The following is a 50,862-nucleotide window of genomic DNA, read 5'->3' as shown; positions in this document are numbered from 1 at the left end:
TCAGAAACCGCATCGAACGATGCTTCAACAGACTCAAACAGTTCAGAAGGTTCGCCACAAGATACTGCAAATACGCTGCTTGCTTCGCTGCTACCGTCGCCCTCGCATGCTCGTGGTTACACCTCCAGCAATTTGTCGATACACCCTAGGAACGGGTGCCCCGGGTCCCTAAAGGGACCTGGGTATTCGCGCTATGCGCGAACCGCTTTTGGCTTTAGCGTCGAGAAGATATCGATATCGATAGAGAAGCAGATTTCTCCGCTTACGCTACGAAATGACAAACAAAACGGATCGACCAAGTCCGATCATGATTCAATGATTCACTCATCCAATCATTCAATTCGCTTCTCTCAGTAGACTGGTATCCATGTATCCCGGCCGATCGCTCATCACTCCGCTTGTTCCCATTACCCTGGACGATCATCCGCCTATCTGGTGCAAGCTTGAGTTTCTGAATCCGTCGGGATCGACCAAAGACCGCATCGCCCGCTTCATTCTGGAGAAGGCTTACCGCGAAGGCCGCATCAAAGAGGGCGACCTCATCGCCGAGGCGAGTTCCGGCTCTACTTCCATCGCCATGGCGCTGGTCTCCGCGCAGATGGGATTTCGCTTCATCGCTGTCATGCCGGAGGGTGTTTCGGCAGAGCGTGCGATGATGATCCGCGGCTACGGCGGCGAGATCATCCTTACGCCGAAAGAAGAGGGCATCTTCGGCGCTCTGCGCGAGGTGCAGCGCCTTGGCCGCGAAGAAGGAGCTTTCCTTCCGCTACAGTTTGAAAACGAAGATAACGCCCGTGCGCATCGGGTCGGCACTGCGCACGAGGTCATCAACCAGATTCCCGGCGGATCGGTAGCGGCGGTGGTCAGCGGCGTCGGCACCGGTGGAACCCTGGTCGGTCTCTATGAGGGGCTGCGTGACTCCGGCTGTAACGTCATCCCTGTGGTCGCGCGACCAATTAACCGCACCAGCTTCGGTGATGTTGAGTGCTGCAGCTTCTCGGCCCGTATTCCCGGCGTCGTCGACCGCCTCAGTAAGATCTTCCGCGAAGATCGGCTTCCCGGGCTTCTTACCATCGAGGTGGAGGACGACGAAGCTATCGCCGCCACCCGCAAGATCATTGCTAAGGGATTCCCCGTGGGCCCCAGCTCGGGCCTCAACTTCTGCGCCGCGATCGAAGCAGCGAAGCGGATCGAAGGCCCCATCGTCACCGTCTTCCCAGACCGCATGGAGCGCTACTTCACGACCGAGTTGTTTTCGACCTACCGCTCATAAAAAATCGAGGCCATCTTAAATCCGTTTCTGGGTTTATTGAAAATTTGAGGTCCTAGCGAGGAAGCGCTGAAGGCGCGTTCTATATCAGCCTGGGGCAACGCCCCAGGTCTCGGGTAGTTGAGCGATCAAAGGGCTGAAGGTCCGCTCTATAACTCTTCAGTCAAGGCGACAGGAAAAGCAGATTTCTCCCCTTCCAGCTACTCAGCCAAACAGAAACTGGCTGGGACCATTCGCGCAGGTTGATTTGCCAGCACTCTTGACAAACTCTCTCCATATTCTGTAATTAACCAATTAGCTAAATAACCAAGTGGTGAAATATGGACGATCATCTCAGCACCACCTTCGCCGCGCTGGCCGACCCAACGCGGCGGGCCATTCTGGCAAAACTTGCAAGCGGCGAAGCCTCGGTCTCTGAGCTCGCCGAACCCTTCTCCATCTCCATGCCCGCGATTACCAAACACCTCAAGGTGCTGGAGAATGCCGGGCTGATCTCCCGTACGCGCTCGGCGCAGTTTCGCCCCTGCCGTCTGGAAGCTGCTCCGCTCAAAGAGATCGCCGGCTGGGTGGAGGAGTATCGCCGGTTCTGGGCTGAGAGCTTTGACCGCCTTGAGGCCTACCTGGCCGAGGTTCAGGCCGAAGAACACGCCGGCAAGAAGAAAAAGAAGCACAAGAAAAAACACAAACACTAGTTCGTGAATAAAGGAGAGTTGCAGCCATGCCCCTCGTCGCTCAAGAAAATCAGATTGTCGAAAGCCGCGTACTCCGTGCGCCGCGCGAACTTGTCTTCCGCATGTTCACCGAAGCCGAACACATTAGTCATTGGTGGGGGCCGCGCGGCTTCCGCACTCACACCACGCTGATGGACGTCCGTCCCGGAGGTCTCTGGACACACACCATGACCGGGCCTGACGGAACCGAGTACCCGAACGAAGTCCGCTACGAGATCGTCGATGCTCCTGAAAAGCTCGTGTATGAGCACATCAATGACCCGCTCTTCCGGGCGACGATCACCTTTACCGAGAAGAGCGCGCAGGAGACCGAGGTCCTCTTCGTGCTGGACTTCCTCGATGTCCGCCTGCGGAATGCCGTGGCCGAGCGCGGCGCTGTAGAAGGGCTGCAGGATACGTTGGCCCGCTTCGAGGAGGTACTCTCCACCTACACCGGCGAAGAGTTCGTTCTGACGCGGGAGCTCAATGCTCCGCAGGAGCTCGTCTATCGCTCATGGACCGAACCTGAACGACTGGAGAAGTGGTTTGGCCCCGTCGGCACGAAGCTCATCGTCAAACGCGCAGACATCCGCGAGGGCGGCCACTTTGTCTACGGCATGCAGCTTCCTGACGGCAACACCATGTGGGGCCGCTGGACCTTCCGGGACCTCACACCCTTCTCGCGTATTGTCCTGGTGACCTCATTCCTCGATGAGAACGAGCAGCCCATCGCGCCACCGATGGTGAAGGACTTCCCCGTCGAGATGCTCTCCACCACGACCTTCGAAGAGCGCGACGGAAAGACTTTGGTCACGCTTCGCTCGCGGGCCATGTATGCCAACCCTGTCCAGCAGCAGACCTTCGCAGGCTTCTTCCAGAGCATGGAGCAGGGCTGGGGTGGAACCTTCGGACAGCTCATCGCCTATCTGGAACGCGAGCAGGCCTAGTCTTCAGATTGTTACGAGCAAAGAAAAGGGCGGTGGCCGAAGCCACCGCCCTTGCTGTTGTTCGTTATCGCTTAGAACACGATGCGGCCAGAGAACTGGAACTGGCGCACCTGGTAAGCGTAGTTGCCGTTGACACCCGAAGTGGTTGAGAGACCGAAGCTGCCATTGGTTGCCGTCAGAACGTTACCCGGGCCAATCGAGAACGCACCGGTGTTTACAGCGGTGATGTTGCGGTGGTTCGCGAGGTTGAAGGCCTCCGCCATGAGTTGGAAACTCATGCCCTCGCGGACACGGAAGTCCTTCTGCAGACGGGTATCGATCACGATGTTTCTCGGCGCAAAGAGCTGGTTACGGCCGAAGAACGGGATGAATGAGCTGACGCCTGTGCCGGCAACGCCCGACGAATAGGGCTGCAAGCAGTCCGTGCAACCGGTCTGGTTGCTCGGCGAACCGGAGCTGGTGCCCACAGAGTAGGGCAGACCCTTCTGGATCTGAACCAGCGGCTTGATCGACCAGCCGTTGGTCAGGTAGCCAAGACCCGTGTCTCCCTTGCGGCCTGGAATATTGAAGTTAGCCCAGCCGACAAGACGGTGGGGAACGTTGATGTTGGAGTTTCCGTAGTTCGCGCGAGCATTGTACGGATCGATCCAGTTATTGCCTGGGCTGAGGCTCGTCGACGCGCTCGGAGCATAGTCGAGAGCGTGTGCCCAGGTGTAGTTCACGTCGTACGAGATCAACTTCGACTGACGGTTAGTGATATCCACCGTCAGAGCGTGATAGCTCGCGTTGACGTTGCTGATGAGCGGAGTGATCTGGTTGTACGCCGGGTTCAGCGTGTTCGATCCGCTTACCGTAGAACGCGCTGAATAGACCTTCTGAGTGAAGGTCGTTCCGCAGGCCGCCACCAAACAGTTTCCAGGAGCCAGCGAGTTATCCTTCAGCGTGTAGGTCGCGTTGTAGGTCTTGGTCGGGTCGAGGTTAAGGTTCAGGAAGTTCGGCAGCTCGCGGCTGAGCGATCCGATATAGGAGACTGACAGCACATTGCGCCATCCGAGATCCTGCTGCACCGTCAGATCAAACTGGTGCGTATACGGGTTCTGCAGGTTCTTGTCCAGGTAAAGGACGCCGAAGTTACCACCGGCAGGACGGGCGCTGAGGGTCTGCGGGAACTTGATGTTCTGCGGAGCTGCGGTTGTACCGAGATTAGTTCCGTTGTATGCCGTCAACTGCAACTGGCCGCCCGCGCCACCGGTGGTGGTGTAGGCACTCATGAGAGAGGCGTTGATGATGCGGCCATAGTAGATACCGTATCCGCCGCGGATGACCGCTTTGCCCTTGCCGAACGGATCCCACGCGAAACCGATACGTGGAGAGATATTGTTCTTATCCGAAGGGTGGTTTGCTTCCTGCGGAACAGCGGAGTTCAGTGCCGCAGTGAACGGGCCAGGATAGGACTCGTAGTCATAACGAGCGCCGATGTTTACCGTCAGGCTCGGTGTGAGCTTCCAGTCGTCCTGCACAAAGAAGGCCGAGTCCAGCGTGGCGAGATCGAACACCTGAGGACCGAAGCCCTGGGTCAGACCGCTATGGCAACCAGCGTTGCCGGTCGCGCTCAAGGTGGGAGTTCCGGATGCGGTGAGCGGGGCGCAGGCGCCCGACGGCTTCAGGATGTCGGCCAAGTACAGACCGACGCTCGCATAGCTATAGGAGCCGTTGCTCTGGAAGAGGTTGTTCTGGATGTCGTAGTTGTGAACGAAGTCCACACCGAAGCGCAGACTATGTTTGCCGAACTGATAGGAAGCGGTATCGCCGATCTGCCACTTGCGCTCGTCAGGATAGGCTACGCGGTAGCTGTAGTAGGGCGAACCCAGGTTGAAGCCGCCGGTCGCGACAGCGATGGAGGCGTAGGTGGTCACGCCATTCGTTCCCACGAGATGATTCTTGGTGTAGTCGGTGTACGGCTGCTGGCCTTCCCAGTTGAGCTCGCGGGCATACTGGTAACGCAGCTCGTTGGTCATGTGGCTGTTGATCAGCGAGCTCAGGCGGGCGATGCCGTAGTCAAGCTTCACGAAATCGGTACCGAACGAATCGCGAGCGTAAGACAGGGCAGCCTGGGTCTGCACGCCGCCGGGAGAGTCCCAGCGCAGACGGTGATAGTAGATATCCAGGGTGTGCTTGGGTGAGATGACCCACGACAGCTTCGGCGTGTTGATCATCTGGTGGCCATAGCGTGCTACTTGGCCCAGATCGGTGTTGAGATCATTCAGGGCTGCATAGCACTGCGCCACGGTGGTGCCGGTTGCCGCTTGCAGCCCCGGCGTCTGGCAAGGACCAGCGATCTGCGAATAGAAAGTGTTAGGGGCGCCTGAAACGGCGATACCAGGGAAGTTCCGGTGGAAGATGTCGAAGGCGTAGAACCAGAACAGCTTGTCCTTGATCAGCGGTCCGCCGACGCCGAAGCCGTACTGGTTGCGCTTGTCCTTCGGACGGATGACCTGCGGCGTGTACGTATTGGTCGCAGGGTTCAATGTGGCGAGCAGCGTCTTCTCGTTCTTCGAGCTGGTCATGTCGTTGCGGTGATAGAAGTAAACCTCACCGTGCAGGTTGTTGGTGCCGGACTTTGTAACCGAGTTCACCACGCCGCCAACGGCGCGGCCATACTCAGCCGAGTACACGCCGGTGTTCACCTGGAACTCGCGAACGGAGATCTGTGAGATCGAGTAACCGGCACGCGTACGTCCACGCTCTTCGGAGAAGAAGGCCTGGTTGTCGTCGGTACCGTCGATCTGCACGTTGTTCAGAACCGAGGGAATGCCGCGGAAGCTCAGCAGGCCGAAGCCGGATGCATCGTTGGTAACGCCGGGAGTCGTCAGTGCGAGCGACGACCAGCGGCGGTTATTGATCGGGATGTTCTCGATCTCGGTGTTGCTGAGGTGGCCGCCGAAGGTGGCCGAAGCGAAGTCGATGGCCGGAATGTCGGCCGTTACCTCAACCGTCTGCTCGGTCTTACCGGCGCTCAGGTGCGGATTCAGCGTGGTGACCTGACCTACCTGAACGACAACCTGCGTCGTCTTGGAGGTTGCAAAGCCGCTCACATCTACAGTTACGGTATAGGTTCCAGGGGGCAGGAGCGGAGCTTTGTACTCGCCGCCCGACGCGCTGGTGAGGACAACGTCCTGGTTGGTTCCGTCGTTATGGATCGTAATCTTCGCGTTGCTGACGACCGCGTCCGTCGTGTCGAACACGGTGCCGGCAATCGCACCCTGCGTGGTGGACTGCGCCACCGCGTTTAGACTCACACCAAGGATGGCCGCACCGGCCAAGCTAAGAAAGCCTCTTAATTTACTCATCCTGCCTCCAAAAAACATCAAAACGCCAACCATCGTTCCGGTTGGGAGCCACTTACACAACTTTCAGGAAAAGGGCACTACTTCTACCATGGCACACCACCATGAACGGGTTGTAAACAGTAATTGTGAGCGTTTTTCATGCGAGTGAACCTTCGGTACACTAAGTAAGTCGAGGAAGTTGAGGAAAACGCAGTCTGAATGTTTATTGATGAGGCGAAAATCCGGGTAAAAGCAGGCGATGGAGGCAATGGCTGCATGGCCTTCCGCCGCGAGAAGTTCGTCCCCCGGGGAGGCCCGTCAGGCGGTGACGGCGGTCATGGCGGCGATGTCTATATGACCAGCTCCGCCAGCCACAACACGCTGGTGCACTTCCGCTTCAACCCCGAGTACAAAGCCGGCCGCGGCACCCACGGCGAGGGCTCCAACTGCTCCGGCGCCGCCGGTAAGCCCGTTACACTGAAGGTCCCCATCGGAACCCAGGTCTACGACGAAGAGACCGGTGCCCTGGTCCACGACTTCACCCACGTGAATGAGACCATCTGCATCGCCCGCGGCGGCCGCGGCGGCCGGGGGAACCAGCACTTCGCTACCTCAACCCACCAGGCTCCGCTGGAACACGAACTTGGCCGTTCCGGGGAAGAACGCCATTACCGTCTGGAGCTGAAGCTGCTCGCGGATGCCGGCCTTGTCGGTTATCCCAATGTTGGTAAATCCACGCTGATCTCACGTCTCAGCGCCGCCAGGCCGAAGATCGCGAACTACCCCTTCACAACGCTCGAGCCCAACCTGGGTGTGGTGAAGATCGGCGAGTATCCGCACACCTCGTCATTCACGATTGCGGATGTCCCTGGGCTGATCGAAGGCGCATCGCAGGGTGCAGGGCTCGGTATCCAGTTCCTGCGCCACATCGAGCGCACCTCAGTATTGGTGCACCTGGTCGATGTCTCTGACGGCAGCGGTCGCGAGAATCCGGTCGAAGACTTCAAGACCATCACCAAAGAGTTGGCGGAGTTTGGCCACGGCCTTGATTCCAAGCCGACCATCATCGTCGCTACCAAGATGGACGCCGCCAATCCGGAGAAGCTCAAGAAGCTGCAGGCCTACGCCAAGCGCCGCAAGCTTCCCTTCTATTCCATCTCGGCAGTCACCGGAGAAGGTCTGGATCCGCTGAAGTACGCCATCGCCAAGCTGGTGGAAGAGCACCGTCCTGACCCAGCCAGCGAAGCAGACTACGTCGCGCCGACACTGCCAAAGCCCTTCCCGCCACCACCGCCCAGCGCCCGGAGCCGCTAGGTAATGGAATGATTGAAGAATTGAATGATTGAATAAAGGCCCGATCCAGCAAACAGGCCCTCATTCAATCATTCCGTTATTCCATTTCCTATGGCATCACTGCCGCTCGCTGCTGCAGCAGATACTGCGCCCGCTGTTCATCGTTTCCGGGCACTGCCGCCAGCGGTGAGCCTTCATACCTCTCGTACCGTCCACCTGCTATGACAATCTCGACACTTGCCACTTGAGCAGGAATTCTCCCGCCGAACCAGCGCGCGTCCTCCTGTTGTTTCCAGGTCACAGCGCCCAGTTTCGCTCCTGTGGGATAGGCGCCATCCGCATGGGAACGTGCATAGTTGACGGCCGTGTCGTCGCCATAGAGCGTGGTCATGGTTCCTCCGGGATTGATCCAGGAGGTAATCACACGCCCCGATCTCGGGTTCCACGGCAGCCCGCCATGGACTTCCGCCTCGCGGTTCAGCTGCGGGAACACCGTCTTGGGCGGATTCGGCGAGCAGCCGGAGAGAAGCAAAACAACCGACATTGCTGCGAGTAGTTGTTTCATTGCGCACCTCCAATCGGCATCGTGTAGACATGGTCGCTATGGGCCACCGGCTCATGGCAGCTGATGCATTCGTTCTGAAGCGTCGCGTCTTTCCCGTATGGCTTCAGATCATCGCCGCGCCACCGGCCCCAACCCCAGCCTTCAGTCGACGCATACGTCTTGCTGTCCTTGATCATCAGCTCTACCTGCTGAAAGGCTCCGGTAGTGATGCCGCCTTTACCGTCCGGCTGCTGCAGCCAAGCCACCTTGGCGAAGACCGTCCCATCGGGCCAGTTGTCGATCTTTCCGTCGGCAATCGCTTTGAGCGCGATGTCGTTGCCGAGAATCTGGCGCATGGTGTGGTTATCCCAGCGTTCCGTGCTGCTGACCGGCTTCCAGTTCTTGTACTCCGGTAGAAACGGTACGCCGTTCCACTCAGGCTGTACCTGCATATCGGGATGTGTCCCCGTTGGTTTGCCATTGCTCGCAATCCAGTGCTGGAACTGTGTCTCCGCAGCAGTGGAGGGCGCGGGTGCCGCAGTTTGTGCCGGCGGAGTCTCGAGGTAGTGCCGCAGGGTGGCAAGCTCATCTGGGGTGACACCGGCATCGCGGTGAACCGCCAGATATCGCGGCAACGGCATGGAGCCAAGCTGAACCGTGTTCACGCTTTCAAACAGCACCCCGCGCTGGACGGCCTCCGGCTTCGCTCCAATGGTGGAGAAGTTCAAATGCTCACGCGCTTCCAGCACGTCGCTTCGAACGATCCAATATGCCGGAGCAAGGTTGTCGTACCAGGGCAGTTTCGTCTCGTTCGAGTGGCAGCTATAGCACCGCTGCCGCAGAATCTGTCTCACCTCATCCGACGCCTGGATCTCGGCCGTCACCGGGGGAGATTCCAGCTTCGGATGGTAGGCCTGCATCGCACCGCCAATCAGCAGAAGAACAATGCCGGTCCCGGTCAGAAAGCGCATTCGAGTCATCTCGTACCTCACTCTCTCGGATGTCCGCTGTTGCCACCTGGTGGCAGGTTTCTCACACCTTTCAATGAATCGATCACGAAACTAGGGCGTGTCATGATCCTGAAACCTTTCGCCAGCCGGTACGTCCACCGTAGTATCAGTACATCTTTCTCGCTACGTCGCTGTGCGGCCCGCTCCGCAGTGTGCAGACGTCTCTCTTCTGCTGTTGCATCACAACCTGACGAGGGCTTTCGATGATTTGTTCCCGCATTCGCCGTGGTGTATCCGCGGTCCTGTTGTTGACGGCACTTCCTGGCATAGCTCAGCGCCGTGCCGCCGCTGGAGACGCACCCAACGCCGGTGGCCCTGTGCCAACAATCGCGCAGCGCACCGCCTCTCTTGAAAAGAAAGACGGCTTCTTTCCGATCTACTACGAGGCAAAGACGGCGCATCTGTTCTTCGAGATCCGCGAATGGAACAAGCAGTTTCTCTATGCCAAGCACAGCGCCTCGGGAACGGGTGCGGGCGTCAACCGCGGAGCCATCCAGCAAGGCCAGGTCGTTCACTTCTCGCGCATCGGGCCGAAAGTAATGCTCACTGCCGAAAACGAGCGCTGGATTACGAAGAGTGGAGAACCTGCGCAGGAGGAGGCTTTCCGCGATGGCTTCCCGCAGTCCATCATTGGCGGCTTCACCATCGCTGCCGAAGATGAGAACGGTGCGGTTTTGGTCGATGCAACCGACTTCCTCATGCGTGATGCTCTCGGCTACGCATCACGCCTTGGTACAGGCTTTCGCCTCGATCCATCGCGCTCTTCCATCATGGAAGAGCACACGAAGAACTTCCCGAAGAACACCGAGATCGAAACCCTGCTGACCTTCGGCAAAGAACCCGCGGGAGGCTTCGGCTTCGGCGGCGGGGAAGGCGCCGGTGGTCTCGCCGCGGTATCGCCAGACGCTAATAGTGTCAGCCTCAGCATTCGGCAGTCGCTCATTGAGCTTCCCGATGGCAACTACAATCCCCGCCCATGGGATCAGCGCGCCGGTCAGCTTGTGAACACGGTTTACTCCGACTGGTCGAAGCCTCTCGGTGAGTCACGCGAGACGCGTCTCACCACGCGCTTCCGCCTCGTCAAGAAGAATCCCAACGCCGAAGTCTCTGACCCTGTCGAGCCCATCCGTTACTACGTCGATCGTGGAGCGCCCCAGCCCATACGCACGGCACTGCTCGAAGGTGCGCGCTGGTGGTCTGACGCATTTCTCGCCGCCGGCTTCTCCAATGCCTTCAAGGTGGAACTTCTCCCCGAAGGCGCCGACCCGTATGACATCCGCTACAACGTCATCATGTGGGTACCTGAAGAGCAGCGAGGCTACTCCAACGGAGCCTGCATCTACGATCCCCGCACCGGCGAATCGATCAAGTGCGAAGTCACCCTGACCACCGGCCGTGAACGCCAAGACTACCTCATCACCGAGGCGCTGCTCTCGCCGTATAAGAACGGTGACAAGTCGGATCCGCAGCAGCTTGCCATGGTGCTGCAGCGGATGCGTCATCTAGCAGCGCACGAGTCTGGCCACACTATCGGACTCGGTCATAACCATGCGTCGTCCGCCTTCGGTCTCGGCGGCTCGGTCGATGACTACCCCTTCCCGAACATCCAACTGGATGCCAAGGGCAATATCGACCTTACGCATGCATACCAGCCGGGCCTCGGCGAGTGGGACAAGCTGACCGTCAACTACCTCTACCATCAGTTCCCGCCCAGCTACACCCCGGCGCAGGAGAAGGCAGGTCTGGAAAAGATCCTGCAGGACGGCATAAAGAAGGGCATGTACTTCATGACCGATAACGGCCCTTCCACCATCCATCCGCACTCGTCGCAGTGGGACAACGGCTCCGACTCGGCGAAGGAGCTTGGGCGCCTGTGGAAGGTCCGCGCAGTGGCCATGAAGAACTTCTCTGACGCGGCCATCAAGCCCGGCCGTCCAATGGCGGAGCTTGAAGATACCCTCGTTCCTATCTATCTGATTCACCGCTATCAGATCGAAGCTGCGGCGCAGTCGATCGCCGGCGAAGACTGGCGTTACGCCATCCGTGGAGATGGTCAGCAGGTCGCGCCGATGGTCTCGCCCGAAGCGCAACGAGCGGCTCTGAAGTCGATCCTCATGACACTGAATCCCGCGGAGCTCGCGCTGCCCGAATCCATCGTTGCACTGATGCCGCCGCGTCCTCCATCACTACCGCGTACGCGTGAGAACTTCACCGGCTATGCGGGCGATGCTTTTGATCCGGTCGCTCCGGTTCGTGCCGCCGCGACCATCACGCTCGATGCCCTCCTTGATCCGGAACGCGTTGTCCGTCTCACCCAGTTCCACGCACGCGATGCAAAGATGCCCTCGCTCGGCGAAGTGATTGACTCCACCATCGATGCCACCTGGAAGTCGCCGGCGCAGACCGGTCTGGCCGAGCAGTCGAAGTTTGCCATTGACTACGCGGTGCTGGAACACCTGCAGACCCTCAGCACCAGCAGCGAAGTAACTCCCGAAGTAAAGGGTATTGTGTTGCAGGCAATCGCCAAACTGCGCAGCTATGCGTCCGATCAGGTAAAGAACGACGGCCTGAGCCCCGAGGCAAAGGCCTTCTATACCGCAGCCTTCACTCCTTCAGGCGGTGGCGCCGGCGGAGCACGAGGCGGAGCCGCAACCCCGGCTGCAGCACCAGCAGCCGGTCCAGGGGCTCGCCGTCCCAGCGGTGACCATAACCAAATCCCCGCCGGAGCCCCGATCTAGAGTGGAAGTAGTACGAGCAAGCGAGTGCCCCAACGTCTCTATGACGATGGGGCACTCGACTCTGGAGCGAACCTGATGGAAGCCCAGCGCTCTCATTTTTCAATCATTCAATCCTTCCATCATCACCTCAGTGCCCGCTGTGATAAGGGTGCCCGGCAAGGATCGTAAACGCGCGATAGATCTGCTCAGCCAGCACCAGCCTCGCCAGTTGATGTGGCAGGGTCATCCGTCCCAGGGACAACGTCAGGTCCGCAAGCTTCAGCGTCTCCGGCGACCATCCATCCGGGGGCCCAACGGCCAGAAGAGCACGGCGTTTGCCGCCGTCCCGCGCTCCCCCCAGGGCGGCAGCGAACTCTTCTGAGGTCAGCGGCTTTCCCCGGCTATCGAGCAGCACCAGAAATACCGCTCCCTCTTTCCGTTCACGCTCGACCCGCTCCAGGAACTCCCGTTCCGTCTTCAAGGCGAGCTCTTCCACCGGCGCATAGCGGGAGGTCCGCTTCAGGTATTCGCCTGCCAGATTGTCGATCGCGCGGTCAGAGCCGGCGCCTACGGTTACCAAGGTAAGTTTCACAGGCTAATTTCATCCGGAGAACTCTCCGGGTCTCTGCATTAACACCTAACACGAGGTCTCCTCAGGGCTCCGCGCAAGCCTAAAAGTAGAAATTCATCCAAAATTCAATAGAATGTCGCCCTGATATTCCAAAAACCATAGGTTTTGAGCCGGTCGAACGTTCTTCCCGTGCCAAAAGTACCTTTGAATCAATTACTTTCTGCATCGCCTAAGTTGGCATGGTTCTTGCTACACCGACGTCCAACCCAAATCTGGCGCGTGGATTCAAACAGAGTTTCTCTGAATTCCAGGCATACAAATATTAGGTTTCCCAAAACCCCAAGGGAGATGCACAAACACATGAAGAAGCTATTTGCTGTTGTACTTCTGTTTGGCCTTATCTTCTGCACAGTATCTCTGACAGCTCAAACATCGGCCGGTCTCGGCACGATCACAGGCACAGTTACTGACCAGTCCAAGGCTGCCGTTCCGGGCGCAACCGTTACCCTGAGCAACGCCCTCACGGGCGAGACCCGTACCGCCACCACGAACTCGCAGGGTGGCTACCAGTTCCTTAACCTTCGCGTTATCTCTGGTTACTCCATCAAGGTCGAATCCAAGGGATTCTCGACCCGTGAAGTCAAAGACATCAAGACCTCTGTAGGTTCCACCACGAATGCTGACGTGAGTCTGGCCGTCGGTTCCGAGTCGGTTGTCATCTCAGTCGAAGGTGGCAGCTCCGAGCAGGTCCAGACCGAAACTTCCTCTCTCTCGCAGCTCGTCGACTCTTCCATCTGGAAGAGCTCCCCACTTGAGTCGCGTACCCAGAACGAATTCGTCCAGCTTGTGGCGGGCGCAGGCCCCGACAGCGCCGGCACCGGCCGTGGCTTTGCCGTGAACGGCGCCCGTACCGGTACGGGCAACTTCCTCGTCGAAGGTTTTGATAACAACGATCAGGGCCAGGGCGGCGCAGGCTTCACCTTTGGCCGCGGCGGCGCCGTAACCTCCATCTCGCCCGACGCCATCCAGGAGTACCGCGTCATCACCCACGTTCCTCCGGCCGAGTATGGCCGCGCGGGTGGTTTCTCGACCGATACCGTGCTGAAGTCCGGTGCGAACCAGTGGCATGGATCGCTCTTTGAGTACAACCGTATCCAGACCCTGGCAGCCAACAGCTGGTTCTCCAACAACAGCGGCCTCCGCGATCACCGTGTCCGTAACCAGTTCGGTGGCTCCATCGGCGGCCCGATCCGTCGCGACAAGACCTTCTTCTTCGCGACGCTTGAAATCCACCGCTATCGTGAGGGAACTCCGCAGGTCGTGACGGCGACGACACAGCAGTTCCTCGACTTCGTGAACAACGGCAGCTACCAGAAGTTCATGGAAGGTACTGCCCAACAGAACCCGGCTGCGGGCCAGGAAGGTATCTGCCCCGTTTATCTCGGTACGACCTGCCCTGGCGCCTTCTCTCGCCAGTCCACCCTCGGTCCTGTCTTCAAGGCTCTGTATGCGAAGTACCCCAGCTCTTTCCCGCTTGCCACCAGCAGCCTCGACAACACAGCGCAAGGCCTTCTTTCGGGAGGAGCTTTGTCGTTCCCGGTACCGGTTTATGGGCTGACCGGTGTCATCAACACGACCGTACTCAACCAGAACCGCGGCACCATGAAGATCGATCACAAGCTGACCGAGAAGGACCAGCTTGCTTTCACCTACCTTGTCGATCTGTATACCAGCAGCTTTAACAACGGCGGCGGCGACACTAACCCTGGACCTCCGTACAACAACGTTGGCGGATCGCAGGTCTTTGGTACTTCCTGGACACGTACCTGGACGCCGACTCTCATCACGCAGGCCAAGGCAAGCTACCTGCGCCACGTCTCGAACTTTGAGGTCCCTGGGACAGCAGGTATCCCTTCGATGTTCACCGCGGACTCTTTGTCGACAGGCTTCGGCGCCAGCACTGGACTGCCGCAGTACTTCACCGAGAATCAGTTCGCTTATGAAGGATCGGTCACCAAGACTCTGGGTTCGCATACAGCGAAGGCTGGGTTCCGCTTTGTCCGCACCCGCAATGGCTCGTCCTTCTATAACGACATCAATGGCAACCTCGCGTTCTGGTCGGTAGAAGGTCTGGTCACGGACGGTACCGCCGATGAAGATCAATTGAAGACGGCTGATCCTGCGGATGCCTCGACTTACGGCAGCCTGTACTCTGCCGGAGCATCGCTGGATCCGACCACTAACTCCGCACCCGACCCCTATCGCGGCTACCGCGCGAAGGAGTTTGCGGCATATGCGCAGGACGACTGGAAGGCCACACCGCGCCTGACGCTAAACTACGGCCTCCGCTGGGAGTACTTCGGTCCCCCGCATAACTTCAAGGCCGGCTTCGACTCGAACGTCTACTTCGGTACCTTCGGTACGCCTACCGCAACCGGAAACCCGAACCTGCCCAACACTCCGCTGCTGGGCGCTGTTCAGGGAGCCAAGTTCATCCAGAAAGATAGCGATATCTGGAACAAGGACATGAATAACTTTGCTCCGCGTGTGGGCTTCTCCTATGACACGATGGGCAACGGCAGGCTTGTTCTGCGCGGCGGCTTCGGTATCGGCTACGACCGTCTCTATAACAACGTCTACGAGAACATCCGCTTCAACTATCCACACTTCGTGGACAATACCTACGGTTTCGGCGCCGGTTCGGCCGGAATCAGCCCGACCCTCCGCAGCCAGCTCGTTCAGGCGCCATTTACTGGCAATGCCGCTCTGGCAGTCGCCGGTGCGAAGCCTGTACCCCGTCACATCGACCAGCGCCTGGTCACGGCTTACTATGAGCAGGCTCACTTCGGCGTGCAGAGCGGCTTCAGCGGCTACGTGTTCGAAGCGACTTATGTCGGAACCTTCGGCCGCAAGCTCATCGGTCTGATGAACATCAACACCTTCGAAGGCCGTACTGCCTGCCTGTCATCGTCAAGCACGGCTCAGAAGGCACTCTGCGCTGCTCAGGGGTACACGACCTACAGCTCGGCTCGCCCGACCAGCCTCTTCAACAATGACAACTTCCGCACCAATGGCTTCGGCTCCAACTACAGCGGTGGCCAGGTCAGCGTGCGGAAGAGCTTCGCGAAGGGCGTTCAGATGCTTGCCAACTACACCTACTCGAAGGCGATGGACAATACCTCCGACGTCTTCACGGTGAAGAACGGCGGCACGGGTATCGTATCTCCGTACAACCCGCGGTATGAGTACGGAGCAGCCGACTTCGATACCCGTCACAACCTGGTTGTGACCTCGAATCTGCAGTCGCAGTGGAAGAAGAGCAACCTGCTCCTCGGTGGATGGGCTCTTTCGCCGATCTTCACATGGCGCAGCGGCTCGCCCATCTATATCAAGAACGGCGCCAGCACCTACGACCCGAACAAGGACGGCACCACCGGTATCGACCGTGCAGTCTATCTGAAGTCCGGCGATCCTCGTAACTCCATTAACCACAACGTAAGCCCGGCCAGCGGATTCATCACCAAAGGCACCTGGGGTGCATATTCCTGCCCGACCGTGTGGTGCGATCCTCCGGTGCAGCGTAACAGCATCTATGGCCCGCGTTTCATCAACCTGGACCTGGGTGTGATCAAGCACTTCGCCATTACGGAGCGGCAGGCGGTCACCTTCCAGACCAGCTTCTTCAACATGTTCAATCACCCCAACTTCAAGAACCCGATCGGCGATACGAACAATGCCAACTTCGGTAAGTCGACCGACGTGAACAACGATGCTCGCGTCACGCAGATGAGCCTGCGTTACGACTTCTAACCAAACCTGAATCAACAAAGAAGGCCACCCCTAGGGGTGGCCTTCTTGTTTTGATATTTGGGCTAGAGCATTTCTCCTGTTGCTGGGTAGCCCGGAAGGGGAGTGCAGCGGCGTTTTCATTGCGGAAAACGCCCATAGATACGGAATCCCTACACTACACCTACAGGAGAAATGCTCTATTGATGAAACGTGCGGAGAAGCAGATCTCTCCGCTCTGCTACGAAATGACAAACAAATATCACCAACTCAGCGTTTCTTGCCGGCGGCTTTCTTGGCAGCCTTCTTTGCCGGTGACTTCTTCGTTGCGGTCTTCTTCACGGCTGCTTTTACCGCCGTCTTCTTTACTGCCTTTTTGACGGCCTTCTTCGCGGTCTTCTTGGCAGGCGCCTTCTTCTCGCGTACAGCCCTCGACTTGGCTGCGACCTCCTGATGCATCTCCGCCACAGAGATCGTCGTTGCGGACTTGCGCAGGCGTTCCAGCCCATAGAACTCACGCTTCACCGGAGAGAAGATGTGGACGATGAAGTCCACATAATCCATCAGGATCCACTCAGCCTGTCTGCGGCCCTCGACGGAGTTCGGATAAATGCCGAACTGTCTCTTCAACTGCAGTTCGATCTCATCGGAGATCGCGTCGTTCTGGCGCTCGTTGGTGCCATTGCAGATCAGGAAGTAGTCGCACAACCCGCTCTCGGACGGATCGAGCTGCAGGATACGGATGTCCTCGGCCTTCTTGCTGTCGGCCGCTTCTGCGGCGGCCAGAACTAACTGCTTACTCTCGTTCGTTGCCATCATCCTCCTTCAGTACATTCCCAAGGATAGGACATCCTACCCAATCTCGCCGGTTGGCTGCCAGCGTAAATAACACGCCTTAGAGCAATTCTCCTAATATTGTGGTGTTGGAGAAATCTGCGAATGCCGTTTTCTTCGAAGGAAAACGGCGCAAACTGCAAACGCTTCGCTCTACACCTTTAGGAGAACTGCTCTAGCCATGTTTCGCGGGCTGATAGTTGCCGACCGCCGGGCGAAACGCAATTGAGATCCTGTTCCAGCTATTGATCTGCGTAATCGCAAAGGTCAGCCGCACGATCTCGTCCTCGGTAAACTGCGCCTTTACCTGCGCGAACACGGCATCAGGAGCATGTCCCTGCTGGATGTTCGTAATCGCCTCTGTCCATGCCAGCGCGGCCTGCTCGCGCGGCGTGAAGAATGTCGTCTCGCGCCATGCATTCAAGGCAAACAGACGCTGCGCCGTCTCCCCGGCAGCCATGGCATCCTTGCTATGCATGTCCAGGCAGTAGGCGCATCCATTCAACTGCGAGGACCGCATCTTCACCAGCTCCAGCAGGCTGTGCTCCAGGCCGCTGTTGTCTACAACGTGCCCGAGCTGCTGCAGCGCCTTCACGCCTTCTGGAAAGGCTTTCCAATATGCAATCCGCTCTTCGTGCATTCCTGCTTCTCCTTCACTCCGCTGGCGGTACGACAGTCTTGGTGTCATACCACGTAGCGTCTACACTCTGGATGCCGGCCGGGCTCACGGTGACGCGCAAAAATCCCCGGGCCTGTTCCGCTTCACCCGCCTGGTTCTTTTCGCTCAACGGCGGCGCCACCCGGGTCTTCGCGGCAACACAGGGATTCACCGCCAGCGAGCTGTCTGTACCTGCATAGCTGCTTTTTGCCTCGTCATGGAAGTGGCCGGCAAAGATGCCTACGACCTTCGGCCCGCACGCGGTCTTCTCCCAGTCCTTCCGCAAGGTCTCATCAATCTCCCACACAGCATGTTTGCGGAATGGGTCCATCAGGTCCGGCTCATGCGTGAAGATCACCAGTGGTTGCGGTGAGTCGTCAGCCAGGTCTCCGATGAGCGCAATCTGCTCCTTCGGGCAATTGACCGGCTCCGGTGCAATGGCGCAGGGCGCTGCGTAGTTTTCCTTCGCTTTGAAGCTGACCGTGTCCATGCCGGCGAAGCGAAGCCCGCGGATCACGAATGCGTTCTTCGTCAGCAGCGGATACACCTCAGGCCCATGCTTCGCCTTCATGCGCTCCTGCAGCAGGGCCATAAAGCAAGGAAATCGCCCTGAGTCGGCAATGCGCTCGTGGATCACGTCGTTGTTGCCTGCCACAAAGTAGATCCGCTGCACCTTCAATGGAGCCAGCAACTCCGCCACCTCTTCTACGGCTGCATCCAGACGGAAGGGCGGCAGCCCCGTCGGCGACAACGGTACAGGAGTGGCTGCACACCGCGACTGTGAGAAGTCCACGTTCAGCAGGCCCATGTCGCCGGTAAAGACCGCAAAGTCAGCCTGAAAGCCGCTGGCATTCATCGCCCCAATCGCCCAGCGGAAGCCGCGGCGATCCTCCGCGGCAACCTTGAACGCCTCTTCCCGCGAAAGTTTATCTCCGTCATCGAACAGATGAGCGTCGGTGAACTGGAAGAAACGCACAGGCTCCTGCGCGTACAGAACGGCAGAGCAGAGTGCAAACAGTAGCGTGGCAACGAGACGCTTCACATTCGACAGTCTAGAGAATTTTTCCCGTTGCTGGGTAGCCCGGGAGCAGCGTGCAGCGGCGTTTTCATTGCAGAAGCACAAGCCCCGCACGACACCTACAGGAAAAATGCTCTACCGGTACAGTCCATGCTCTTCGATGTAGCGAAGTACCGGCGGAGGCACCGCTCCCGGCTGCTCGCCACGTTTCAGCGCATCGCGCAGATCCGTTGCCGAGATGGGTTCCTCGATATCGGTCAACAGGTGCACCCGCGATCGTTGTGCCGAGGTCAGTCCCATAGCCTCAATCCGCGAAAGATCGAAACCGGGGCGTGAGACCACGATCCATTGCGCAAAGTTCAGCAGCTGGTCCGGGTATTTCCAGCGGGGAAGGTCAAGAAAACTGTCCGCGCCGACGATATTCCACCAACTGCAGCCGGGATGCTCTCCCCGCAGTGTCTGCAGCAGGTCGATGGTGAAATTCGGCTGTCCATCGCCACGCGGGGCGTCGGCCCCGCTGGCAACGAAGCGGTAGTCCGCTTTACATACCATGCGTACCATCGCCAGCCGCTGGGAATAAAACGCCTGGGGAGGCGTTGTCTTCAACGGTTGGCGTCCCACGGGGGTCCACCAGACCTCGGAAAGTCCAAAGTTGTCCGCTGCCGCTTTTGCTACATCAATATGGCCCGAATGGGGAGGATCGAAGGTCCCGCCAAAGATACCGATACTTCGCATGAATATGTCCCTGTCTTAGGTCTACCAGACCTTGCAGGTCTCTGCGCGCACCATGGCGTCCCCTTTCTTGCACCCCCACGCCTTCTCGAACTCCGGCATGTTCGATAGCGGACCCAGCACACGCCATTTGCCCAGCGGATGCGGGTCCACCTGGACCTGGCTGCGTGCTGCCTCGGGCCGCACCAGAGCTCCGCGCCACTGCGCCTCCGCCAGGAAGAACTGCTGTTCCGGCGTCAGACCGTCGACGGTAGCTTCCGGTCCCTTGCCCTCGCGCGACTTCTCGTACGCCCGAAGTGCCAGATTCACCCCGCCCAGGTCGCCTAAGGCCTCACCTGTCACCAGCTTTCCGTTGTGATGAATGCCCGGCTCGATGAAGTAGTTGTCGTACTGCTGCGTCGTGCATGCCGTCTTGGTCTTGAACTTTTCAAAGTCCTCCGGAGTCCACCACATCGTCAGCGATCCATCGGCGGCGAACTGCGCGCCCTCATCGTCCACGCCGTGGCTGATCTCGTGGCCAATCGTTACCCCAATTGCGCCATAGTTGATAGCGTCGATGCCCTTAGGGTTGAAGCCCGGCGGTTGCAGGTATCCCGCCGGTACAACAACCTCATTCATCTGCGGGTTGTAATAGGCGTTCATCGTGGGCGGAGTCATATCCCAGCGGCCACGGTCCAGCGGCTTGCCGATCCGGCCCAGATCATCGCGCACCTCGAAGGCCTGCGTCGACATGACATCCGACAGGAAATCGGCGCGCGTGACCTTCACGCTGGAATAGTCCTTCCATTTGTCGGGATATCCGACCTTGATATTCAGAGCGGCTACTTTCTCCAGGGCCTTGGCCTTGGTTGCCTGCGTCATCCAGTCATTGCCGGTAATGCTCAGCTTCAACTGCTCAGCGATATTGACTGCCATCTCACGCGCACGAGCTTTCGCTTCCGGCGAGAAGTACACCTCGACATACTTCTTACCCAGCGCTTCACCGAGTTGGGAATCCACCAGGCGCGAGCAGCGCTGCCACCGCGGCCGCTGCTCCTTCACGCCGGTCATCACCGTTCCGAAGAAGCGGAAGTTTTCATCGACAAACGTCGTAGGCAGGAAGGTCGCATCCGCGTGCAACACCGTCCAGCGCAGATAAGCCTTCCACTCACCGACCGGCGTCTGTTTCAGCTCTGTGAGGAACGCCGCAGTCAGCTTCGGCTGGCTGAGATTCAGCTTGCCCTGAGGAAGCCTCAGGGCCTTGTATGTGGCCGCCCAGTCGAAGCCCGGATAGTTTGCAGCCAGCTCGCTGAACTGCATCGGATGGTCGGTGTTCTTCGGTTCGCGCAATTCCACGCGCGACAGTCGCGCTTCGGCCAGCTTGGTCTCGATCTTCAGCACGGCATCGGTCGCTTCTTTTGCCTGGACCTCGCTGTAGCCCGCGAGCTTGAACATCGCCTCCACATGCGCGGTGTACTTTTCGCGAATCTCCTTGTAGCGAGGTTCGTTGCGTAGATAGTAGTCGCGATCGGGCAGGCCCAGGCCACGGATCGAGATCTCGGCTATGGTATCCAGCGGAGCATGCGCATCCTGCGACGAACTGATGTCGATCGGAGCCCGGATGCCGACCTTCATCAGATCGACGATCACCGTCTGTACAGCGCGCGCGTCCTTGATGGCATCGATGCGCGCCAGTGTTGGCTGCAGCGGCTTCAAGCCCGCGGCATTGACTGTGGCCTCGTCCATGCACGCGCCATAGAAGTCGCCAATCAGTTGCTCGGTGCTGCCCGCCGCCTGCTTCTTTGAGGACGCCTCGTCCAGCAGGCCGCGCAGCTTCGCCGTTGTCTCCTCCTGGGTTACCGTCCGCAACGCCCAGGATGTCTGGATCGCAGGCATCGGATTCTGTTTGCGCCACTGGCCGTTGGCATAGTTGTCAAAGTCATTGCACGGCGAAAGCGACTTGTCGATGTCCTGAACCCGCGCGCCCTGCTGGGCGGCGGCGGAAAAGGGCAGCAGGGTGCACCCGAGCGCGGCTGCGGCAAACCACTTCATGGCAAACTCCTCAATGGCCTCACTATACCGGTTCTAGAGCATTTTCCCTGTTGCTGGGTATCCCGGAAGGGGTGTGCCGTGGCGTTTTCATTACGGAAAACGCCCATAGATGCGGAAGCCCACGCAACACCCACAGGGAAAAGGTTCTACCGGCAAATACTCCGGCATTCCTGCTATCCTTGCCTGCCATGAAAATCGCCCTTGCCGCCACTCTTTTCGCTACCTCTGCCCTGGCCCAGTCCACCCTCCTGGTCACCAATCAGACGGACCGGAGCCTCACCTATATCGATACCGTGGCCGGCAAGGTCATCGACACGATTCCCGAGAACGGTGTCACCGGGCACGAGATCACTACCACGCCCGACGGCAAAATCGCCTTCGTTCCCATGTACGGCAGTGCCGGTGTCGGCAAGCCAGGCACCGACGGCGCGGAGATCCAGGTCGTCGACGTGGCCAGCCACAAGATCATCCACACCATCAATTTCGGTCACGGTGTTCGTCCGCACAAGCCCGTCTATGACACGCACCGCAATGTCTTGTGGGTGACCACCGAGATCGATCAGAGCATCACAGCCATCGATCCCAAGACCTATAAAGTGCTTTATTCCATCCCGACAGGCCAGGCAGAATCGCACATGCTGGTGCTCTCTCCGGATGGCCACCACGCCTACACCGCGAACGTCGGCCCCGGCACCGTCTCCGTTCTCGATCTCGATGCAAAGAAGCTCGTTACCATCATCCCGATCTCGAAGAACACGCAGCGCATCACCATCACCAATGACGGCAAGTACGTCTTCACCTCAGACCAGGTTGAGCCGCGTCTCGCCGTCATCGATACCGCCACCAATAAGGTGAAGAACTATGTCGCGCTGCCGGCCTCCGGCTACGGCGGCGCCATTACTCCCGACGGTAAGACTCTGATCCTTTGTCTCGTACATGCCAATAAAGTCGCTTTTCTTGACCTGGCTACGATGAAGGTCACGAAGGTGATTCCAGTGGGCGAATACCCGCAGGCAGTCGTGATCACCAAAGACGGCAAGCGTGCCTTTGTCTCCAGCCTGCACTCCGGAACCATCGACGAGCTGGATGTGGTCAAGCAGGAGCAGGTAAAGAGCATCTTCTCCGGCAAGGGCGCCGACGGCATGGTACTGGTCTCCGCGAAATAACGTTCGTCTGCTAGCCTTTTAGCAGCATGGAAGCAATCTGCCATCGGTGCCATCAGTCTTTCCCCGCGGACTCCGCCTTCTGCCCTCATTGCGGAGCGGCGCAACTCTATGTCACCGCAGAGCAGATGGAGGATGAAGCTGCCGCCGGCAATCTGCCGCCGTTGCAGCGTGTCTCGCGCATCGACTGGCACCGGGCCCTGCTCTCGTCGCTGGTGGTTGCCGCCGCCGCTGCGGTGCTCTCCGCGCTGGCTGTGCTGGTGCCCGTACTCTCCATCGCCCGTTTTCTCTGGATCCTCACGGCATCCACGACGACGCTCTGGTTCTACCTCAAGCCGGCGCCAAACCGCCCCATGGATGGTGGCATCGGCGCGCGTCTCGGAACGGTGACCGGTCTCGCCATCTCGTTCCTCACCACCTTCTCCACCGCGCTGTTGATGGTCATTCAACGATATGTACTGCATCGCGGAGCGGCCATGGACGCTGCTTTCGCAGACATGTTGAACAGACTGGGTGAGTTCTACAAGAGCGTCGGCATTGACGCACAGCAACAACAGCTCGTCTTCTCCCTGCTGCGTTCGCCCGAAGGCCACGCCGGTCAGATGCTCTCAGAGTTCGGCATGCGCGCCGTCTTCATTACCGCTTTCTTGGCGCTGGTGGGCGGCATCTCGGGCATGGCACGGAAGAGCCGCCGCCGGGTCGCCGGCTGATATATATCTGTTGCGGATATATCTGTTCCTGATGTAAAGTGCTTCCCATGAGCACCGCCAGGACTTCGCCCGAGGATCATCTTCCGCTAACGCCGGCAGTCTTCGCCATCCTTCTCGCCCTTGCCGATGGCGAAAAGCACGGCTACGCCATCATGCAGGAGGCTCGCGAGCACGTCTCCATGGGGCCGGGAACGCTCTACGGAACGCTCGACCGGCTGCTGACCGCCGGTCTTGTCGTGGAGACAGGTCTCTCTGAAGATGAGCGACGGCGCTACTATCGCGTCACCCAGCTCGGCAGGCGGGTGCTTACGGCAGAGACGGCACGGCTGCAGCGAGCCGTCGCCATGGCTCAGGACAAAGGCATACGGCCCATCGAGGTGAAGGCATGAAGCTCGATCGTTTCCTCCGCATGTACGCTTTATCCCTGTACCTATATCCAAAGGCATTCCGCGAGCGGTATCGCGAACAGCTGCTTGACGCTGCGCGCCAGGCTTATGACGAGCAGCAATCGGGACACGGCCGGCTGCTTCTGGGCCATCTACGCGACAGCCTGGGTTCCGGACTTTGGGAGCGAGTATCGACACCTTTGCGCCCGCTGCACGCCATCTTGCTCTCTGGAGCCGCCACCCTGGTGCTGTTGGTGATGGCGGTTACGGCACAACAGATCGTGCGCCGCCAGGCCGATGTCAGGCCCCGTCAGGCAGTGGCGAGCATCGCCGCCAGGCTCGGACAGGGAGCGGATGAGCATATCCTGCAGCCGCGAGAAGAGATCAGCGATCTGGACTGGCTGCGTTCTGACCATACCTTTGCCGCTATCTACAACCCTGCCGGTGAACCCATCGCTGCCAGCGCCACGCTGCATGGAGCCTTTCCGCACCCACCCGGCGCGATCTTTCCGCGTATTCGGCAGACCGGCCGTACGGTCATCACCTGGCAGCCGGAGAATCGTGTGCGTCTGGCACTCACCGTCCGTCCGCTGCCCAACGGAAACTACGTCGTTGCGGGCCAGAGCCTGCTTCCTTTTGAGCGCCGGGAAAGTGCGCTGCGACTCTCGTTTGCCATCGCCTGGGGCCTTGTTCTCTGTGCTGCGGGAGGCCTCTTCCTCCGCCGTTCTGCACCGTATGCTCCGCTCCGGTAAAATAGCCGAGGCGGTTACGAACAGGATGTCCTGGTTTAAGCGCGAAGACAACGAGATCATCAACGACGAGACAGAGAAGACAGTCCGAACGGAAGGTCTTTGGATCAAGTGCGAGGGTTGCCGGCAGATCATCTGGAAGGCTGATCTCGAAGCGAACCTGCAAGTCTGCCCCAAGTGCGGCAAGCACTTCCGCCTCGATGCCCGTTCGCGCATCGATCTACTGCTCGAGCCTGGTTATGAGCTGGTCGACCTCGATCTGCGCTCCACCGACCCGCTGAACTTCACCGATCTCAAGAGCTACAGCGGCCGCCTGCAGGCAGCCCGCCGCAAGACCAACCTGAACGACGCCATCATCAATGCTGTCGGCCAGATGGGGCCGCATCGTGTCGTTCTTTCGGTAATGGAATATGGCTTCATCGGTGGCTCGATGGGCTCAGTCGTCGGCGAGACCATCGCCCGCGCTGTGGACCGCGCTTACGAGACCAAGACCCCGCTCATCATCGTCTCAGCCTCCGGCGGAGCCCGCATGATGGAAGGCATCGCCTCCCTGATGCAGCTTGCCAAGGTCTCTACGGCCCTTACTCGTCTCGACGCCGAAAAGATCCCGTTCATCTCCCTGATGACCGATCCCACCACGGGTGGCGTTACGGCCAGCTTTGCCATGCTGGGCGATCTCAATATCTCCGAGCCCGGAGCTCTGATCGGTTTTGCCGGTCCCCGCGTCATCGAGCAGACCATCCGCCAGAAGCTGCCCGAAGGCTTCCAGCGCGCGGAGTTCCTGCTGGAGCACGGCTTCCTCGATGCCGTCGTTCCGCGCCGCGAGCTGAAGGACTACCTCGTCCGCGCCCTAAGTTTCATGCTGCCCTAGCCCAACTCCTGAGGATTTCGTATCCTTGGCGGGCAGTCCCGTATCCCCCGGGACGAACCCTCTAAAGGAGACCTTGCCTCATGGTTGAAACCGCAGGTACCTCGAAGGCCGCGCTGTGGGTTGGGCGCATCCTCATCTGGATTCCCTCACTCTTTGTCCTCTCGGGCGGCATTAACTCGCTCCGCCACGCACAGATGGTGATCGACGGTCTGAAGCAGTTTGGCTATCCCATGAGCATCCTTCCCTACATGGGAACTGTGGCGCTGCTTGGCGGCCTGCTGGCGCTGATTCCGATCACCGAAGTGGTGGGCGTGATCCTGCTCACGGCTTACCTCGGTGCAGCCGCCCTCACCCATCTGCGCGCGGAGCAGGCAATCTGGTACATGCCGGTACTCTTCGGCGCCATACTCTGGATCGGGCTCTACTTGAAAGAGCCTCGCGTACGAGCGGTCTTTCCCCTCAACCGCTAGTGCCCACACTAGTGTCGTATCGACAGAATTCGATGAGCGAATACACTGGGTGCCCCATCCATCGCAACGCGATGGGTGGGATGCTTCGGGCGCTCGGCGAACTTGGGTGAGCTATTCGAGTGCAGCTCAAACGGCCTTTAGTTCGTCATTTCGTATCGACCAACGAGAGCGGAGGCATTTGCATAGCGGATGCCCTGCCAATACCCCACCCATCGCGTTTCCACCCCAAACGAACCAAGTTCGTTGGGGATCCCGATTTGCGATGGATGGGGGCACCCAGTTCTTACCGCGATATTGGACGGCTCTTCAACGGCTCCGTCCCTCTATTCTTCGCCGCGGCCTTCCAAAGAATCTCCGCTTACGCACCTCCCACAACAACAGCGTAGCTATCAGCCAGACGCAGCAGGCCAACGCAATCACAAGCACCGCATTGAGATGAGGCAGCAGCTTCCAGACCACTGCGGCAAACAGCACAAGGCCTGCGCAGCCCAGGGCCGCTCCGGCGGCGTCGATGGCCGCCGCCATACGTCCCCGCTGTGTGCCATCCACGCCGATCTCACGTTTGCGGGCTCGCTCGTGCGACTCCACCAGGCTCACACTCGCCGGAAAGATCGCTGGAAACGCCATAAACAGGCCGCCGACCACCGGTCCATAGTGATGAGCGATAAATCCGGCGATCGCGGTGCAAGCTCCTCCGAAGCCGAAACGGACAAGGAACTCGTGGAGTTTCGTATCCCTGAGGGCGCGCAGTCTTACCTCGACCATGATCCGGAACCTCCGAAGACAGCGATCAGAGAGAATGCGGCAAGAAACCACAGCGGCACCAGGCATACCGTCGATATGACAGCGCTCCCACGGAATCGCCGTAACCACCAACTGACGGCGGCCGCATAGAGAAGGAAGGCGATCGCTCCAAAGATCATCGATCGTGCTTCTATTGAGGCCAGTTGTGCTCCCTGGTGCCTGATCGTCAGACCCAGGGTCGCGAGTGCGACTGAAGGCGCCGCTCCGAACAGGCCGGCAAAGCTCTTTGGACGCAGGACATCCCCCACCATCGCAAATGCGGTAACGACCGCTCCTCCAATGACGAATCGAATCAGGTATTCGCTCATACGAGGCACCCGCTACTTCGTCTGGGCAGAGGCAATCAGGCGCTTCGCCGTCTTCGGTCCCTTGCATCCAAGCAACCGGTACTCCTTGCCTTCCAGCTTGTGGTAGTGGACGAAGAACATCTCGATCTCCCGGATCCATTTCTTCGGCAAATCGTCGAGGCGCTCGACGTCGGCATACGATTGCGAGGCTATGGCAATGGCTACCAACCGGTCGTTGCGGATCTTCTTCTTGCCGTCGATCTGTTCGCCTTCAATCACACCCAGAATGCGAGCCTTCACGGCTATTCCTGGAAATGCAGGTGCGTCCATCAGCAGCAGAACGTCCAGCGGGTCGCCATCGCCACCTTCTGTCTTTGGCACAAAACCGAAGTCATAGGGGAACTCCATTCCTGCGGGCAGAATCTTTTTCAACGCAAAAATCCCTTGCTCCGGATCGAAGGCAAACTTATTCCGACTTTTTGCAGGCGTCTCGACAATCACCTGCAGTTCGTCATCGCTCCCATTTGTCGGAGATAGAGCAGTAGGATCAGCCAATACCTTCATCGCGCAACTCCTCCAGTCGGTGTAATCGAAATGAAAAAATGACGCGAATGAGTCTCCTCACCCGCGTCCAGGACACACCTTGGTGCTTCTTTAATCGCTCTCCTGCCCGATCGAGGCAGGAAGTGCGATTCATGAGACTGCGGAACTGGCTCTTAAGGTTGTACTTACGAGCAACCAAGCACCTAAGCTTGCGGCAGAGACACTCTCGAGGCCATCGATTTTGTAGCTACCCTTCAAGGAAGGGTTGCTTGCGAGTCGCTTTTAGCGATAAACGACATTTATCTATCGAAAAACGATAAATAAACATTGACAAAGAAGTTATAGCGCCTTACTGTTTCTTCGATGGTGTTGGAGATCTACGGAGGTATCGTTCATGGATTCCGAACTCGAAAGAAAGCTGGATAGGATTCGGTCGTTCAGCCAGGTTTTAAGACGGATATGCCAGGCGGCATTGCTCGTCATGTTCCTGTTGTTGCTCGCCTGTATCGCCGGCATCTGCATTGGAAGGGGTGGAATCATCCGTGCCTTCGATATCTCGATCCCATTGAGCTCACTGGGTGGATATCAACGCATCCTTATGGCCGTGGTCGCCGTGCTTGCGATCGCTGTTCCCATCAAAGGGCTGTATCACCTGGAACGGCTATTTCGGAACTATACGGAAGGCAAGATTTTTACCGTTGCGTCCGCTGGCGAGATCCGGCAATTGGGGATAACCGCTCTCCTGTGGGCGGGGGCCAATCTTATATGGATTGCCGCCGCGGTGGTCTTAGCCGAGCAGCGCCTTCCCCACTCCTTCTACTTCCGCATGGACTCAATCGCCATTGGCGTGACGGTCATCGTGATCTCGTGGCTGATGGAGATGGCTGCGGCGATGCGCGAAGAAAACGAACTGACAATCTGACCTGGCGGAAGGAGCGCTCGCAGTGCCAATTGTTGTGAATGTCGATGTAATGCTTGCCCGCCGGAAGATGAAGCTGAATACCCTCGCGGAACGGGTCGGCATTACGCCACAGAACCTCTCGGTTCTGAAAACCGGCCGCGCGAAAGCAATCCGGTTCAGTACGCTGGAGTTGCTCTGCGAGGTTCTTGAATGCCAGCCGGGAGATCTCCTCGCCTTCGAAAAGACACCCGCAGGACGACAAGTAAAAGCCTCCTCCGAAGAAGAAGAGGAACTCGCCGAGCCATAGGGTGTGTCCAGATCCGGAGGTATCCGAGCACGACGAAGCATTGACCTCAGCGGCTAAAGCCGCATATCTTCAGCATCAATACGGCACGGCTGAAGCCGTGCCCTTAAGCACTACCGGCGAAGCCAGATTCGCACCTACGGTGCGAATGCCTTGTTTAAGGACACGGCTTTACAGTTTGCGGAAAAACTCGATTCGCGCGCAAACGGCAAAAATTGAAGGATAGAAAATCATCACCCAATGGCTACGGATCGTTTATAGGGCATCCTGGCGCGATTTTTTTTGAGGCGTTTTTGCTCGTTCCGAAAAAGTCGAGTTTTTCCGCAAGCTGTTTAGCCGTGTCATATAAGGACCAGAAAGAAAGCCGGCTTTAGCCGCCGAGGGCAATGCAAGGGCTATTTATTTCCTCGTGTAAAGACGAACGGCTTCACAGTCCTCTCCAACGGAATCGAAAGCTCCGTTACCTTGCCCTGAGCATCGAGATGAAAGCTCGCAACCAGGCGGCCAGTTAGTGGATCGGTCGCGGAGAAGGTGTCGTAGTTGTAATGGCGGAAGTGCAGCGTCAGAGCGTCGAAGTGAAGATCAAGTCCATCTCCCTCCGCCGTCATAGACACTTTGCCAAACGCAGGATGAAACCACTCTCCCGCATATGCGGAAAGCGGCAGCGAAGCGGGTGCGTGAGGCAGGCGTCCTGCTTCGAATGCCGCATCAGCAGCGGCGCTCCTCTGCATCGCCGCATCGTTATTCTGCTTGATACCATCGACCTGATCGTGAAACGGCAAACCGAGGTAACGGCTGAGAAAGTTCTCTGTCACGGCTTTCGGCAAGGCAGTCTCGGCGTTGTTCAGTACAACGATGGCGGTGTGCTTCTCGGGAATCAGGGCCACCATTGCCGTGAATCCATTGATGGATCCATCGTGTAACAGCAGACGATATCCGGCGCGGTGTTGGATGATCCAACCCATTGCATAGCTGAGGTCGCCGTCAGCGGAGATCGCACGATGAATCTGCGTGAACTGCTTTGGCGAAAGCACCACCTTCCCGTCCGCCGTACCATCCCCCATATGGAAGGCGAGGTACTTCAACATGTCGCTGACCGACGAGTTCACGGCCCCGTTCGGACCGATACCGAAGGATTGATAGTCGTAGAAAGGGATAGGTGTCGCCACATCATTCTTAACCTCGTGCGGCGCAGCGAAATCCGGGCTCTGCTGTATCTCGCGTGCGGACGTATTGGAATGCGTCATACCCAGCGGCACAAAGATACGGTCATGAAAAAGCTGCTCCCAACTCGTACCGTTCGCATGGCCGGCGAGATAGCCTGCCACCACATACATCAGGTTGTTGTATTGGAAGGTCTCGCGAAAGGTATGGTTCGGCTCCAGGTAGCGCAGGCGCTGGATAAACTCGTCGGGCGTGAGATGGGTACTGTAGCGAATAAAATCATGCCGCGAAAGCCCGGAACGATGACCCAGCAGATCGCGCGGCGTAATCAACTGCGTCGCAATAGGATCGTAGAGCCGAAAGCCAGGCAGGTATTGCGTGACAGGCGTATCGAAGTCGAGCTTCCCGTCATCGACCATCTTCGCTACGGCCATCCCGGTAAACGACTTCGTAATGGACCCGATATCGAAGAGTGTGTCGGCATCGACAACCTCCGGCGAACCTGCGCGACGAATGCCATAGCCTTTCGCCAGCACAACCTTGCCATCGATAAGCATGCCAACAGCCACACCGGGAGCATGAAACTCACGCATCGCATGGGCAACATCTGCGTCGACGGTAGAAATATCAAATGCAGGTCCGGCGACCTGACCTGGGAGGGCGGCAGAGTAAACGGCAAGCAGCCAAAAGGTGAACACGTGAGGAAGCTTCATAGGTGACTCTACGTATATCTTCGTAGATTGGTTCCGTGCAAGATGAATCACTCTCCAGATTGCCGCATCCTGACATTTCCTTACACTCCGAAGCGCAACAATAGGCCCTGCTGCTCTGTCTGATGGCATAGAGCATTTTTCCGTGTGGATGTAGTGTAGGGTTCCACATCTATGGGCGTTTCCCGCAATGAGAACACCGCTGCACGCCCTCTGGGCATACCCGGCAACAGGGAAAATGCTCTAGTTGTGCCGATCAAGAGATCGGCATCTATCTCTTCCCCATCTGCCGAAGCAGGAAAGGATCATTTTCGATGAAACGTCTCTGGATAAATTCGTGGGCAATCTCTCTGATGAGCTGTTTGCTTTTTGCCGGGCCCCTGTACCGCGCCTATGCCGAGGATTTCAGCCCGCAAGAGCCAAGCGCACAGGATCAAACTCCCTCTGCAACCACAGGCCGCCAGCCGATGGACCCTGACGAAGTCGTGGATATGCTCGCCGCCAGGCTCAATCTGACAGAGGACCAGAAGACACAGATCAAGCCGATCATCGCTGATCGTCAACAGAAGCTGAGAGATCTGCGAGAAGACAGCTCCTCGCGCCCCATGCAACGGATGCGTAAGGCAAAGAAGATTGTTGAAGACAGCGACAAGAAGATCGAGCCCATCCTCAATGATCAGCAGAAGCAGCAATATGCCCAGATTAAAGAGCAGATGAAGCAACAGGCCCGGGCTCGCATGCAGAACCGTGGCACAGGCAACATGCAATGAGTGTCTGGCGGAGGTGTCTTGTGAGATCGTGCATCGCTTCAACGCTGTTGTTCGCATCCTTGCCTGCTCCGGTGTTGCCACAACAACAGGACACCCCGCCCCTCCAGCTTGTCCGGCGTGGTCTCGCCCTCCCATCCGGAGCAACGTTTCTCCACAACGTGGCTTATGGCTCGGCATCGTCGCAGATCATGGACGTCTACCTGCCGCCGAATCCCCCTAATGCTCCGATCATCCTCATGGTGCATGGCGGAGGCTGGCGGATCGGCGATAAGGCATTGAACGATGTTGTCGTGAATAAAGCGAACCACTGGCTGCGGAAAGGCTACGTCTTTATCTCGGCGGACAACCGGCTGCTTCCTGCCGCCGGGCCGTTGGAGCAGGCACAGGACGTTGCCAAAGCCCTCGGTGTTGTACAGGCTAAGGCGGCCTCCTGGGGAGCAGATCCAAATCGTATCGTTCTGATGGGGCATTCGGCCGGCGCGCATCTCGTCGATCTCCTCAGCACGTCGCCTACGCTGATTGCAGGACAGGGAGCCAAGCCATGGCTGGCGACCGTATCGCTCGACACCGCGACGCTCGATCTTGTGGAGACCATGCAGCACCCTCACTACCGTCTCTATGACAATGCCTTCGGCGACGATCCCGCGTACTGGAATCAGAACTCACCGATGCAGCAGCTTACCCGGACTCCCATGCCGATGCTTCTAATCTGTTCCACCATTCGTCCCGACCATCCATGCCCGCAGGCCGAGAGGTTTGCTGCGAAGGTGAAGTCGCTCGGCGGCAGGGCGGAAGTTGTGCCACAGAATCTTTCGCACATGCAGGTAAACGCCAACCTCGGCCTTCCCGGTGCATACACTGACGCAGTCGATGCATTTCTACAGAAGCTGGGACTTCCGTAGGTTCCACCAATAAAGTTCCGTAAGTCAGAAACATATGCATCAGGCATCACAGTGATCGATGGGATATTAGCCCTGGGTTTTCCTTGCCATCACGATAACGGCCCAGGGCTGAAGCCCAATCTTTGCAGGCTCTACTCAGCGGGCTGAAGCCACTGCTCCCACCTAACCTCACCCTTGCATCACCGGGAAATGCATCGTCACCTCCAGGCCGCCTTCCACACGGTTGCAGGCTTCCATGGCGCCTCCGTGTAATTCCACAATCCGCTGGCTGATGGAAAGCCCCAGCCCGGCACCGCGTCCGCTCTGTTCCCTCGATGCCGATACGCGAAAGAACGGCTCGAATAGATGCGGTAGAGCATGCGCGGGAACGCCTTCGCCTTCATCGATCACACGTATCGTCGCCACCTGTCCGGTTGGTGTCTCGCCCGAGAGTGTGACATTCACTTCAATCCCGGTGTGCCGCGGTGTATGTTGAATCGCATTGCGGACGACGTTCTCAATGCAGCGCTCCAGCAGGTTGGCATCGCCCTGCATCATCAGCTCATCGACTCCGGTCTGCACCAATGTCTTCTGCTCCGGTCTGCCTTCAAACGCAGCGTCTTCCAGAACGCGGCGGACCATGCTGGAAAGATCGATCCGGTCTTTCCGCGAGTTGCGCTCTGAGGCCTCCATGCGGCTGAGTGTGAGCAGTTCCGAGATCAGTGCCTCAAGCCGCTGAAGATCGCCTTCCATGCGTGATGCTGCGTCGGTATCGCCTCGCCTGACCAATTCCGCAGACAGGGTCAGCCGGGCCAGGGGCGATCGAAACTCATGCGAGATATCGCGCAGTAACGTCTGTTGCCGTTCGATCAATCTCTGTACACGGTCAGCCATGCGATCGAAGTCAATGGCAAGCTCGCCGAGCTCGTCGTTGCGTGGCCCCATCACTGGGGTGGCGCGCGCCTTCAGATCGCCCGCAGCAAAACGTCTGGCCGCACCCTGCAGGGTACGGATCGGCCGCGTGAGATAGTGGGCCATCAGGAAACAGAGCAGACTCGCAACCACCAGACCGGCGGCAATCCGTGCCAGCAACGCGGCAGGCTGAAACGCAATCCGTGCCCTTCGTCTCGGGTGCTCTAACGCAACGAAGACATACTCTCCCCGGTTGCCGTGGATCGGTATCGCCGATGTCCAGGTCTGGACATCGTTTTCGCTCCGTCGGCTGAACCGCTCTCTGGCCAGCACGGCATCGGTTGCCGCAGGAATCCTGTGAGAGCCAAGCAGTGCCCCGTCTGGGCCCAGCAGCGCACCTTCTATTCCAGATCCCTGGATATCCGTGAGGTAGTTGTTCAGAGTGGGTGGGCCGCCATGCTCATACAGTTCGACCGCGGTCTGGCCATACCAGGTGAGCGAGTTCGCCAGCCACACGCGCAGCAGTGGACGAGTTCCCAGAGTGGCGTTCACCGCGCCAACCGCGATGAGCACCAGCAGCGATGAGGCCCAGAACGACAGAAAAACCTTGCCGAATATCCTCGGGAACAGCCTCATCGGAATTGGATGACCCACCCTAAACATGAGGACTCCCGGTATAGCAGTAGCCCACACTACGGATATTCCGTATGCGCTCTCTGCCATCGGCATGGGGGCCGAGTTTTCTACGCAGGTTACTCATATGGTTATCGATACTGCGATCCACCGGACCGATCGGGCGCCCCAGGGCGTGCTGAGAGAGATCGTCGCGCGTGACACAATCGCCTGCACGGCGAAGCAGTACAACCAGCAGATCGAACTCTGCTGAGGTCAGGTCTATCGAAGCCCCATGACGCAACGCGCGCCTGTAGGCGACTTCGACCGTGATATCGCCCACAACAAGGATGTCTGCGGGTGCCTGGGGAGCATGTCTGCGCAGTACAGCACGAATGCGGGCAATCAGTTCGCCTGGGTTAAAAGGCTTCGCGAGATAGTCGTCTGCTCCATCCTCAAGCCCGGAGATACGATCGTTCGCCTCTCCACGCGCCGTCAGCATGATGACCGGGAGCGCTGCTCTGGCGCGGAGGTCCCGCAACAGCGCACGGCCGTCGCCTCCCGGCAGCATGATGTCGAGTACGACAAGGCGGTGTCTGCCGGAGAGGGCTTCGGCAAGCCCGCTCGCTACATCGTGCCGCATCGTGACGGCAAACTGCTCCATCTCCAGCAGAGAACGCAGCATGCCGCACAGCTCGATATCGTCATCAATGACAAGCAACGATGGCGCGTCGCTGTGTTCCATCTGCATCATCGCCAGATCCGCCAGAAGTGAATTTTGTCTCGCTTATAAAAACACGAAGCAAAGGCATCGGTTGCTATTGCGCCTTGTAATCCGACAAATCCTTACAAATGGGTACGTCGTCCGGAGCCGACATAACCTTACACTTCTGCCCCGCGACCATTTCCATGCCCTCGGTTCTCACACAATGTCGGCAGCACATCTGCCGCCGCACGTTGTATCTCAAGGAGACACATCATGAACAGACTTACAGTCATCGCGGCCGCCCTTGCTCTGAGTACGGGAATGGTACAGGCGCAGAGCAGCACCACCACAACCACCGTGACCGGCGCCAACGGGCAGACCGCGACACGTACCGCAACCCGCGGCAATGGCCAGACAAACGTTACCGTTACGGGTCCGGACGGACAGACAGCCACCCGCACTACTGATCACTATGCCGGCGGCAACTCGACCACCGTTACCGGGCCAAATGGACAGACTGCTTCGCGTACCGTAACCGGCCGCGGCACAGGCGATGTGAATGTTAGCGCAACCGGACCCAAGGGGCAGACTGCGACACGGAATACGCAGCGTTATGCCGGCGGTAGTTCCACTACGGTGACCGGACCGAACGGCAACTCTGCAAACCGCACGGTCGTTGGCCGTGGCACGGGCAATGCTGTTGTCACTCGCTCAGGGCCGCGTGGAACAGCTGTCCGTCATCGCTAGAGCATTTTCCTGTAGGTGTAGTGCAGGGCTTGTGCATCCATGGACGTTTTCCGCAATGAAAACGCCGCTGCACGCTCCTCCCGGGACACCCAGCAACAGGAAAAATGCTCGAGACTAGATCCTTCCGCCAATCTCTCTCATCGTGGCTCGGAGCCAGGTGTGCGCGGCATCCGTGTTCAGGCGCGGATGCCACGTCATCACATAGCGGAAGGTGCTGATCTCGGCGGGCGGCTTCAGTATCTTGATCGCTGGGTTGGAGATGGCGCCCGCCATGAACTTCTTCGGGATCGTGGCCATCAGCTTCGTTCCCGCAACGCAACGTACGGCCGCTTCGAAGTACGGCACATGGACTGCGATCTGGCGCTTGTATCCTTTGGCCGCCAGAGGCTTGTCAGGCGCGACCTGAATCCCACCCTGAATACTGACGCAGATATGCTCGGCCTGAAGATACTGCTCCAGGCTCATCGCCTTCTTCGACGGATACTTCGCATCGACGACGCAGACGAACTCCTCGTCAAAGATGGTCTGGCTCTGCAAGGGTGAGGGAGCCTCCACGATGCTGGCGGCAAAGGTCAGATCCACGCTGCCATGTCTTACTTCGTCAAAGGTCCCGCTGTGCCATGCGACAAACTCGAAACGCACCTTCTTTGCTTTCGGCAGCACCTCGCGGCAGAGCGCAGGAATCAGGACGGCGGCTCCATTGTCCGTCACAGCAATCCGGAAGTTCGCCTGTTCGTTCGCTGGGTCGAAGTTTGAGCCGCTCAGCAGACGGTCCAGCTTCGGCAGCATGACCTCCAGCTCACTCAACAGACGCTGCCCTTGTGGTGTGAGCTCGTAACTCCCAGCCGATCGAACAAAGAGATCGTCATGGAACATGTCGCGCAGCCGCTGTAAGGCTCGGCTCACGGCCGGTTGGCTCAGCAACAGCCGTGTCGCGGCGCGCGAAACGTTTCTCTCTTCGGCAAAGACAGCGAAGACAACCAGAAGATTGAGATCGGCCTGTCGCAGTTGCGTCAAACGCATACGTACTATTTGTACGATGTTCCGGGTGTATGGGGAATGCCCCCTCAATTAGTCATGGTCATAGTGGTAATTACACGTTAGCCTTGATTGCCAAGGAGCACAGGAGACCAGTTCCCGATGACAACGGCTGCACCTGTATCTGTCCAAACCATCAAGCTCTCGCTTCGCCAGCGGATCACCCCTGGCCTCATCGGTCTGTTCTATCCGGTCCTGGTCTGGAGTATTGCAGCGTGGTCGCCCTTTGCGCTGCTGCTGACGCTGCTGGCGCCGGCAGCGTGTCTCTATCTTGCATTTCGGTTGGCGCAGACCAATACCTATCGCCGTGCGACCAGGATCGCTTACTTCGCCATCGGTGCACCGGCGCTCTACAGCTTCCTGGGCGGCTGGCTCGATTCGCAGCGGTGGATTCCCTATCGCGCCAACGGTGTCTGGGTTCTGCTGTGGTGTGCCCTTCTGCTCCTGACACTGATCGAGCGGCCGGTGGCCGCTGACAATGCCCAGGCGCGCCCAGCAAAGCTGGCGATTGCACACGGAATCTCCGCGGCACTCATCACCGTCTTCGCCGTCGTCCACCTCACCAACCATCTGACAGGAGTTCTCGGTGGCTCAACGCACATCGCTGTTATGCGGCATCTGCGTGTGGTCTACCGCGCACCGGTGGTGGAGGGCGTACTCCTCACCTGCGTTCTCTTCCAGGTTGCGAGTGGCTGGGTGCTCCTCGCCTACAGGACACGCAAGCCATTCTCCGGTTGGATCGACACGGTACAGAACGCCTCCGGAATGTATCTTCTGCTCTTCTTTGCATCGCACGTAAGCGCGGTGATGCGGGCCAGATATCTTCGCCACATCGACACCAACTGGGTCTGGCTGACTGCCGATAACCTGCTCAAGGATCCATGGAGCGTTCGCCTGGTACCGTACTACTTCCTCGGCGTTCTCGCCCTCGCGGTGCATGGCGCCTGTGGCGTGCGCCATGTTCTGCTGGAGCATGAGCGGCCTCACCTCGCAGATCGGGCATTCGCGGCGATCGTCGCAGGAGGCGGGGTCGTTGCCGTCGTGATTATCGTGACGCTCGTGGCGGGATCGTTGTCGCATTGAGGCCTATGCTTGTCGAAGACCGGAGTGTGTCTACGGATCCTGAATAACCACCAGTTTCGTGGTGAATTTGTTGATATGCTCCGGCAACCAGCAACTATGATTAAAGGAGCGTGACCTACACCATCGCAGCCTTTTACCGGTTCCTCTCTATCGCAGAGCCCAAAGCTCTCGCGGCAGAGTTACGTAGTCTTTTTCAGGACTCGGACCTGCGCGGCACGCTGCTGATCGCGGAAGAAGGCATCAATGGCACGATGGCCGGCTCCGCCGAAGCCATCGATCGGCTGCTGGTGACTCTCGCGGAGAAGGTCGGCCTCGACCGCACCGAGGTGAAGGTCACCACTTCCGAAACAGAACCCTTCCGCAAACTGCGCTTCGCTGTAAAGCGGGAGATCATTACCTTCCGTCAGGCCGTCGATCCCAACCAGCCCGGTACCTATGTTCAACCCGATGACTGGAACGAACTGATCGCGCAGCAGGATGTCCTGGTGCTCGATACCCGCAACAGCTACGAGACAGAGGTCGGCACCTTTGAAGGAGCAGTACTGCCGCAGACGGCCAGCTTCTCCGAGTTTGCCGCGTATGTCCGCCAGAACCTTGATCCGGCAAAGCACCGCAAGGTAGCGATGTTCTGCACCGGCGGCATCCGCTGCGAGAAGGCGTCCGCCTTCATGCTGCAGGAAGGTTTTGAAGAGGTGTATCACCTGCGCGGCGGCATCCTGCGCTACCTGGAACAGGTACCCACGCAGGAGAGTAAGTGGCAGGGACAGTGCTACATCTTCGATAAGCGCATGGTCGTCAGCCCGGAAGACTTCCAGTAAATAGCTTCAGAACTTATATCCCTTCCATAGATACTCCAACGCCTCCGCCAGCGTCTGCTGTTTCACTGTCCTATCGGTATGCCCGGCGTTGCGAGCGAAGACGAACTGGTAGTGGTAGCCCTTCGCCTTTAGCACCCGCGCCATGTTTTCATTAGCCACCACCCAGTCATGCATGTTGTCGCGCATGGCATTGGGGTTCAGATGATCGCGGTCGCCTACCTCCATCCACAGACGGATCGGCTTCCGTGCAGATTGCGGGATCAGGTGTTCATGGAACTCCCACGCTCCATGCGGAGTCTTCGGATCGCTGGGCCACTGCTGGTTCACATATGTGCCGGAGTAGGTCAGCACGCGATGATAAAGCTCGGGGTGGTACCAGGCCATGATCAGCGCGCATGATCCGCCTGAGCTTCCGCCCATGGTGGCGCGGGCTTCCGGATCGTGCGTCAGCTTCACATGAAACTGCGCCTCCACCTTCGGTAAAACTTCCTGCTCGACGAACTCTGCGTAGCGCCCCGACATGGTGTCGTACTCGAGACCACGTTCGCTGCCTTGGGCATCGCCACTGCCATTTGAGATGGAGACGGCAATCATCGGCGGAACCTTGTGTGCGGCAATCAGCGAGTCGAGCACGGTGAAGAGCAGCGTATCCGGTCCGTCAGCGCCGACGATGAAGGGCGCGGCTGTTCCGGCCACATACTGCTTCGGTACATAGACAGTGACCTTGCGTGTATAGGGAGCGGGATGGCTGGTGGTGACGATCAGCTTCGCCGGATCATTCGGATCGGGAGTGCCAAAGGTATTCGGCTCCCGTGCAATGCCCGGATAGATCTTGCTGTCGGCCGAGCTCAGCACAAACTCGCCGACATCGCCATGCGGTATTCCTTCGTGAGCGACGGCCTCTGGTGCGGGCTGATGTGTCGGTCCAAGAATGAAGTTGCCATCCTGGTCCGCTGGCGGAAGCTCCCCATCGGCCAGATCTTTTGCCTCGACATAACCGGCTGTGTGCGGATCACGCGTCGGCGCCGGTGGCCGGACCGGTGTGGTGGGTGAAGCTGCGGTCTGCGCGTGCGCTCCCACATACGTGGCCAGTAGAAGGATGGAACAGGAGAGACGGTAGAGAGACAGACGCATCGCAGCTTTCACCTCGATGCGAAGTATATCTGCGAGTGTTACCGGGTTTCTTTAGCCAGCGGTTTGAGAGCTGCAACCCAGCTACGCAGCGGTGTAGTTCCGTTCACCTCAGAGAGCACTACCGCATCGAAGAACTCCGGATTGCCGTGTGTGGCCCGGGCCTTCTGCAGGTCGGCAAGTCCGTTCACCGAGGTCAGATACGAGATCAGCGCGTTGGTGTGGTAACCGGCCAGCACCAGGACGAAGCTATCGGAAGAGTGCCCCGGAAGCAGGGCAACGATTCCCGGGGCCACGATCCTTGTCGGTGACTCACGCACTGTTTCGAAGTGCACCGGAGCCTTAAGACCAGGTGTTGCATCTTCGATGAACTGCTTATGCTCCGGGATGCGGAAGTGAAGCTTGTCCAGATACGCCTGGTACGGCGCCAGCGTTCCCACCGTGCCCAGCAGGATCAGGTTTGCGCTGTCGGCCGACTCCGGTGAGAGCTCGGTGCTGCTCGATGGACTGATCTTTGTCCCCAGCGGCTGGAGGTATTGCGCCAGGCGAAAGACCGCGCGCGTGTCTGATGCCACCGTGTAGTCCTGCGCCAGGATCGGCTTTCCCCGTTGCGCTTCCAGTCCAGACAATGATGGTGAACGTTCAAGATCGTGGTACGAGTTAACTGCCGGATCGCGCACCACCAGCGTGTCCCCGTTCTTATCGACCCAGGTGAAGAAGACTGGATTTGGAAAGACGATCTGGGTCGGCCGCCCACCCTTTAGTAGATTCGCCCAGAAGGGTGAGACTGCGACGGAAGACGACCCAACCGCAGCAAGCTGGCTCCTGCGCTCCCACCGTGAGCCAAGCAGCCATCCAATCGCGAGCGTTCCCAGGGCTGCAACACAGAACCAGAGGTATCGGGATGCTGACGGCTTGGCCGCCACGGCCTCCGGAACTACTGCCGACCTAATCGAAGCCGGAATCTCTCGCACCGAGAGATCAGGGGCCACACCCTCTTTGGCGACGGGTTCCGCCTGGAGCTGGTAAGAGCCCAAAGGAATCGAAAGCCGCCACGGGTCCTGGGTGCCTTCGTCGTCGTAGAACTCTTTCAGCTTCTGGCGGAGACGCGCCACCTGCACACGCACCGCGGCATCGGTCCTTGGATCGAAGTCTGATCTGCGGTCCAGCGCCTCAGTGGCGATGGCGTATTCGTTCAGCTCTTCCGCACGGTGTTCCCAAAGGTAGACCAGCAGGCGCTTCATCGCGGGCGACTTCTCAAGCAGGCGGCTGGCCAAGGGGCCACGCAGCTCTACAGCACCATCCGCACTCTCCGCTGCACCCGAAAGAAGAGACGATGTCGTCATGCCGCGCGCCCTTCCGCGAAACCCTACGAAACCTTGTAGGTTGTTGAAAAAAAGACGTTACATCGTAACATAACCCCTCGCAACTCGACAATTTGCCGCCTCGGGATCGAACCTTGCCGACGTCTCAATGGAGGGCCTGTAACTTGTTCGTCCACACACAGTTTTCAAAAAAATTCGTTTCCCCTATCTCCTGGTCTCTGTCCGCAATCGGTCGTTCTCTCGTCCTCATGCTTGTCTTGCTGACAGTCTCACTCCTCACACCGAAGGCCAGTCATGCCCAGAGCTATACCTCCCAGGTGACGGGTGTGGTGAAGGACACCGCCGGAGCCATCGTCCCGAACGCCGTGCTGGTCGCGACCGACACCGCCCGCGGAACCTCCATCAGCTCCAAGTCCGATGAGCAGGGTGTCTACCGCTTCCCGTCGCTCCAGCCATCCACCTACCAGATCTCGTGCACTATGCCCGGCTTTCGCGCCTTCCAGCAGGAGGGCGTTACCCTTCTGGTCGACCAGGTGCTACAGCTCGACATCACGCTCGAGGTGGGCGAGGTGAAAGAGATCATCACCGTCACCAGCACCCAGGCCGGTGTGGAAACAGCCAATGCATCCCTCGGCCAGGTCGTCACCCAGCGCGAGATCGAGGAGCTTCCGCTCAACCTGCGCGACTCGCTCGGTCTCATCGCACTCACGCCCGGCACCGTGCTCGGACCCAACTTTAGCGACGGAGGCGGCGGCAATGTCGGCCGTAACTACTTCCGCTCCGACTTCAACGTCGGCGGAGGACGCAGCGGGTCACAGGCCATCATGCTCGACGGAGCGCCCAACACCACCGGCGACGTCAGCCGTGCCGTCATCAGCCCACCGGTTGATGCCGTGCAGGAGTTCAAGGTGCAGGCCACCAGCTATGACGCGCAGTTCGGCCGTACCTCAGGCGGCATCGTCAATGTACTGACCAAGTCCGGCACCAACGACATTCACGGCAGTGTCTATGACTTCGAGCGCGACAGCTCGATGGACGCCAGCAACTACTTCGCGACCGGTAACGTCCCCAACTACCACCGCCGCCAGACCGGCGGTGTGGTCGGCTTCCCCATCCTGCGCGATCGCTGGTTCATGTTCGGTGACTTCGAGGCGCTGCGGCAGCAGCTTCCGGTCAGTACCCTCTCCAGCGTGCCCACGCAGGCGCAACGCTCTGGCGACTTCTCCTCGACCTACTACCAGGCTCCTGCTTCCAGCGCTCCTGCGCAGGTGCTCATCTACGATCCGGCCACATATAACGCCACCACCGGACGCCGCACGGCCTTCAAGGGGAACATCGTTCCCGCAAACCGCATCAATCCGGTGGCGCTGAACATCCTGAAGTCCTATCCGCTGCCCAACCAGCCGGGCAATGCCGTCACCAACGTCAACAACTACATCTATACCGACAACTCGGTCACCAACACCAACAAGTACGACTTCCGCACCGATCTTCACCCGGGACAGAAGACCACGATCTTCGGCCGCTTCTCGCGGCAGACCGATGCTCGTATCGTTCCCGGAGCCATGCCGCCTGCAATCGCGGGTACAGTGACTGACGATCACTACATGCAGATCGTGATCGGCCTCTCTAGGGTCATCACCCAGAACCTCTTCGGCAATATCCAAACTTCATTCACCCGCGGCCTGGCGAATCAGGCAGGCGGTTTGCCTACGGTGGATCTTGGCAGCCTCGGCTTCTCTTCGACCTTTGCGTCTGTCGCGGCTCCGCAGCTCCCCATCATCTCGATGACGGACTATCGTGCACTCACCCAGAAGAGCTCCGTCGGACAGCAGCATCAGCCTCGAAATAACTACGTCACCACCGGCTTGCTTACCTATACGCGCGGACGCCACTCCTGGAAGTTCGGCGCGGAGTACTGGATTCTCAACTTCAACGAGTATCAGAACGCTAACTCTTCCGGTACGCTGAAGTTCGATCACACCTTCACCCAGCAGAATCCAACTGCGGCTACCAGCAAGACGCAGGGGAACGACCTGGCCAGTTTCCTGCTCGGGATTCCGTCGGGTGTAAGCTCGACCACCGGCGCTGCGGGAAGCTACATCCGCAAGGTCGCGAGTATCTCCACCGGCGGCTTGTACTCCGCTCTCTTCGTGCAGGATGACTTCCGCGCTACCTCACATCTCACGCTGAACTTCGGTCTACGCTGGGACCTGAGCCGCGGAAATCGCGAGAAGTACAACCGCGTCGCATGGTTCGATCCCACGGCTCCCAGTCCTCTCGCCGGTCCGGCCCATCTTCCCAACCTCACCGGTGTCGCCGTATGGGCGGGCAGCGGTCAGTCGAGAGATCAGCAGGAGACCAAGTGGACCAACTTCAATCCGCGCTTCGGCTTCGCCTACCAGTTGCCGCGTCAGGCCGTGCTGCGCGGAGGCTACGGCATCTTCTTCCTTCCCAAATCCGTGCAGGCCAGCGGCGCAGGCGCGATTGGAACAACGGTCGATACGCTGATGCCGATCGACAGCGTGATCCCAACAAACTCTTTGACCGATCCATTCCCGCAGGGCGCAACGCTTCCCAGCAATAACCGCGATCCGAATACAGGCGCCGGTTCCACCATCAGCATTCCGCTCTATCACTACACCTCGGGCTACGTGCAGATGTTCAGCCTCGACTTCCAGAAGCAGCTCCCCTATGGATTCGTGCTCGACATGCACTACTGGGGGAACCTGGGAACGCATATCGCTACCTCGAAGAACCTGAACCAGTTGCCCAATCAGTATCTGAGCCTCGGTTCGAAGCTCACCACGACCACTGTTCCCAACCCGTTCTATGGAGTCCTGGCGAACCAGTCCGCGCCCGGGCAGAAGACCATTACCCTGCGCCAGTCGCTGTTACCTTACCCGCAATATGTCGGCGACGGCGGAGTGGTGCAGGCCTACGAGCCAGCCGGAAAGACCAATTACAATGCCGGCACGGTGCAGGTGACCAAGCGCTTCTCGAAGGCGCTCAGCGTAAACGTCGCCTACACCTATGCGAAGTCGATGGATAACCTCGGCGTTCCGCTGGACTCCTACAATCGCGCCGGAGAGTACGGCCTTTCCGATCAGGACGCTACACATCAGGCCATCATCAGTTTCCTTGGCCAGCTTCCCTTCGGCCGTGGAAGGCGCTTCGCGCACGACATGAACCGCTTGATGGAGACGGCGCTTGGCGGCTGGGATGCAAACACCATCATCCGCCTGCAGTCCGGCTTCCCGGTCAACATCGCTCGTCCGGCGGTCCTTGCTCCAGGTGCGAACGCGCAGCTCGATAACCCGACACCGCAACAGTGGTTCGATACCAGCGTCATCACCAGCGCAGGCTCCTACTCCTTCGGAAACATGGGTCGCCAGATTCCGCATGTGCGCAGTGACATGCTGCAGAACGTCGACTTCGTTCTGGTGAAGAACATCGCCGCAAGCTGGCACGACCACACCATCACCACGCAGTTGCGTGCGGAGTCCTACAACTTCCTCAATCACCCGCAGATGTCGGCGCCAAATGGAACGCCTACATCGGCCAACTTCGGCACAGTCACCACGCAGGCAAACCGTCCGCGCGCCTTCCAGTTCGCCGTGAAGGTGAAGTTCTGATCTCTCGCTCACAGAAACCATGAACCCAATCGATTTCAAAACAAGCAGAGGACTGATGAGATTCAAATGTATCCGGGTAGGCGTGATGAGCTGCGCGATCGCGACTTTCGCCATGCAGCAGACGAGCATCGCACAACCCTCAGAGACGGCTGTAGTGATCTATGGCGCCACTCCTGCAGGTATTACAGCTGCAGTGGCAGCCGCACGCGAAGGCAGGCATGTCGTTCTTGTTGAGCCGTCGGCGCACATCGGCGGTATTGTCGCCGGAGGCCTGACGAAGACTGACATCGGACGACGAGAGACCATCGGTGGCTTGCCTGCCGAGTTCTTTGCCAGGGTTCTGGCCCACTATGAGCACGCCTTTGGTAAAGATTCCGAACAGGCTCGCGCGACCAAAGGCGGCATCTTCTTTGAGCCACATGTGGCAGAACAGGTCTTCGCAGAGATGCTCTCGGGCGCGAAGGTCACGGTTCTCAAGGAGCGGCAGCTCACAGCAGCTTCACTTGGTCCCAATCATCTGCAGTCGATCACAGTGCAGGCTCCGGATAAGAGCCTGCAGCAGCTCGCCGGCAAAGTCTTCATCGATACCTCGTATGAGGGCGACCTGATGGCGGCGGCGCATGTACCGTATCGTGTGGGTCGTGAGGGCTCTGCGGAGTATAACGAATCGCTGGCGGGCATGAACCGCGGTCCGCGCGAGCTGATCGGGAAAGGAGATCAGCGGCTTCAGGCCTACAGCATCCGTTCCACGATTACGAACCGCGCGGACCTTCGGGTGCCCTTCCCAAAACCGCAGCACTACACGCCTGAGGCCTTTGCAGATTTCCTCGCGCACATTCACCAGAAGAACATTCACACCTTCCAACAGCTCTTTCCAGACGTTCCTGAGTGGGGACCGGTAAATGGAAAGTCCGACCCCAACAAGGCAGACGATGTCGACGGAAACCTCAACTACGTCGAGGCGGATCCGGCAACGCGCCGTGCCGTCTATGAGCACACCCGCGATCTCTGGCTGACCTTCTGGTACATGCTGCAGAACGATCCATCGTTGAGCGATGAGTTCAAGCAGACCGCGCACGAATGGGGCCTGCCAAAAGACGAGTTCGCAGACACGGGCAACGTCTCTTCACAGCTCTACGTTCGCGAGGCTAGGCGGATGATCGGCCGCTACCTGATGACCCAGAACGATGTGCAGCACGACCGCACAAAGCCCGACGGAATTGCCATCGGCAGCTACGTTATCGACTCGCATCCGGTGCAAACCATCCTTACGGATAAGGGCCTCATCCAGGAGGGTGGAAACATCGCCGGATGGACCGATCCCTACAGCATTCCCTATCGCTCCATTACGCCTGCCAGTCCTGACAATCTGCTTGTTCCTGTCGATCTCTCGGCGACGCACATCGCGTACTGCACCATCCGCATGGAGCCGGTCTTTATGGAGCTTGGTCAGGCGGCTGGTTTGGCCGCATCGATGGCGATCGAGAAGAATCTCTCGGTTCAGGCAATCTCGACGGACGAGTTGCGCAGGCGGCTCAGCGAGCAGAAGATCCCGCTCGATCCCATGTTCCGTCCGCGCGTCGCCATCGAGATGGACGACCCGGCCGCGCCGGGAGCTGCAACTCAATTCCACGTGAAGACGCTTGAGGTGCACTCGCCTCTCACGCAGTACTTCTGGAACTTCGATGGATCGGGCAGCGTGCAGAGCACCGATGCTGCGCCGAAGTGGACCTTCGTTGCGGGCAAACCATATACGGTCAGCCTTACCGTGGTGGACTCCGACGGAAACTCCTCGCTGATTGCTAAGCGCACCGTTGGGACAGCAGCGGATGGAACACCCGATGTGACGATGAGCTATGAGCAGGCGCAGGAGCATGGTCTATGGGATAAGACCGCAATTGCCGGTCTGGATGAACGAGACCTCGTCGCCTGGCACGACCTGAACAACGACAAGGGCAAGAAGTCGGTACGGTTCGAAGCAAAGCTGTCGCGGCCTGGAACCTATCGCCTCGCGATCGCTTATCCCAAGAGCATCAGGCGAGCGACCAATGTGCCCATTACCGTGACCACGAATCAGGGAACCCGCACGCTTCACCTTAATGAGAAGGTCAAGGACACGCCATTCGCCTTTGTCCCTCTCGCCGACTTCCACATCGCTCAGGGGGAATCGCCCTCCGTGACCGTCGGTACCGCCGGCACTGACGGCGATGTTGCGATCGAAGCCATCCGCTGGCTGTGGATCGGGGAGTGACCCGGTGGATGAAACTCACTTACTGCAAAAGGAAATTATGCGACCGACTCGAATTCTCTTGCTGCTGCTTCTGTCCCTGCTGTCGACTCCGCGTTCCATGATGGCCGCGGAAAAGGATGTGTACGACGTCGTGGTCTACGGAGGGTCGGCCTCCGGAATCATCGCCGCCGTGAGCGCTGCGCGTAACGGAGCGTCAAAGGTTGCGCTGGTCTCGGCCAATCCTCATCTGGGCGGCATGGTGACCAACGGGCTATTTCGCACGGATGTTGGCCGTCCCAGCGTCATCGGCGGCATTCCGTATGAGTTCTGGCAGCGCGGGGATACGTACTACCAGCAACACCACCTCACCCACGCCAGCATGTGGAATACGGAGCCGCATATCGCCGAGCAGATCTTCAATGACATGCTGAAGGAAGCTAAGGTCGTTGTCGCTGCCGGCAGCCGGCTGAAAGAACACGGCGGCATCAAAAAGGAAGGCAAGCAGATCGTCGCCATCAACACCGAGGATGGCAAGACGTTTCGCGGCAAGGTCTTCATCGATGCAACCTATGAGGGCGATCTCATGGCCTTCGCCGGAGCCTCCTATATTGTCGGCCGCGAGTCGCAGAAGCAGTACGGGGAATACTCCGCCGGCGTGCGTGATGCTCACTCCGAACATATCAAGGCATTGGACGCCGAGGGTAAGCTGCTCGCCGGCGTGATGCCACATCGCGAAGGCAACGTCGGTGACGCCGACAAGAAGACCCAGGCGTATAACTTCCGCGTCGTCCTCTCACACGACAAGAAGAATCAGCTTCCCTATCCCAAGCCCACGCACTATAACCCGCATCTCTACGACGTGCTGTTGAACCGCATGCTGGTTGCGGCGAGTCACGATTCCGACGAGCGTCTGGTCAAAGGCTTCTGGCCGGCCCTGGCGATTGCCAGCGATAAGGCCGACCTGAATTACGCCGACTTCGTCGCCGGAAGCTGGGACTATCCCGATGCGAACTACGCCACACGCGAACGCATCTGGCAGCAGCACTATGACTTCATTGCCGGCATGTTGTGGTTCATGGCGAACGATCCGCGCGTACCCAACGCTCTCCAGAACGCTGTCAACGAGTGGGGTCTGGCGAAGGATGAGTTTGTCGACCACAACAATTGGCCCTATGAAGTCTACGTGCGCGAGGCCCGCCGCCTGATTGGCGACTACGTCATGCGGCAGCAGGATGTCGTTGAAAACCTCACCAAGCCTGACTCCGTTGGCCTCGGCAGCTACGGCCTGGATGTCCATCCAGTACAGATGTTCGCGGACGAGAAGGGTGAAGTCGCAACCGAGGGCGTTCCGCAGCGTACCGAGCAGGTGCGGATGAAGCACGTTCCCTATCAGATGCCGTATCGCATTCTGCTTCCTAAGGCGTCAGAGCTTACCAATCTGCTGGTCACGATCTGCCCATCCACCAGCCACGCAGCTTACTCCACGCTTCGCATGGAGCCGCAGTACATGATTCTGGGGCAGGCGGCCGGCGCGGGCGCTGCGCTGGCGGTGAAGAACAAGGTTGCCGTACAGGCCGTCGATATCAAGGCGCTGCAGCAGAGCCTGCGTTCCGGTAACGCCATCCTCGAAGTTGATCTCACACAGTTCAAAGACGTGTTGAACCAGTAGTGCCTCAAAGGAGACCGCCATCCTGCGGTCTCCTTCCTTTTCCCATGGCTGGTTGTATCACCCGCTTTGCCGTTCAATTCACGACAGATCGGTGTTCCTGAAAGGAGCTCCATGTCCCAACTTGCGCGTTTTACATCTGGTATCGCAGCTCTCATGCTTCTGGCAGCCTCATCGGCGGTTGGCCAGACCATACCCGCCGGAGCGCTTCTGAAGCACCAGCCCTCCGGAACCACTAACTACGTCTTCAACTCTTCAGTCATGCTGACTCCGCCGGCCGCGCCCGCTGATGCTTCCGCCACCATTCAGGCGGCGATCAACACCATGGCCTCCGCCTCGTTGTCCAAGGGTGGCGTGATTCTGCTCGCGCCGGGGACCTACTATCTTGCCCATACGCTGCAGCTCGAAGGCAGCGGAGTTACCCTGGTCGGCGTTAGAGCCGTAACCTCCACCGGCCAGAACGGAAGCTATCCCACACTGACCTACGACGACTCGCTGATCGATGACGACTACAACAATCGCAGCGCTATCGAAACGACACTTGGCGTGGATGTTCCCATCATCGATACGCCGGCCGCGATCCGCTTCAACGGCAACGCGGACTACTCCGGGACCCGCACCTTCAACTACGGTGGCCTGATCGGGATCAACCTGACCTTTACCGGGACTGCGGGTTCGGGTAGCGAGGGAGACACCGCCACCGGTTTGGCTATGAATCTGCCGCATCAAACACTCGTTCGCGATCTGACTATTACCAACGCATACAACGGTCTCGACGTTGGCGACAGCACCAGCCCCTACTTCCTGAACATCAATATTTCCGGTGTACGAGGGACATTCGGTGCGCGGCTGGGAACGTTCAATACCGATGCGATCAAGATGCATGCGCTCACGGTCACCGCAAGCACTGGTAATACGAGTACGACCCTGGCGATCATTCCCGCCAACATGGAGCTGATCGGTGGCAATCTCTCCGGAGGCGGTGTCGGACTTCACATCACCGGTGCTGACTCCACCACCTTCGCCAACGATGTCTACCTGCGCTCTCTGCTGATTCAGCACACCAATGCGCAGGGAATGCTGGTCGACTTCGCACGGCAGGTCTACGTCAGTGATACCACCATCAACTACGCCGGTGCAGAGGCTATCAAGGTGACACCGAACTTCTATGGCGGCCTTGCGTTGACGAACCTTCGGACCTCTTACACCGGCCTGAGCGCCATCCGCGTACAGCGAGGCATGAACATCAACCTGGTCAATGCCGTCCTGCTGAACAGCGGTCAGCGCAAGTCAAGCGCGAGCTCTGATGACCTGCCCATCGCCGATCTCTCCGTAGACTCCAGCGTCACCTCGCTGAACGTCGTCGGCGGACGTTTCGGCTCCGCGAATGGAACGACAGTTCACGAGGACTGGGGTATGTATGTCAGCACTACCAGCCCGCTTTATACGCCGTGGCATACGCCTACGTTGATTGCTTCGAACATCGACTTTCTCAACATCCCTACGGCGCAGCGGAGCTCCGGCATCACCATCACCAACCCCAGCGGCTACTACACGCTCTACAACGCCGGCTACTTCAACCCGCCGGCAGAGGATGGCTGGTCGCTTCAGAACCTGCCTACCGATCCGGTCGGAACCGGTGTGATGGCCGTGGTCAAAGGCTTCAATCTGTATGACCTGCCCGAAATTCGCGATCGCCAGTGGATCGATCTCACCTCCTCTTCGCTTAGTACACATCCTGTGGTGGACAGTTCCGGAAACATCAACGCGGCGAACTTCACCTATTGGGAAGACATCGCAGCCAACCAGTTTCCGGAAGGCGCTGTGCTGTATCTGCCAGCCGGCCACTTCAATAGCAGCTTCAGCTCGTACACGCGCAAGATCTACAACCTATCGAATCCGCTTGTGATCAACCATGCCGCCATCCAGGTGCTCGGCGATGGCCGCAACATTACCCAGATCACGGACGCGGTTGCTGTTCCCACGCAGAATGTATTTCAGGTCATATCTGGGTCAACCGGAAGCGGTCTCTTCGGCCTGACAGTCTTCTATTCGAAAACAGCGGCGCTGACAGCTCCGTCGAATACGCCTGTCACGTACGCTCCTCCCTTCCTCCTTACCAATACCTCGCAGATCCGGCTCGCCAATGTCGGTGCACGCTACAGTATGGGCGGCGGCGTCTCCATCGTCGACACGACCAACTCTGAGCTCTTCGATGTCGATATGTCGAGTATGGGTGTCAACAACACACAGCCCACGGTTCCGTTGGGTGTGTACACCCTGACGGCGACGACGAATGAAGCAACCGCCGACATTCGTTTCTACCAGGCCTATGGCGAGTTCCTGCGGAATATCTGGATGCCCTCGTCTTCGTCGTTCTGCAACACCTCGACAGCGTGTACGCTTCCACCGGATCAGATTCCGGATCTCGAGTGGATCCGTCTTGTCGGTGGAGTCACACGCTTCCGCACCGACTCAGGGACACTGATCGAAGGCAGAGTGGGTTACCAGACGGTCGCCAACGATCAGGGAACACCGCACAATCTCTCGTCGTTCAAGTTCGCAATCGATCATGCCTATGTTTACGGAGCCGACCTGCAGCAGGCCACCGATGCCGACTTCGACGAGCCCTGGATTAACACCCGCAACATCGCCTTCTTCGCCGAGAGCGGTGTCAGCGGAAACCTCAGGATTCTCACCTCCGGCAGCCGCGGAGCAGCCTTCGAGGCTTTCCTATTGCAGGGTGGCGCCACGGTCTCACTCATCAACTGCCAGATCGGCAATAACTCCAACCGA

Annotated in this window: 41 protein-coding genes and 1 pseudogene (1 of these 42 cut by a window edge); 24 read left to right on the top strand and 18 right to left on the bottom strand. The window is 58.7% G+C overall.

Annotated elements, in window-relative coordinates:
- From AB4Y89_RS22360 to AB4Y89_RS22345, 4 genes and pseudogenes are all read left to right on the top strand, one after another.
- A pseudogene (locus AB4Y89_RS22360) lies at positions 1-149 on the top strand (IS5-like element ISAs34 family transposase); the annotation flags it as partial.
- 218 nt (positions 150-367) lie between these two features.
- Complete coding sequence (locus AB4Y89_RS22355; RefSeq protein WP_442303157.1) at positions 368-1,273, top strand: PLP-dependent cysteine synthase family protein; 906 nt, start codon at positions 368-370, stop codon at positions 1,271-1,273.
- Between the two features lie 317 nt (positions 1,274-1,590).
- Complete coding sequence (locus AB4Y89_RS22350; RefSeq protein ID WP_442303156.1) at positions 1,591-1,962, top strand: ArsR/SmtB family transcription factor; 372 nt, start codon at positions 1,591-1,593, stop codon at positions 1,960-1,962.
- Between the two features lie 26 nt (positions 1,963-1,988).
- Positions 1,989-2,927 carry an SRPBCC family protein gene (locus tag AB4Y89_RS22345; protein WP_442303155.1) on the top strand — a complete coding sequence of 313 codons (939 nt, stop codon included), beginning with the start codon at positions 1,989-1,991 and terminating at the stop codon, positions 2,925-2,927.
- 71 nt (positions 2,928-2,998) lie between these two features.
- Here AB4Y89_RS22345 and AB4Y89_RS22340 read toward each other — a convergent pair whose 3' ends face one another.
- Positions 2,999-6,277: a carboxypeptidase regulatory-like domain-containing protein gene (locus AB4Y89_RS22340; protein ID WP_442303154.1), complete on the bottom strand. Its 3,279-nt coding sequence runs from the start codon at positions 6,275-6,277 to the stop codon at positions 2,999-3,001.
- A 198-nt stretch (positions 6,278-6,475) separates the two neighbouring features.
- On the opposite strand from AB4Y89_RS22340, the gene obgE reads away from it, so the two are divergent.
- Positions 6,476-7,570 carry a GTPase ObgE gene (obgE, locus tag AB4Y89_RS22335; RefSeq protein ID WP_442303153.1) on the top strand — a complete coding sequence of 365 codons (1,095 nt, stop codon included), beginning with the start codon at positions 6,476-6,478 and terminating at the stop codon, positions 7,568-7,570.
- An 88-nt stretch (positions 7,571-7,658) separates the two neighbouring features.
- Here the strand turns inward: obgE and AB4Y89_RS22330 are convergent, their stop codons facing one another.
- On the bottom strand, positions 7,659-8,114 hold the full coding sequence (locus AB4Y89_RS22330) for a hypothetical protein (protein ID WP_442303152.1): 456 nt from the start codon (positions 8,112-8,114) through the stop codon (positions 7,659-7,661).
- Positions 8,111-9,064, bottom strand: coding sequence for a heme-binding domain-containing protein (locus tag AB4Y89_RS22325; RefSeq protein ID WP_442303151.1), 954 nt, complete (start codon positions 9,062-9,064; stop codon positions 8,111-8,113). Before AB4Y89_RS22325 ends, AB4Y89_RS22330 begins: the two co-directional genes overlap by 4 nt.
- Positions 9,065-9,306: 242 nt before the next feature.
- On the opposite strand from AB4Y89_RS22325, the gene AB4Y89_RS22320 reads away from it, so the two are divergent.
- Entirely contained in the window at positions 9,307-11,841 is a 2,535-nt protein-coding gene (locus AB4Y89_RS22320; protein WP_442303150.1) for a zinc-dependent metalloprotease, read from the top strand.
- Between the two features lie 127 nt (positions 11,842-11,968).
- Here the strand turns inward: AB4Y89_RS22320 and AB4Y89_RS22315 are convergent, their stop codons facing one another.
- The gene (locus tag AB4Y89_RS22315) at positions 11,969-12,412 is read right to left on the bottom strand and encodes a 23S rRNA (pseudouridine(1915)-N(3))-methyltransferase RlmH (RefSeq protein ID WP_442303149.1); all 444 of its coding nucleotides are present in this window, start codon (positions 12,410-12,412) and stop codon (positions 11,969-11,971) included.
- Between the two features lie 339 nt (positions 12,413-12,751).
- Between AB4Y89_RS22315 and AB4Y89_RS22310 the strand changes: the two genes are divergently transcribed.
- A complete protein-coding gene (locus AB4Y89_RS22310; protein ID WP_442303148.1) occupies positions 12,752-16,201 on the top strand; it encodes a carboxypeptidase regulatory-like domain-containing protein in 3,450 nt (1,149 codons plus the stop codon).
- A 246-nt stretch (positions 16,202-16,447) separates the two neighbouring features.
- On the opposite strand, the gene rsfS is transcribed toward AB4Y89_RS22310, so the two are convergent.
- The 5 genes from rsfS to AB4Y89_RS22285 all read right to left on the bottom strand — a co-directional run bounded on the left by rsfS (position 16,448) and on the right by AB4Y89_RS22285 (position 21,450).
- Positions 16,448-16,996, bottom strand: a complete 549-nt coding sequence (gene rsfS, locus AB4Y89_RS22305; protein WP_442303147.1) for a ribosome silencing factor — start codon at positions 16,994-16,996, stop codon at positions 16,448-16,450.
- A gap of 190 nt (positions 16,997-17,186) precedes the next feature.
- Complete coding sequence (locus tag AB4Y89_RS22300) at positions 17,187-17,651, bottom strand: carboxymuconolactone decarboxylase family protein (RefSeq protein WP_442303146.1); 465 nt, start codon at positions 17,649-17,651, stop codon at positions 17,187-17,189.
- 13 nt (positions 17,652-17,664) lie between these two features.
- Positions 17,665-18,711, bottom strand: coding sequence for a metallophosphoesterase family protein (locus tag AB4Y89_RS22295; RefSeq protein ID WP_442303145.1), 1,047 nt, complete (start codon positions 18,709-18,711; stop codon positions 17,665-17,667).
- Between the two features lie 111 nt (positions 18,712-18,822).
- A complete protein-coding gene (gene nadD, locus AB4Y89_RS22290) occupies positions 18,823-19,422 on the bottom strand; it encodes a nicotinate (nicotinamide) nucleotide adenylyltransferase (RefSeq protein WP_442303144.1) in 600 nt (199 codons plus the stop codon).
- Between the two features lie 21 nt (positions 19,423-19,443).
- Complete coding sequence (locus AB4Y89_RS22285; protein WP_442303143.1) at positions 19,444-21,450, bottom strand: M13 family metallopeptidase; 2,007 nt, start codon at positions 21,448-21,450, stop codon at positions 19,444-19,446.
- Between the two features lie 188 nt (positions 21,451-21,638).
- On the opposite strand from AB4Y89_RS22285, the gene AB4Y89_RS22280 reads away from it, so the two are divergent.
- From AB4Y89_RS22280 to AB4Y89_RS22255, 6 genes are all read left to right on the top strand, one after another.
- On the top strand, positions 21,639-22,616 hold the full coding sequence (locus AB4Y89_RS22280) for a cytochrome D1 domain-containing protein (RefSeq protein ID WP_442303142.1): 978 nt from the start codon (positions 21,639-21,641) through the stop codon (positions 22,614-22,616).
- Between the two features lie 26 nt (positions 22,617-22,642).
- Positions 22,643-23,323, top strand: a complete 681-nt coding sequence (locus AB4Y89_RS22275) for a hypothetical protein (protein ID WP_442303141.1) — start codon at positions 22,643-22,645, stop codon at positions 23,321-23,323.
- 47 nt (positions 23,324-23,370) lie between these two features.
- Positions 23,371-23,712 carry a PadR family transcriptional regulator gene (locus AB4Y89_RS22270; protein WP_442303140.1) on the top strand — a complete coding sequence of 114 codons (342 nt, stop codon included), beginning with the start codon at positions 23,371-23,373 and terminating at the stop codon, positions 23,710-23,712.
- Positions 23,709-24,461: a hypothetical protein gene (locus AB4Y89_RS22265; protein ID WP_442303139.1), complete on the top strand. Its 753-nt coding sequence runs from the start codon at positions 23,709-23,711 to the stop codon at positions 24,459-24,461. Before AB4Y89_RS22270 ends, AB4Y89_RS22265 begins: the two co-directional genes overlap by 4 nt.
- Before the next feature lie 25 nt (positions 24,462-24,486).
- The gene (accD, locus tag AB4Y89_RS22260) at positions 24,487-25,329 is read left to right on the top strand and encodes an acetyl-CoA carboxylase, carboxyltransferase subunit beta (protein ID WP_442303138.1); all 843 of its coding nucleotides are present in this window, start codon (positions 24,487-24,489) and stop codon (positions 25,327-25,329) included.
- An 80-nt stretch (positions 25,330-25,409) separates the two neighbouring features.
- Positions 25,410-25,799 (top strand): DoxX family protein, encoded by a 390-nt coding sequence (locus AB4Y89_RS22255; RefSeq protein ID WP_442303137.1) that lies wholly within the window; start codon positions 25,410-25,412, stop codon positions 25,797-25,799.
- A gap of 306 nt (positions 25,800-26,105) precedes the next feature.
- Here the strand turns inward: AB4Y89_RS22255 and AB4Y89_RS22250 are convergent, their stop codons facing one another.
- Genes AB4Y89_RS22250 through AB4Y89_RS22240 form a run of 3 tightly spaced genes read right to left on the bottom strand, consistent with a single transcriptional unit; the run spans position 26,106 to position 27,454 of the window.
- Positions 26,106-26,564 (bottom strand): DUF3147 family protein, encoded by a 459-nt coding sequence (locus AB4Y89_RS22250; RefSeq protein WP_442303136.1) that lies wholly within the window; start codon positions 26,562-26,564, stop codon positions 26,106-26,108.
- On the bottom strand, positions 26,552-26,911 hold the full coding sequence (locus AB4Y89_RS22245; RefSeq protein WP_442303135.1) for a DUF3147 family protein: 360 nt from the start codon (positions 26,909-26,911) through the stop codon (positions 26,552-26,554). Before AB4Y89_RS22245 ends, AB4Y89_RS22250 begins: the two co-directional genes overlap by 13 nt.
- A gap of 12 nt (positions 26,912-26,923) precedes the next feature.
- Positions 26,924-27,454 carry an inorganic diphosphatase gene (locus tag AB4Y89_RS22240; protein ID WP_442303134.1) on the bottom strand — a complete coding sequence of 177 codons (531 nt, stop codon included), beginning with the start codon at positions 27,452-27,454 and terminating at the stop codon, positions 26,924-26,926.
- Between the two features lie 373 nt (positions 27,455-27,827).
- Here AB4Y89_RS22240 and AB4Y89_RS22235 point away from each other — a divergent pair, with 373 nt between their 5' ends.
- Positions 27,828-28,355: a DUF2975 domain-containing protein gene (locus AB4Y89_RS22235; RefSeq protein ID WP_442303133.1), complete on the top strand. Its 528-nt coding sequence runs from the start codon at positions 27,828-27,830 to the stop codon at positions 28,353-28,355.
- Between the two features lie 22 nt (positions 28,356-28,377).
- The gene (locus AB4Y89_RS22230) at positions 28,378-28,641 is read left to right on the top strand and encodes a helix-turn-helix domain-containing protein (RefSeq protein WP_442303132.1); all 264 of its coding nucleotides are present in this window, start codon (positions 28,378-28,380) and stop codon (positions 28,639-28,641) included.
- Between the two features lie 392 nt (positions 28,642-29,033).
- On the opposite strand, the gene AB4Y89_RS22225 is transcribed toward AB4Y89_RS22230, so the two are convergent.
- A complete protein-coding gene (locus AB4Y89_RS22225; protein WP_442303131.1) occupies positions 29,034-30,515 on the bottom strand; it encodes a serine hydrolase in 1,482 nt (493 codons plus the stop codon).
- A 350-nt stretch (positions 30,516-30,865) separates the two neighbouring features.
- Here AB4Y89_RS22225 and AB4Y89_RS22220 point away from each other — a divergent pair, with 350 nt between their 5' ends.
- Together AB4Y89_RS22220 and AB4Y89_RS22215 are read left to right on the top strand one after the other, a co-directional pair.
- Positions 30,866-31,282, top strand: coding sequence for a hypothetical protein (locus tag AB4Y89_RS22220; protein ID WP_442303130.1), 417 nt, complete (start codon positions 30,866-30,868; stop codon positions 31,280-31,282).
- A gap of 20 nt (positions 31,283-31,302) precedes the next feature.
- The gene (locus tag AB4Y89_RS22215) at positions 31,303-32,184 is read left to right on the top strand and encodes an alpha/beta hydrolase (RefSeq protein ID WP_442303129.1); all 882 of its coding nucleotides are present in this window, start codon (positions 31,303-31,305) and stop codon (positions 32,182-32,184) included.
- A gap of 168 nt (positions 32,185-32,352) precedes the next feature.
- Here the strand turns inward: AB4Y89_RS22215 and AB4Y89_RS22210 are convergent, their stop codons facing one another.
- Positions 32,353-33,711: a sensor histidine kinase gene (locus AB4Y89_RS22210; RefSeq protein WP_442303128.1), complete on the bottom strand. Its 1,359-nt coding sequence runs from the start codon at positions 33,709-33,711 to the stop codon at positions 32,353-32,355.
- A gap of 19 nt (positions 33,712-33,730) precedes the next feature.
- Positions 33,731-34,441 (bottom strand): response regulator transcription factor, encoded by a 711-nt coding sequence (locus AB4Y89_RS22205; protein ID WP_442303127.1) that lies wholly within the window; start codon positions 34,439-34,441, stop codon positions 33,731-33,733.
- Between the two features lie 225 nt (positions 34,442-34,666).
- Here AB4Y89_RS22205 and AB4Y89_RS22200 point away from each other — a divergent pair, with 225 nt between their 5' ends.
- Positions 34,667-35,140, top strand: a complete 474-nt coding sequence (locus tag AB4Y89_RS22200; RefSeq protein WP_442303126.1) for a hypothetical protein — start codon at positions 34,667-34,669, stop codon at positions 35,138-35,140.
- 114 nt (positions 35,141-35,254) lie between these two features.
- On the opposite strand, the gene AB4Y89_RS22195 is transcribed toward AB4Y89_RS22200, so the two are convergent.
- Complete coding sequence (locus AB4Y89_RS22195) at positions 35,255-36,163, bottom strand: LysR family transcriptional regulator (RefSeq protein ID WP_442303125.1); 909 nt, start codon at positions 36,161-36,163, stop codon at positions 35,255-35,257.
- Positions 36,164-36,280: 117 nt separating this feature from the next.
- Here AB4Y89_RS22195 and AB4Y89_RS22190 point away from each other — a divergent pair, with 117 nt between their 5' ends.
- Together AB4Y89_RS22190 and trhO are read left to right on the top strand one after the other, a co-directional pair.
- A complete protein-coding gene (locus AB4Y89_RS22190) occupies positions 36,281-37,261 on the top strand; it encodes a hypothetical protein (RefSeq protein ID WP_442303124.1) in 981 nt (326 codons plus the stop codon).
- A gap of 110 nt (positions 37,262-37,371) precedes the next feature.
- Positions 37,372-38,079: an oxygen-dependent tRNA uridine(34) hydroxylase TrhO gene (trhO, locus tag AB4Y89_RS22185; protein WP_442303123.1), complete on the top strand. Its 708-nt coding sequence runs from the start codon at positions 37,372-37,374 to the stop codon at positions 38,077-38,079.
- A gap of 6 nt (positions 38,080-38,085) precedes the next feature.
- On the opposite strand, the gene AB4Y89_RS22180 is transcribed toward trhO, so the two are convergent.
- The gene (locus AB4Y89_RS22180) at positions 38,086-39,213 is read right to left on the bottom strand and encodes an alpha/beta hydrolase (RefSeq protein ID WP_442303122.1); all 1,128 of its coding nucleotides are present in this window, start codon (positions 39,211-39,213) and stop codon (positions 38,086-38,088) included.
- Positions 39,214-39,251: 38 nt separating this feature from the next.
- On the bottom strand, positions 39,252-40,556 hold the full coding sequence (locus AB4Y89_RS22175) for a helix-turn-helix domain-containing protein (RefSeq protein ID WP_442303121.1): 1,305 nt from the start codon (positions 40,554-40,556) through the stop codon (positions 39,252-39,254).
- A gap of 227 nt (positions 40,557-40,783) precedes the next feature.
- On the opposite strand from AB4Y89_RS22175, the gene AB4Y89_RS22170 reads away from it, so the two are divergent.
- The 4 genes from AB4Y89_RS22170 to AB4Y89_RS22155 form a co-directional block, all read left to right on the top strand.
- Complete coding sequence (locus tag AB4Y89_RS22170) at positions 40,784-44,170, top strand: TonB-dependent receptor domain-containing protein (protein WP_442303120.1); 3,387 nt, start codon at positions 40,784-40,786, stop codon at positions 44,168-44,170.
- Positions 44,171-44,225: 55 nt separating this feature from the next.
- On the top strand, positions 44,226-46,421 hold the full coding sequence (locus AB4Y89_RS22165; RefSeq protein WP_442303119.1) for an FAD-dependent oxidoreductase: 2,196 nt from the start codon (positions 44,226-44,228) through the stop codon (positions 46,419-46,421).
- A gap of 37 nt (positions 46,422-46,458) precedes the next feature.
- The gene (locus AB4Y89_RS22160; RefSeq protein ID WP_442303118.1) at positions 46,459-48,069 is read left to right on the top strand and encodes an FAD-dependent oxidoreductase; all 1,611 of its coding nucleotides are present in this window, start codon (positions 46,459-46,461) and stop codon (positions 48,067-48,069) included.
- A gap of 111 nt (positions 48,070-48,180) precedes the next feature.
- Positions 48,181-50,862: the 5' portion of a hypothetical protein gene (locus AB4Y89_RS22155; protein ID WP_442303117.1), read on the top strand. Its footprint extends 288 nt past the window's final position; the window shows 2,682 of its 2,970 coding nt (coding positions 1-2,682); its start codon is at positions 48,181-48,183; its stop codon lies beyond the right edge, outside the window.

The sequence above is a fragment of the Terriglobus sp. 2YAB30_2 genome (assembly GCF_052114765.1).
In the GTDB taxonomy this organism is placed as follows: domain Bacteria; phylum Acidobacteriota; class Terriglobia; order Terriglobales; family Acidobacteriaceae; genus Terriglobus.
Note: the sequence above shows the minus strand (reverse complement) of the source record. Positions and strands in the feature narration are given on the sequence as shown.

Excerpts from the sequence above, each read along its gene's own strand:
- AB4Y89_RS22310 (WP_442303148.1), top strand. The coding sequence starts at position 12,752 with ATGAAGAAGCTATTTGCTGTTGTACTTCTGTTTGGCCTTATCTTCTGC.
- AB4Y89_RS22175 (WP_442303121.1), bottom strand. The coding sequence starts at position 40,556 with ATGACGACATCGTCTCTTCTTTCGGGTGCAGCGGAGAGTGCGGATGGT.
- AB4Y89_RS22320 (WP_442303150.1), top strand. The coding sequence starts at position 9,307 with ATGATTTGTTCCCGCATTCGCCGTGGTGTATCCGCGGTCCTGTTGTTG.
- AB4Y89_RS22355 (WP_442303157.1), top strand. The coding sequence starts at position 368 with ATGTATCCCGGCCGATCGCTCATCACTCCGCTTGTTCCCATTACCCTG.
- AB4Y89_RS22165 (WP_442303119.1), top strand. The coding sequence starts at position 44,226 with ATGAGATTCAAATGTATCCGGGTAGGCGTGATGAGCTGCGCGATCGCG.
- AB4Y89_RS22200 (WP_442303126.1), top strand. The coding sequence starts at position 34,667 with ATGAACAGACTTACAGTCATCGCGGCCGCCCTTGCTCTGAGTACGGGA.
- AB4Y89_RS22225 (WP_442303131.1), bottom strand. The coding sequence starts at position 30,515 with ATGAAGCTTCCTCACGTGTTCACCTTTTGGCTGCTTGCCGTTTACTCT.
- AB4Y89_RS22220 (WP_442303130.1), top strand. The coding sequence starts at position 30,866 with ATGAGCTGTTTGCTTTTTGCCGGGCCCCTGTACCGCGCCTATGCCGAG.
- AB4Y89_RS22180 (WP_442303122.1), bottom strand. The coding sequence starts at position 39,213 with ATGCGTCTGTCTCTCTACCGTCTCTCCTGTTCCATCCTTCTACTGGCC.
- AB4Y89_RS22270 (WP_442303140.1), top strand. The coding sequence starts at position 23,371 with ATGAGCACCGCCAGGACTTCGCCCGAGGATCATCTTCCGCTAACGCCG.
- AB4Y89_RS22190 (WP_442303124.1), top strand. The coding sequence starts at position 36,281 with ATGACAACGGCTGCACCTGTATCTGTCCAAACCATCAAGCTCTCGCTT.
- AB4Y89_RS22345 (WP_442303155.1), top strand. The coding sequence starts at position 1,989 with ATGCCCCTCGTCGCTCAAGAAAATCAGATTGTCGAAAGCCGCGTACTC.
- AB4Y89_RS22340 (WP_442303154.1), bottom strand. The coding sequence starts at position 6,277 with ATGAGTAAATTAAGAGGCTTTCTTAGCTTGGCCGGTGCGGCCATCCTT.
- AB4Y89_RS22275 (WP_442303141.1), top strand. The coding sequence starts at position 22,643 with ATGGAAGCAATCTGCCATCGGTGCCATCAGTCTTTCCCCGCGGACTCC.
- nadD (WP_442303144.1), bottom strand. The coding sequence starts at position 19,422 with ATGCGAAGTATCGGTATCTTTGGCGGGACCTTCGATCCTCCCCATTCG.
- AB4Y89_RS22300 (WP_442303146.1), bottom strand. The coding sequence starts at position 17,651 with ATGCACGAAGAGCGGATTGCATATTGGAAAGCCTTTCCAGAAGGCGTG.
- AB4Y89_RS22330 (WP_442303152.1), bottom strand. The coding sequence starts at position 8,114 with ATGAAACAACTACTCGCAGCAATGTCGGTTGTTTTGCTTCTCTCCGGC.
- AB4Y89_RS22240 (WP_442303134.1), bottom strand. The coding sequence starts at position 27,454 with ATGAAGGTATTGGCTGATCCTACTGCTCTATCTCCGACAAATGGGAGC.
- AB4Y89_RS22285 (WP_442303143.1), bottom strand. The coding sequence starts at position 21,450 with ATGAAGTGGTTTGCCGCAGCCGCGCTCGGGTGCACCCTGCTGCCCTTT.
- accD (WP_442303138.1), top strand. The coding sequence starts at position 24,487 with ATGTCCTGGTTTAAGCGCGAAGACAACGAGATCATCAACGACGAGACA.
- AB4Y89_RS22195 (WP_442303125.1), bottom strand. The coding sequence starts at position 36,163 with ATGCGTTTGACGCAACTGCGACAGGCCGATCTCAATCTTCTGGTTGTC.
- AB4Y89_RS22255 (WP_442303137.1), top strand. The coding sequence starts at position 25,410 with ATGGTTGAAACCGCAGGTACCTCGAAGGCCGCGCTGTGGGTTGGGCGC.
- AB4Y89_RS22170 (WP_442303120.1), top strand. The coding sequence starts at position 40,784 with ATGCTTGTCTTGCTGACAGTCTCACTCCTCACACCGAAGGCCAGTCAT.
- AB4Y89_RS22245 (WP_442303135.1), bottom strand. The coding sequence starts at position 26,911 with ATGAGCGAATACCTGATTCGATTCGTCATTGGAGGAGCGGTCGTTACC.
- AB4Y89_RS22350 (WP_442303156.1), top strand. The coding sequence starts at position 1,591 with ATGGACGATCATCTCAGCACCACCTTCGCCGCGCTGGCCGACCCAACG.
- AB4Y89_RS22205 (WP_442303127.1), bottom strand. The coding sequence starts at position 34,441 with ATGATGCAGATGGAACACAGCGACGCGCCATCGTTGCTTGTCATTGAT.
- rsfS (WP_442303147.1), bottom strand. The coding sequence starts at position 16,996 with ATGATGGCAACGAACGAGAGTAAGCAGTTAGTTCTGGCCGCCGCAGAA.
- AB4Y89_RS22160 (WP_442303118.1), top strand. The coding sequence starts at position 46,459 with ATGCGACCGACTCGAATTCTCTTGCTGCTGCTTCTGTCCCTGCTGTCG.
- AB4Y89_RS22235 (WP_442303133.1), top strand. The coding sequence starts at position 27,828 with ATGGATTCCGAACTCGAAAGAAAGCTGGATAGGATTCGGTCGTTCAGC.
- AB4Y89_RS22265 (WP_442303139.1), top strand. The coding sequence starts at position 23,709 with ATGAAGCTCGATCGTTTCCTCCGCATGTACGCTTTATCCCTGTACCTA.
- AB4Y89_RS22280 (WP_442303142.1), top strand. The coding sequence starts at position 21,639 with ATGAAAATCGCCCTTGCCGCCACTCTTTTCGCTACCTCTGCCCTGGCC.
- AB4Y89_RS22210 (WP_442303128.1), bottom strand. The coding sequence starts at position 33,711 with ATGAGGCTGTTCCCGAGGATATTCGGCAAGGTTTTTCTGTCGTTCTGG.
- obgE (WP_442303153.1), top strand. The coding sequence starts at position 6,476 with ATGTTTATTGATGAGGCGAAAATCCGGGTAAAAGCAGGCGATGGAGGC.
- AB4Y89_RS22325 (WP_442303151.1), bottom strand. The coding sequence starts at position 9,064 with ATGCGCTTTCTGACCGGGACCGGCATTGTTCTTCTGCTGATTGGCGGT.
- AB4Y89_RS22250 (WP_442303136.1), bottom strand. The coding sequence starts at position 26,564 with ATGGTCGAGGTAAGACTGCGCGCCCTCAGGGATACGAAACTCCACGAG.